This is a genomic window from Agromyces subbeticus DSM 16689 (assembly GCF_000421565.1).
GTDB lineage: Bacteria > Actinomycetota > Actinomycetes > Actinomycetales > Microbacteriaceae > Agromyces > Agromyces subbeticus.
This window is the reverse complement of record NZ_ATXG01000004.1, coordinates 1-56,896: the sequence shown is the minus strand read 5'-3', so window position 1 is coordinate 56,896 and position 56,896 is coordinate 1. Positions and strand designations below refer to the sequence as shown.

Genomic DNA, 56,896 nt, shown 5'->3' with positions numbered 1-56,896 from the left:
AGCGGATGCCGCGCGTCGATCGGCATCGATGAGCAGTGCGTCGCGCAGCACCGTCGTTCCGGGTTCGGGCGTGTACTGCACGACGCGTGGGGTCACCCGCTGGGCGGCGATGGCGCGCGCAGCGAGCCCGAGTCCGAGAATCAGGAAGGCGGGCACGATCGCGAACACGATGGCGGCGGTCAGCACGCGCCCAGTCTAGGGATCCGCGGGGGTCGCTCGGTCGCACGCGCTGCTCTGCATGTCGCCGAGGCGGGTTGCATGACGCGCGGGGTCGGTGCCGTCGATGTCGGAAGCCCGGCGTACCGTGACTGCCATGACGAAGCAGATGCAGCACTCCGCACCGAACCTGGTGGTCGACGAGCCGTGTCCGCGCTGCGATTCACTCGCGGTGCGCGCGATCGTCTACGGCCCGCTCGACTTCGAGGTCGAGGCCTCCGATATCTCCGGCGCGCTCGCCCTCGATGAGGCGCCCATCTTCGACTGCCGTGAGTGCGGCTTCGAGTGGGGCGCGGCCGTTCGCGACCTGCTGAGCTGAGGAGTGTCGCTGCGAGACACCACTGAAGTTGCGCAATGACCTCAATGAAACTGAGCACGGTCGCATTGATGCGTGACCGCCATGAGTGCAACACCGATCGGTGAGCTCCTGCGAGCCTGGAGGGCCAGGCGGCAGTTGAGCCAGCTCCAGTTGTCGTCACGGGCCGATGTGTCGACGCGTCATCTGAGTTACGTGGAGACGGGGCGGTCCATACCTACACGGCAGATGATCGAACGCCTCGCGCACCATATGGAGATTCCACTGCGCGAACGCAATCAACTGATGCTTGCCGCAGGCCTTGCACCGACCCATCCCGAGCGCGAACTCGATGCGCCGGAGCTGCTGGCAGTGACCAGGGCGCTGCAGTCGCTCCTGGAGGCGCACATGCCCTTCCCCGCGCTAGTTCTCGACAGGTGGTGGGACATCGTCGATCGCAACGCGGCAACCGACCTCCTGCTCGCCGGATGCGCCGCTCACCTCCTGGAGCCACCCATGAACGCGGTGCGGCTGACGCTGCATCCAGAGGGTCTGGCTCCGCGCATTGCCAACCTCGGCCAATGGCGCTCACGCCTGCTAGCCCAGGTGCAGGCCAGATCCGACCGTGACGGCGATCTGCGACTACGTGACCTCGCCGAAGAAGCAGCCGCCTACCCAGGTGATGGTGCCGGCCGGCCAGCGCTCACTGATGTTGTGATGCCACTTGAACTCACCATCGACGGCGCCACGCTGCGCTTCTTCAGCATCTCCGCAACAGTGGAGTCCGCACGAGACGTCACCGTCGACGAACTCCGCATCGAGGCGTTCTACCCAAGCGACGAGGACACGAGAAACATCGTCTTCGCTCTTACCTGAAGCGGGCGGGCGCCGAGGAATCAGGGCCATGACCTGCGAGGTCATCGACAGCCACCCGCTGAAGAGGTGATTCTGGAACGCCCGCACGATCTTGACCGCCTCGAACATTAGGAGTCCACATGCATTCGCTCGCGCAGCACTGGATCGAGAACATCGTTCTGCAATCGCCCGTCGCGCAGACTCTCAGCATCACCGCGCGCTCAGCGGACATCGATCACGTCACCCTGGTGATGCCGTACTCCGCAGCGCTGACGACCACTCCCGGCGTGCTTCACGGCGGTGCCGTCGCGACCTTGATCGACACCATCGGCGCCGCCGCATCGGCATCCGGCATCTCACCCGATGACGAGCCCTCCGGCGGCGCGACCATGAGTCTCACCGTGAACTATCTGGCACCGGCGAGCACTGACCTCACCGCAACAGGCACGGTCGTGCATCGAACCCGATCGGCAACACTCACTGAAGTGCATGTCACCAACGCCGCGGGGGATCTCGTCGCCACCGGTCAGGTCAGCAGCCGCATCTTTCACTAGAGCCCCGCGAAGCGCATCGAAGCCCCCGAGATGACTGCGCCCTACGTCTTCCTGAATCAGGTCTGAGATCGCGCGGTGCGAGCGGTTCACCCGCCAACTCTGAGCTGGTCTGGGGCCGGGTCGGCGCGCTGTGTGGCGAGGTAGTGATCGAGGAGACGGGCACCCACGTCGGCTGCCTCATCGGGATCCATGTCCGCGAGTTGAAGTGAGAGGCCGTCGATGACGGCCTGAAGGATTGCCGCGTCCGGGCCGTCAGACTGGTCGTCCTTCTGGTGGATATTGTCATCCGCACCGTGGGAGGCTGCGTGCCGGGCTCGGAGAATCCGGCGGTACATCGCGCCGAGTTGGATGGAGAAGCTGTGCTTGAGCTCCGTCAGTGCGGGGTTCGTGTCGGCGTGGGTGGTGAAGGCGAGCCAGACCTTGAATTCGCGCTGGCGCTCGGAAGTGAGCGGGAGCAGTTCGAGCAGCATCGCCCGCGTCCACTCGTCGGTCGGACCGGTCCGCGGCATCGCAGTGATTCGCTGCGTGAACTGGTCGGCGAGCAGCTCCATGGCATAGTGCACCATCTCAGCCCGCGTCGGGAAGTAATGCTGGACCGTTCCGCCCTTGACGCCGGCCTCGGCGGCCACGGTCCGCACGCTGACCCCGGTCATGCCCTCCCGGGCGACAACGCTCCACAACGCTCCGGCCACCCGACCCTTGCCGTCCCCTATTGCGTGCTCCACGAGATCATCTTACACTCGTATGAGCCAACCCATACGAGTGTAAGAGAGATGTGAGATGGTACAGAACGTCGATACGGCACGTACGAAGCCCGGCCCGCCCAGCCAAGGACACCTCGCAGCGTTGTGGGCGGCGACCATCGTCGCTTTGGCTGTGCACAATGCTGAGGAATGGCTGCTCGGCATGACGGGCTGGGTGGCTGCACGCCCCTGGATGCCGGGGCGGTTCCTTCATGGAGACCAACAGCAGTTCGGTGTTGCACTCGTGATCGTCACCGCGGCGGTACTCACGATCGGCGTCATCGCCGTGTCGACCCGAGCGAAGTGGAGCGCCGAGACGCTGGTGTGTGTCGCCTACGCCCTGATCATCAACGCTGGCAGCCACCTCCTCTTCAGCGTGGTGTCCTGGAGCCTGATGCCCGGAGTGATCAGCGGCCTTTTCGTGCTGCTTCCGCTCGGCCTGATCATCGTTCGAACGCTGCCGCCCGTGCGATGGAGCACATCCGCAGTAGTGACGACCGTGATCGCTGCCGTGGGGATCGTGGCGGGATCACTCCTCATCGCCGCCGCCCTCGCACCGATCATCCCTGCGCTCTGATGAACTCGTCGGGAACGCCCCGGTCTCGGACTGAACAGCACCGCCTGCGGAGAACCCAGGAAGATGGAAAGCCACCCTCCGAGTTAACGGAAACGAGGACTGGCGCATACCCACAGTGCTGATCGCGAACGCCGTCATCGTGATCGCGGCCTGGGACTGTATCGACGGCCTGCGTATGGCGCGACGCGGCGCGACCATCGAAGCCATCGACCCTGCTCATCGAGCGCAGGGCATCAAATCGTAGAGAACTTGGTAGTTTTCGTAGCCGAACCACAGCTGGACCACGCGCGTCGATGCCGAGGGCCATTCAGTCGAAGCGGCGTACGGCATGCAAACGCCCGTCCGGTGCCGGCGGTGAGAGCGTGAATCCTAACGTGCGCAGAAGGCGTTGCGCGGCCTCGTTCGTCGGAGCTGTGTCAGCGCGCACACTGTGGGCACCGGCTGCTCGAGCTTCCTGAAGGACTCGACGTATGGCCTGCCCCGCTATGCCTCTACCGCGGACCGTCCGTGCGAGCCAGATCCCAGTCTCGACTACACCGTCGACATCGGTTCGCTTCAGCCGCACCGCTCCGACGGGCTGTCCGAGGTGCAGGATCGCCCAGGTGGCCTCGCCCTCGGCTCCCGTGAGGCCCGATCTTCGGGAGCGGTGATAGTTCTCGAACCATCCCACGCGCTGCCGTGTCCACTTGTCGCCAGGCGTCAGCGGCGGCGTGACGTCGGATGCGGCCGCATCTGATGTCGCGACGACCGTCAACCGGCGGAGAACCTCCTCGTCGACCGGTACAAGCGTGACCGCTGCTGCGGGGAATGCCTTCGCGCTGTCCACCGGCGTCGTGTCGTTCATGAGTGCTGATCCTCCGGATCGCGGGGCGATGCTCAAGCTCGAGGGCTGCTTCTCCCGGCCGGCTTGCCACAGTCTGACTTGCGACGCGTGAGTGAGTCAATCAGTACGCGCGGCCCGTCCGCTGCAGGATTGGCGGCATCTCATCCGTCAGAGTCGCGCCTGACCGACGCCAGGATGTCTTCTTGCAACGCATGTGTTCAGCGAACACTTTAGGTTCGAGACATGAGGTGGCAAGACCCGGGAGTGCGGCTTCGTCTGGAGCGACGCCTCTCGCGACGTGTTCGGCGAGCTCCGATTGCGGACGGAGAGTCGGCGCCGCGGGCCACCGTCAGGCGGTGGCTGGTGCGGCGGTCGTGTCTCGCGGCGAGACCCTGGCCCAGACCGTCGCGACGACGACCGCGAGCACCGCGACGAGGGCGGCGATGCCGGTGACGGTCGATGCCGGGGCATCCGTCAACCGTGCGACGGCGACCCAGGCGAGGCCCCACCCGAGGGCGAGCGTCGGGGCGATCCGGCCCTGACCCCACACGGCGATCGCGACCCCCACGATGCCGGCGATCGCGATCACCGTCACCGACCACACCTCGGGAGCGATGCCCCAGCCGTCGAAGCCGGCGGCGACGAGCGCGGCGGTCACGTTCGCCGCGGTGGCGACGCAGACCCAGCCGAGATAGAGGCCCAGCGTGCCGTCGGTGAGGACCGCGTCGACCCTCGAGGTCGGCGGCACCGCGCGGCAGACCCGGAACGCCGCGATCAGCACGACGAGCAGCACGGCGATGATCGGAACGCTGAGCCAGAGCTGGTCGAACTGGATGCTGAGGATCCACGCGGCATTCAGCAGCAGCGATGCCGCGACGAGGTACCCGAGCCGACGATGCCGGGCCTCAGTGCGTTGCGATGGCAGGAACTGCCAGATCGCGTACGCCACGAGGCCGGCGTAGATGAGGCTCCAGATCGAGAAGGCCCCGCCGCCGGGCGCGATGAGCGTGGCGTCGGCCGCGAGTGCTCCGCCGGCGGCATCCTGCACCTGCTGGCCGCCGGCCGCGCCCGACCCGATGAACGCGCCGATCACCGCGAGCACCGCGCTGACCGCCACCGAGAGTTGCCGTACCAGGTCGCGGCCCGTCGAGGTCGCCGCTGAGGGTGTCGAACTCATGTCTGCTCCTGCCGTCGTCTGCGGATCTCGGTCGAGCTCCTTCCACGCTATCGGCGAGGCCCGCAGCTCGCCTCGAACTTCCGATGGATATCGAATGTCGCCGCGAGGGCACTGCCGGTCGGTGCCCGCGCTACTCCTCGACGAGTTCCGCGCGGATGCGCCGCAGATCCTCCATGAGCGAGCCGATCAGGATCCAGTGACCCGACTTCGGCGGGGTCACCACGAGCGGGGAGGTGAGCGCCGGTATCGCCGACGTCATCGGCTCGGGGTCGATGTCGGCCAGATGCACCGCGAGCCGCACGTCATGAGCGGCCCGGCGCAGCTGCTCGGCGATGGCCTGCACGGTCGGCTCGTCGGCGAGCGCCGCGTCGTAGTGGTCGAAGAAGGCGCGGGTCATGCCGATCACCTGCGTGACGATCGGGCTCAGCCGGTCGAGCAGGGTGCGCAGTTCGGTGAGCTCGGTGCGATGCGCCGAGCGGCGGGGATTGAGCGTGAGCGATTCCTCGCCGGTCGAGATCGAGGCATCCGCTGCGTCGCGCATCGGCCGCATCAGGCGGGCCTCGACCATGAGCCGCTGCAGGTCGCCCGCCGATTGCGGACTCTCGAGGGCGCTCGCGAGTCGGTCGAGGGATGCCGCGAGCTCGCCGCCGAGCAGCGAGATGTCGCGCCGGGCCGGGGCGAGGGCCACCGGCGGCACGATGAGCGCGTTGACGACGATGCCGATCGCCGCGCCGATGAGCGTCTCGATGATGCGGTCGATGGAGTACTCGGGAGACGAAGCGCCGAGTGCGAGCACGAGCATCGCGCTGATCGCGACCTGGTTCGACGTGCCGGGCGTCATTTTCAACGACCACGCGACGAGCATCGCGATCATGATGGCGACGAGCACGACCCAGCTGTTCTGCCCGAACACGAGCGAGAGGCCCGTGGCGACGAGCACGCCGAGGATCACTCCGATCGAACGCTCGATCGCCTTGCCGAGCGATTGGTTCACGCTCGGCTGCACCACGAGCAGCGCCGCGATCGCAGCGAAGACGGGCAGCGGTCCCGGAATCAGCCAGCCCGCGAGCAACCACGCCGCGATCGTTGCAACCGAGGCCTTGGCGACCTGGAGGATGGGCACGCGACGGGAGGCCCGGAAGGTGTCGGTGATGCCCATGGGCTCCATTCTGTGTGCTCGCCGGTCGAGTAGCGACGAAGGAGCGTATCGAGACCCGCTGCGGTGGTCTCGATACGGCCCTGGCGGGCCTACTCGACCGGCGGGCGGGTGACCGGCGGGCGGGTCACCGCGGAAGCGATCGCGGGTCGTCCTCCCCGTGCTCGGGCACGTCGGGGTCGTCGTGGTCGGCGAGCGGATCGTGGTCGACCACCTCGTCGACATCGGCGAGCGGCACGATGTCGGGCAGCGCGTTCTCCTCGGCGAGCGACGCGGGCGAGGCGCGGCGGGGCGCCGGCGAGGCATCCGTGCCCAGGCGCAGCCGTCGCCGGAGCCCGCGAACCCAGCGCGGCTCGCCGGCGATGAGTCCGCGCTCGAGCGGTGCCTCGACCTCGAGGCCGTAGTGCTCGCCGATGTGATCGATGAACTGGGCGCGTTCGGCCTTCGCGTACGCTCGGCGCTCTCGGGTGAAGGCGATGATCGTCGACCAGCAGATGAGCAGCATCACGATGCTGAAGGGCAGCGCGATGATGATCGCGGCGGTCTGCAGCGCGGTGAGCCCGCCCGTGAGCAACAGTGCGATCGCGAGCAGGGCCGTGATCGCCGTGAAGAAGATCCGGATCCAGCGCTTGGGGTTCAACTGCCCGCCAGTCGCGATCATGCCCATGACGAGCGCGCCCGAGTCGGCCGAGGTGACGAAGAAGATGGTGATGAGCAAGATCACGCCGACCGTCAGCACCGGCGTGCCTGGCAGGTAGGTGAGCAGCTGGAACAGCGCGCTCTCGACGTCGACGGTGCCGTCGGGCTGGGTGAGGGCGCCGGGATCGGCGAGCTCGATCGCGAGGGCCGAGCCGCCGAGCACGGCGAACCAGAGGATGCCGATGAGCGTCGGCACGAGGATGACACCTGCGACGAACTGCCGAACGGTGCGCCCCTTCGAGACGCGGGCGATGAAGATGCCGACGAACGGCGCCCACGAGATCCACCAGCCCCAGTAGAACGAGGTCCACGCCGCTTGCCACTCTTCGCCGGCCGTGCCCTGGAACGCGCTCACGTTGAACGAGAGGCCCACGAAATTCTGGATGTAGTTGCCGATCGACTGCACGAAGTCGCGCAGCAGGAACTCGCTCGGGCCCATCACCAGTAGGTACAGCACGAGGATGCCGGCGAGCACGAGGTTCGCCGTCGAGAGCCACTTCATGCCCTTCGTGACGCCCGAGAGCACCGACCAGAGCACGATCATCGAGATCACGAGGATGATGGCCACTTGCGTGAGGGCACTCGGCTCGAGGATGCCGGCGGCGTCGAGTCCGGCGCTGATCTGCAGCACGCCGAGGCCGAGCGAGGTCGCGACGCCGAACAGCGTGCCGACGAGCGCGACGATGTCGATCGCGTGGCCCCAGCCGCCCTCGACGCGCTTGCCGAGCAGGGGTTCGAGGGTCCAGCGGATCGAGATGGGGCGACGGCGACGGTGGATCGCGTAGGCGAGGCCGAGCCCCACCACGACGTAGATCGACCATGCGTGCACTCCCCAGTGCAGATAGGTCTGGCTGAGCGCCTGTTGCGCGAGCGCCTCGGGAGTGCCGGTAACCCCGGGTCGGGGCGAGACGAAGTGGCTGAGCGGCTCGCTCACCCCGTAGAAGACGAGACCGATGCCCATGCCGGCGGCGAAGAGCAGCGAGAACCACGAGAGCAGCGAGAACTCGGGCTCGTCGTCGTCGCGGCCGAGCTTGATGTCGCCGAATCGGCTGAAGCCGACGAACAGGCTGAACGCCACGAAGAACGCGGCGATGAGCACGTAGTACCAGTTGAAGGTGTTTACGATGCCGGTCTGGATCGCGCCGAACATCGCCTCGGCGGCGTCGGGTGCGATGAGTGCGAAGGCGACGAAGAGCGCGACGACCGCCGCCGCGGGCCAGAACACCCAGCGCTGCACGGGCGGCAATGACCTGAGGGCAGGAGGAGTTCGCTGGGTCTGCTCGGTCGGCTCGTTCGGCGTTCCGCTCATGCGCTCAACGGTAGCGAGGCAGGCGCCCGCGCGCACCAGTCCCGCTCGGTGTCGGCAGCAGCGGCTAGCGTGGCCGTCATGGCCCAGATCGATGCTGACCTCGCCCGCCTCGGCTCCGAGTTCTGGCAGTGGCGCGCCGTGAACTCGTTCCGCACATCCGACGATATTCCGCGCATCGAGCGACCGACGGGGTGGTTGCCGCGCTTCGACCCCGAGGGCGTCGAGGCGCAGCGGCGCGGCCTCGAGCCGTTCGTCGAACGCTGGCGGGCGACGGATGCCGCGGCGTTGCCGATCCCCGATCAGGTCGATCACCGGCTGCTGGGGTCGGCGATCGCGCGCGTGCGATGGGAACTCGACGTGCTGCGCAACTGGGAGCGCGACGCCGTGTTCCTCACGAGTCAGGTGCTCGGCCCGTGGTTCGACCTGCTGCTCGCACCATCCCCGTTCGACGCCGACCGGCAGGCCGACCTCGTGATGGTGCTCACCGCCATGCCCCGCGCGGTCGAGCAGGCCATCGCCAATCTCGAGCGGGCCGGAGTCGCGACCCTTGCACGGGTTGCCGCCGCCGAACTGGTCGACATCGGGCCGCGCCTCGCCGCCTCGGTCGCGGCCATCGCCGAGCAGGTCGATGCCGTGACGGCGACCGCGCTCGCCGAGGCGCAGCCCGCCGCGAGCGCAGCGCTCACTCGATACGCGCAGTGGCTCGAGGCATCCGCCGGCCGTCTCGGCCCCGATGTCATCGTGGGGCGTGACGCCTTCGTCTGGTACCTGCGTCACGTGGCGCTCGTCGCCGCCGAGCCCGAAGAGCTCGTGCGCGCGGCGCTGCACGACTACCGGCGAGCGATCGTGGCAGAGACGGTGAGCCGCAACAGGCACCGCGAGGTGCCGCCCGCGCCGCTTGCCCGCGACGCGGCGGCCGAGGTCGCCGACCAGGCCGAGCGCGAGGTCGAGGTGCGGGCGCTGTACGAGCGAGAGGGGCTCTTGAGCCAGCCCGGGTCGCTTCGGCACTACGGGTTCTCGGCCTACCCCGCGTATCTCGAACCGCTCGCGTTCCTCGGCGTCACCGACGATCTCACGAGCGAGCGGCGGCGCGAGCACGACGCCGTCTCGTACGTGCCCGCGCCGGCGGCCGAGCTGCCGTACTTCGACGCAGCCAACGCCCGCGACCCGCGCCTCGGCATCATCCACGAAGGTGCGCACAGTCAGCAGCTCGCGCTGTCGTGGGGGCACCCCCGCGAGATGCGCCGGCACTACGTCGACTCGGTCGCCAACGAGGGCATCGCCCACTACAACGAAGAGCTCATGCTCGACGCCGGGCTCTTCGACGACGCTCCGCACTCGCAGACGATCGTGCACAACTTCATGCGGCTGCGGGCCCTGCGGGTGGTCGTCGACGTCAACCTCGCGACGGGAGCGTTCGGTCTCGACGAGGCCGTCGACTTCTTCGTGCGGCTCGTGCCGATGGACGTCGAGACGGCGACCGAAGAGACCTCCTTCTACGTGGCGACCCCCGGGCTCGCGATGTCGTACCTCGTCGGCAAGCTCGAAGTGAAGCGGCTGTTCGCCGACGCGGCGGTTGCCCAGGGTGACGCGTTCTCGCTGCGCGAGTTCCACGATTCGCTCTGGCTCAACGGCAACGTGCCGGTCTCGCTGCAGCGCTGGGAGCTGCTCGACGATCGCAGCGACGTCGACGTGCTCGATGCCGCAGGCAACTGGGTCGAGACCTTCCCGGGGTAGGGGTAGGTGCCAGGGCCACGTCGTGCCATGATCGGCCTGTGGCCGACCGATTGATGCTCCTCGACACCGCTTCCCTCTACTTCCGCGCGTTCTACGGCGTGCCCGACTCCATCACGGCGCCCGACGGCACACCCGTCAACGCCGTGCGCGGGCTGCTCGACATGATCGCCCGGCTGACCGTCGACTTCGAGGCGACGCACCTCGTCGCCTGCTGGGACGACGACTGGCGGCCGGCGTGGCGGGTCGAACTCATTCCGAGCTACAAGGCGCACCGCGTCGAGCGCGTCGTGCCGGGCGGCGTCGACGTCGAAGAGACCCCGGCCGGCCTCATCGCGCAGATCCCTCGCATTCGCGAGGTGCTGGGCCTGCTCGAGATCCCGATCGTCGGGGCCGCCGAGCACGAGGCCGACGACGTCATCGGCACCCTCGCCACGGGCGCGCCGATGCCGGTCGACGTCGTCACGGGCGACCGCGACCTGTTCCAGCTCGTCGACGACGAGGCATCCGTACGGGTCGTCTACACCGCGCGCGGCATGAGCAAGCTCGAGGTGCTGACCGACGCCTCGGTCGTCGCGAAGTACTCGGTGCTGCCGCAGCAGTACGTCGACTTCTCGGTGATGCGCGGCGACACCTCCGACGGCCTGCCCGGTGTCGCGGGCGTCGGCGAGAAGACCGCGGCGTCGCTGCTGCGCGAGTTCGTCGACCTCGAGGGCATCAGGGCAGCGGCAGCGGATGCCTCGGCGCCGATGTCGGCGACGATGCGCGCGAAGTTCGCCGCCGCCTCCGACTACCTCGATGTCGCACCGACGGTCGTCGGAGTCGTACGCGACCTCGAGCTCGGCGACTTCGACGCGCGGCTCCGCCCGGTCGAGGGTGCCCGTCGCGAGGCGCTCGAGAAGCTCGGCGCCGAGTGGAACCTCGGCGGCTCGGTGCCGCGCGTGCTCGCCGCCCTCGACGCGATCGGCTGAATTCGAACCTCGCGGGTCGATCATTTCGGGTTCACCGAAACATTCCGAAAAGGATTGCGGTGGCGCGGTCCGCCCCGATACGTTGCCTTCACGTGCGTTGTGCTCACCGGTGAGCACCAACGGGAGAGGGAATGGACGACGTGGTCTGGGCATCGAGAAGACGAGGGCGGGGCGTGCGGGGTACGCTCGCGACCGCCGCCATTGCCGCCGTCGTGGGCAGCACATTGCTGGCCACGCCGGCATTTGCGGCGAACAGTGACATTGGGTACCCGACGTTCTCCGGCAGCGAGCAGCCGATCCCCGACATCGGGGTCGAGTACACGCCCGCCGGCCAGCTGCAGGCGATCTTCGACGCCGACCTCGCGGCCGGAGCCGGCACGAGTACCGAAACCGATTTCTGGATCGATGAGATGCTCGCGCGCACCGGCACAGCCGGCAGCCACGGCGACAACAACCAGTGGATCTTCACCCGCGGCCGCGCCGCGTTCATGAAGGAGCACACGCCGGGCGCCCTCGGGTTCGCCGGTCAACTCGCCTACTGGGAGTCGATCGACGGGCGCGGCGGCTACACGATCACCGCACTCGTCGGCGGCGCGAACGTCGCCCTCACCGAAGACACGGCCCAGCGCAAGCAGACGCCTAGCTACTGGCGCAGCGTGCATCGCAACGCCGGTGCCGGGCTCGAGATCGTGCAGACGAAGTTCATCACCGACGCCAACGTGCTCGTCACGAACCTCGAGCTGCGCTCGACCGGCCCGGCGCTCGACGTCACCCTGCGTGCCGTCTCGCCGTACGCCTCGATCGTCGAGGGCGGCGAGCTCACCGGCACGGTCGACGCGCTCAACGACCTCACGGTGCTGCACCCCAGGTTCTCGGGCGACGGCTTCGCTCCGGCCGACGGCGCGCTCGAGGCATCCGTCACCGTGCCCGCCGGCGGCAGCGCGACCACGAAGGTGCAACTCGGCCTCGTGACCGATGAGATCGCGGCATCCCGCACCGAGTACGACGCCGTGCGCGCTGCTGCGCCCGCCGCCGCCTACTCCTCGCACGTCACCGCGTACAACCAGTGGTGGGCCGACAACGTGCCCTACCTCGACACGCCCGAAGACAACATCGACAAGACGCTGTTCTACCGCTGGTGGCTCATGCGGTTCAATTTCCTCGATGCCGACATACCCGGCAACACGTACCAGTTCCCCACCTCGATGGAGGGCGTGCTCGGCTACAACAACTCGATCGTGCTGACGACCGGCATGTTCATCGACGACCTCAAGTACTTCCGCGACCCGATCTACTCGTACGGACCGTGGGTCGCCGCCGGCGAGACCTCGAAGAGCGCGAAGTTCGTCGACAATCCCGGCGACCCCGCCAACTGGTCGAACAGCTACACGCAGTACATCTCCGAGGCGGCCTGGCGCTCGTACCAGCTGCACGGCGGCCCGACCGCGATCGCCGAGAACCTCGCGACCTACGCCGAGAACGACGTCGAGGGGCTCATCGACGCCTACGACAGCGACGACAGCGGCCTCATCGACTACAACTGGGGCGCGATGACGGGTAACGACGCCGACGCGGTGTCGTTCCACGAGCGGCCGAACGCCTACATGGATCGCGCCGAGAACGCGTACCTCTACTCGAACGCGCAGGCCGCGGCAGAGGCGTACCGCCTCGCAGGCGACACCGCGAAAGCCGACGAGATGGACGCGTTCGCGCAGAACATCAAGACGAAGGTGCTCGACCTGCTCTGGGATGAAGACGAGAACCTGCTGAAGCACCGGTGGACGAGCGACGGCGCCCTCGCGAAGTGGAAGGAGATCAACAACTACTACCCCTTCAGCGTCGGACTGATGCCGAAGCCCGGAGACGCCGACTACGACGACGACTACGTCGACGCGCTGCGGCTCTTCGCGGATGACTCGGAGTACCCGATCTTCCCCTTCTACACGGCGAACCAAGCCGACCAGGCCGACTACGGCGGACCGGGTTCGAACAACTTCTCGGTCATCAACTCGACCGTCACCTTCCGCATGGTCGCCAGCGTGCTGCGCGACTACCCGACCGACGCGATCGACGCCGACTGGTACAAGAAGCTCCTCTACTGGAACGCGTGGGCGCACTACCAGAACGGCGGCGACAACCGCCTGCCCGATCAGAACGAGTTCTGGTCCGACGGTTCGGCCGACCCGCAGTCGATCGGCTACCGCTCGTGGATCCACCACACGATCCTCGGCGCGACGAACTTCACGATGATCGAAGACGCGATGGGATTGCGCCCGCGCAGCGACGCGAAGATCGAGCTCGACCCGATCGGCATCGGCTGGGACCACTTCACCGCCAACAACATCCGCTACCGCGACCGCGACCTCACGGTCACGTGGGACGAGCCGGGCGGCACCGACCACTACGGGCCGTCTGTGCCCGACGGTTACTCGGTCTTCCTCGACGGCGAACTCGCGTTCACGGTCGACGACCTCGCGCACGTGGTCTACGACCCCGCGACGGGCGAGCTCGAGATCGAGGGCGACGCCCAGCAGGTCTCGGCGAACACCTCGCCGGTGCAGGCGCCCGAGCAGGTGCGCTTCGCCGACGGTGCTCGCGTGGTCGACCTCTTCGCCAAGGCCGGGGCGGATGTCGCGACCGCGAGCACCGGCTCGGCGAACCTCGCTGCCGGGGCGCCCGTCACGGCGACCTTCTCGGCCAACGGCCGGGCTGCAGAAGCGGCGGTCAACGGCACCACCGTGAACGAGCCGTTCTGGGGCACCGCCGGTTCGCCGAATGCCAAGGACTCGCTCACGATCGAGCTGGGCGCCGAGCAGACGTTCGACGACGCGCGTGTCTTCTTCTACGACTCCTCGTCGAGCGCGACCGTTGCGGGCTACCGCGAGCCGGCCATGTTCACCCTCGAGGTGCGGCAGGGCGGCGAGTGGTCGCCCGTTCCGCAGCAGGCGCGCACGCCCGCGTACCCCCGGGCGAACCTCAACCAGGTGCAGTTCCCCGAGGTCACCGGTGACGCCGTGCGCGTGACGGTCACGCACGCCGGCGGAGCCAAGACCGGCGTCAAGGAGGTGCAGCTGTTCAGCACGGGCGTCGAGGCCCCGGCGTCGACGAACCAGCCTCCGCTGGTGACCGCGTGGCAAGACGTGCAGGCGTCGACCGCCGGTGAGGCGGCGCTCGTCGGCACGGCGAAGGACGACGGGCTGCCGGGCGGCGATCTCGCCGTCGACTGGTCGATCGTCTCGGCGCCGGATGGCGCGACCGTGCTGTTCGACGACGCGGCTGCCGCATCGACCACCGCCCGGTTCTCTACCGACGGCACGTACGTGCTGCGGCTCACCGCCGACGACGGCGAGGCCGCGAGCTCGACCGACGTGACCGTGCAGGGCGAGGTCGCCTCGCGCGGCATGAACGTCGCCCCCGACGCCACGCCGACGGCCGAGTTCACGGCCGGCTGGAACAACGTCAACGCCGTCAACAACGGCACGGTGCTGCACAGCGGCGGTGCCCAGACCGAGCTCTGGGGCACGTGGTCGGGCTCGCATCCGGCCACCCGCTGGCTGCAGTACGAGTGGGACGAGCCCGTGCGCGTCTCTGGCGCAGAGGTCAGCTTCTGGCGCGACCAGAACGACGTGAACTCGTCGGCCGGCGTCAATGTGCCGAAGTCGTGGAAGGCGCAGTACTGGGACGGCGGCGCGTGGGTCGATGTGCCCACGCCAGGCGCCTACGGCGTGCTCCGCGATGAGCCGAACTCGACGGAGTTCGGCGCCGTGACCACCACGCGGCTGCGCCTCGTGCTGAGCGCGATGGGCTCAGGCTCCACATTCGCGGCCGTCGGCGTCAGCGAATGGAAGGTGTTCGCCGACGCGCCAGTCTCGATCGAACCGATCGACGTGCGCACGACGGTGGGCGTGCTTCCCACGCTGCCGTCGACCGTCGACGGCACGTTCACCGACGGGAGCCACGGCGACCTCGCGGTCGCCTGGGCTGCGGTCACCGCCGAGCAGGTCGCCGGCGAGGGCAGCTTCGCGGTCGCGGGCATCGTTGCGGGCTCGCCCGTTCCCGCCTCGGCGACCGTCTGGGTGCGGGCGACCGCGCCGGGCCAGGTGAACGCGGTCGACCCGGTGGCGGTGCAGACCTCCGCTGGCGTCGCGCCGGATCTGCCGGCCGCGCTCGGGGTGCTCTACAACGACGGCTCGCGAGAGGACCTGCCCGTCGAGTGGCAGGCGATCGACCCGGCCGACTACGCGAGCGACGGCGAGTTCACGGTCGACGGCGAGGTGCAGACCGAGTTGCCGGGCGTCACCGCGGCGCTCGCGACGGTCTCGGTCGGCGGTGGCTCCACCGGCCCAGACACGCAGGCTCCATCGGTCACGCTCACGACGGCGCCCGAGGCGCCGGCATCGGGCTGGCACACGGGCGACGTGACGCTCTCAGCATCGGCGACCGACAACCGCGATCCTGCGCCGTCGGTCGAGGTGCGCGTCGACGGGGGAGCCTGGGCGGCGTACACGGCTCCACTGGTGGTCTCGGCCGAGGGTTCGCACCTCGTCGAGGCGCGGGCGACGGATGCCGCGGGCAACGTGTCGAGCGTGCCCGAATCCGAGTTCCGCATCGACGTGACGGCCCCGGCCCTCTCGATCGCGACCGACCCGGTGGGCCGCACCGTGAAGGCCACGGCGGTCGACGCCGGCTCGGGCGTCGCCTCGCTCGAGTACCGCTTCGCGGGTGAGACCGACGAGCAGTGGCGAGCGGTGACGGGGTCGATCCTCGTCGGACTCGACGAGGTGCGCATCGAACTGCGGGCGACGGATGCCGCGGGCAACGTGAGCGCGGTCGAGGAACGCACCGTGCCGGCGAGCGACGGCAACCACCGCCGCAACGTCGCGCTGCTCGCAACGCCGACGGCCTCGGTCACGGCGGGCTGGAACCGGGTGACCGGGCTCAACGACGACGTGCAACCGACCTCGTCGGGCGACGTCACGCCGAACGACAACACCAACGTCTGGGGCGCATGGCCCGAGATCGGCGAGCAGTGGGTGCAGTACGACTGGACGGAGCCGGTCACGATCGGCGAGCTCGGCGCGTACTTCGTCTCGAACCTCGACGACGCCGGCCTCGGCATCGACGTGCCCAAGACGTGGCACGCCGAGTACTGGAGCCCCGATTCCGGTGATTCCGGGGCTTGGGTGCCCGTCGAGGCATCCGTCGACTACGGCGTCGCGCTCGACGCGTACAACGTCGTCGAGTTCGCTCCCGTGACGACGACGAAGCTGCGACTGCAGCTCGAGGCGAGCGGCACGGAGTCGGGAGCCGGCAGCCTCGGCATCAAGGAGTGGCAAGTCTTCGAGGCGCCGCCGGTCGAGGTGCCCGACACCCAGGCGCCCGTCGTCACCGCGGCCGTCGACCCGGCGGCGCCGGTGAGCGGCTGGCACACGGGAACGGTCACCGTCTCGGCGACCGCGCTCGACGACCGCGACGACGCTCCCTCGATCGAGGTGCAGCCCGGCGACGGCGCGTGGGCGGCGTACGCCGAAGGTGTGCCGATCAGCGACGACGGCGTGCACACGGTGCGGTTCCGGGCGACGGATGCCGCGGGCAACGTGTCGGAGCCGGCGACCGTCGAGGTGCGGCGCGACGCCACGGCACCGGCGGGCTCGCCCGCGTTCGATGTCGACACCCGCACGGTGACGATCGGGTCGAGCGATGCCGCATCCGGCGTCGCGCTCGTCGAACTGCGGCTCGGCGACGGCGCGTGGGCGACCTACACGGCCGCGGTCGTCGTGGGCGACTCGGCCACGACGGCGAGGGCACGAGTGACGGATGTCGCGGGCAACGTCTCGGAGGTGGCGGAGCTCGCCATTCCGGCGAAGTCCACCGACCCCGGCACGGACCCCGGCGGTGACCCCGAGCCGAGCGGATCGCTCACGGGCAATGAGGTGGTGCGCATCGGCGTGACGCAGGTCGCCCCGGGTGGCACGCTGCCCGTCTCGCTCACGGGCGCCGAGCCCGGCGCGGTGTTCGCGGTCGAGTTCCGGTCGGAGCCGACCCGCATCGGCACCCTCGTCGTCGGCGACGACGGCACGGCGTCGGGCACGTTCATCGTGCCGGCGAACGCCGAACCCGGCACGCACACGGTGGCGCTCATGCTGCCGGGCGGCGAGGTCACCGCGACGGTCACGGTCGTGGCTCCAGGCGCGAGCAGCCCCGGGGCGGGCGCGTCGGGACCGAGCGGGTCGATCGCCTCGACCGGTGTGCCCGAGATCACGGCGACCGTCGTGTGGCTCGCCCTCGGCGCGATCGTGGTCGGCCTCGGCGTCGCCCTGGTCGCGGCACGGCGCCGGAACCGCACGGAGTAGGTCGACAGCCGGGTGCGGGCACTCGCCCGCATCCGGCCGTCGTCGACGTCACTCGCACCCTCTTCTGCACTCTCTTCTGCACACACGCGTCATCCCGGTCGAAGGAGACCACATGCTTCGCACGCGCATCACCACCGCCTCGGCGGCGCTCGGCACGATCGGCGCGCTGCTGCTCGCCGCCCTGCCGACCGCGCCAGCAGCGGCCGCGACCGACAACCCCATCGTCGGCGACGGCTCGGTCTACTCGGCCGATCCGGCGACGCTCGTGGTCGACGACACGCTCTACGTCTTCGCTGGACGCGATGAAGCGGGCCCCACCGTCAACGACTTCATCATGAACGAGTGGCAGGCGTTCTCGACGACCGACGTCGAGAGCGGCGCGTGGGAGCACCATCCTTCGCTGATGCGACCCGAGAACGTCTTCGACTGGGCGACGCCGGGTCGTGCGTACGCCGGCCAGGTCGTCGAGGGCGGCGACGGCCGCTTCTACTGGTACGTGCCCGTGCACGAGGCGGCGAGCACCTCGCCCGACAAGTTCGGCATCGGCGTCGCCGTCTCCGATTCACCGCTCGGGCCGTGGACCGACCATGCCGGCGCCCCGATCGTCTCGCAAGCGATCCTCGGCAACGACGCGCACAACATCGACCCGACCGTGCTCGTCGACGACGGGCGCGTGTGGATGTACTGGGGCAGCTTCGGCCGCCTCATGTCGACCGAGCTCGCCGCCGACATGAAGACGCTAGTGGGGTCGCCGGCGAACGTCACGAGCGGCATCACCGGGTTCTTCGAGGCGCCGTGGCTGTTCGAGCGCAACGGCACGTACTACCTCGCCTACGCCGCGAACAACGCCGGCCCGACGAGCTCGTGCACGCCCGCCAACTACCACGCGTGCATCGCCTACTCGACGGCTGCGAGCCCCGTCGGGCCGTGGACCTTCCAGGGCCGCATCCTCGCGCCGGTCTCGTCGACCACGAGTCATCCGGCGATCACCGAGTTCGGCGGCGAGTGGTTGATCGCCTACCACACGGCCGACGCGGAGCGCGGAAACCACTTCCGCCGCTCCGTCGCGATCGACCGCCTCGAGTGGGACGATTCCGTCTCGCCCGCCCGCATCCTGCCCGTCACGACGACGCCGGAGCGCGGCCTCGACCTGACACCGCGCTCGAACGTGGCACCGTGGGCGACCGCCTCGGCGTCGAACCAGCCGATCCCGACGCAGTACTGGATGAAGTCGCTCAACGACGAGCTGATCCGGCCGAACCCGCTGCCGCCGGACATGTGGGGCAGCTGGACCGGCACCCGCCCGGCGCAGCAGTGGATCCAGTACGACTGGGATGCGCCGGTGCGGGTCGATCGCGCCCGCATCAAGTTCTGGCGCGACGTCGCGCCCGGCACCGGCAACGGCGTTTCCGACCCGGCATCGTGGTCACTGCAGTACTGGAACGACGGCGAGTGGCGCGACGTGCCGAACCCGAGCGGGTATCCGACCTCGACGACGGCCGTGCACGAGGTGACCTTCGGCGCCGTGACGACCTCGCGACTTCGAGCCGTGCTCGACGCCTCGCCCAATGCCGCGAGCCCGCCCGAGTACTCCGCGCTCGCCGTCGAGGAATGGGAGGTGCACGCCGCGCAGCCCTCCGCCGTCGCACCCGTGACGGTGAGCACCGTCGTCGGCGTGCAGCCCGAACTGCCCGACACCGTCGCCCTCGACTACGGCGACGAGCTGGTCGGCGCGCCCGTGCACTGGTCGCCGATCGACCCGGCCGACCTGGCCGCGGCCGGCGAGTTCGCGGTCGCCGGCTTCGTCGAGGGCTACGCGGCCGGCACGGTCACGGCGAACGTCACGGTGCTCGGCGAGAACCCCTGGCGTGCGAACCTCGCGCTCACGGGAACGCCCGATGCCGAGCTCACCGCCGGCTGGAACCGCGTCGGTGCCCTCAACGACGGCGCGATCGCCTACACGGGCGGCACGAACGACGCCGTCTGGGCGACGTGGTCGGGCGAGCGGCCGGCGACCCGCTGGGCCGGCTACACCTGGCCCGAGCCGGTGCGGATCGACGGTGTCGGCGCCCACTTCTGGAGCGATCAGGCTGGGCCGGATGCCGGTGACGGCATCGCCGTGCCCGAATCATGGACCGCAGAGGTGCTCGTCGACGGCGAGTGGCGCGAGGTGTCGAACGCCGACGAGTACCCGACCGAGCGGGAGGCACCGAACCGGGTCTCGTTCGACCCCGTCGTGACGACCGGGCTCCGGCTCGTGCTCGCCGCGCAGTCCGACGGCTCGACCAACGCGGCCGTCGGGCTCAGCGAGCTCGAGGTGTTCGGCGAGACCCTCGACGCGGTCGCGCCCGCCGTCGAACTGTCGCTCGACGGCGTCGACGGAGTCGCCGACTGGTGGCTGTCGCCGGTGACCGTCCGAGCGACCGCGACCGACGACCGCGACGTGCGCGCTCGCATCGAGCTCGCGATCGGCGACGGCGCGTGGCAGGCGAGCGAGAACGTGCGCTTCGCCGAGGCGACCGTGACCGGTGACGGCGAGCACTTCGTGCGCGCCAGGGCGACGGATGCCGCGGGCAACGTGTCGGCCGAGGCATCCGTCGCCGTTCGCATCGATGCGAGCCGGCCGACCGTGGCCGGTGCGTTCGACGTCGAGGCGCGATCGGTCTCGGCGACCGCCGCCGATGCGGGCTCCGGCGTCGCGGCGATCGAATCCGCCATCGATGCTCCGACCGGCTGGGCTCCGTACACGGCGGCCGTGACGGTCGACGAGGAACGGCACGTCGTCTACCTGCGTTCGCGCGATGCGGCCGGCAACGTCTCGGACACGGCATCGATCACGGTTCCGCGCTCGAACACCGCGCCGCTCGTCGGCAACATCGCACCGATCGCCACAGCGTCGGCCTCGTACACCTCGCCGTGGAACGCCGTGACGGCCGTGAACGACGGTTCGATTTCGGGTGCCTCGTGGGGCACGTGGCCGATGGTCGGCGAGCAGTGGGTGCAGCTCGAGTGGGACCGCATCGTCACCGTCGACCGGGCCGGCGTGCTCTTCTTCCGCGACTCGAGCGATGCGGCGGGGGCGGGCATGATCCCGCCGTCGGCGTGGAAGCTGCAATTCGTCGACCTCGTCACGGGGGAGTGGAGCGACGTCGCGACCGCCGATGCCTACGAGCGGTCGAGCGAGACGGTCAATGAGGTGTCGTTCGCCGCCGTGACGACCACGAAGCTGCGGGCAGTCATGCAGGCATGGGGTGCCGCAGAGGCCGGCGGCTCGAGCGGAACGCTCGAGTTCGAGGCGTGGGCTGCCGAGGTCGACGAACCGGATGTCGCGGCGCCGACGCTCACGGTCGGCACCGAGACCGAGCCCGGTGCGAGCGGCTGGCACCGCGACCCGGTGCGGGTCGTGGCGAGCGCCGCCGACGACCGTGACCCCTCGCCGCGCGTCGCGTATCGCGCCGGGGCCGGCGAGTGGGCCGACTGGGCCGGGGACCTCGTGATCGACGACTCGGGCGAACACCTGGTCGAGGCCGAGGCATCGGATGCCGCGGGCAACGTCTCGGAGCGACGCAGCGTGCTGGTTCGACTCGACCGCATCGCCCCCGAATCGGCCGTGACCGGTGTTCCCGATGAGCCGGGCGCCGACCCCGTGGCCCTCACGGTCACCGCGAGCGACGCGCACTCCGGCGTCGCATCGACCGAGGTCCGTGTCGGCGATGCCGTCGACTGGACGCCGGTCGGCGCCGATGCGGTCATCGTCTCGGAGATCGGCACGACGACGGTCGAGTACCGCTCGACGGACGTCGCGGGCAACGTCGAGTCGACGAGGGAGGTCGAGGTCGTGATCACGGACGGTGGCCCGGTCGAACCCGATCCGCCGACCATCGACCTCGGCACGGGCCGCGTGTCGGCCGGCGGATCGCTCGCGATCGTAGCCGCGGGCTTCGCGCCCGGCGAGCCGGTGCGCGTGACGCTGTACTCGGAACCGGTCGTGCTCGGCACCCTCGGCGCCGATGAGACGGGAGCCGTCGAGGGCGTCGTGACCGTGCCCGCATCCACGGCGGGTGGAACGCACCACCTCGAGCTGCTCGGCACCGAGAGCGGGCGCTCGGTGCGGGCGGAGCTGCAGGTGGATGCCGCGGCTCCCGCCGGGCAGGGCGGGGTCGCGAGCGCACCGGGCGGCGGCCTCGCGTCGACCGGCTCGGCTGCGGCATCCCTCGTTCCACTGGCCGTGTTGCTCGCCGGCCTCGGAGCACTGCTGCTCGCCCGGCGGTCACGAGTGGAGAGAGGTACCCATCGACGCTGAGCCGATCGCGGCATACGGTCGGAGCATGAAGACTCGAACACGAAGCACACTTGCTGGCGCGGCTGCGGCGGCACTGCTCGCAGCAGGACTCTTCGTCGCTCAGCCCGCCCAGGCATCGGGCATCATCATCGACGTCGGAGCGACGGTCACCTTCACCAACAACTGCACGCACCGGGTCGGTGTCTCGATCTCGAAGGATTGGGAGGCCGGCTCTGCCGTCAACCCGATCGACGAGTACTTCATCCTCGGCGTCGGCGAGAAACGTCATTTCAACAACCTCCAGCCCACTGAGGCGGATGGCACGATGTATGCGATGACGTACCACGTCGCCGCCGACGGCAACGGCTCGGCCATCATCAGGCAGGGCGTGCTGAGGGAGACCTACGCTGCCCAGATGTGGTACATCTGCGGCATCCCGGGCCTCTCGTTCAAGTAGACGACCGCGTCGGCTCGGCGACCGCGTCAACTCGACCGCGTCAACTCGGCGACCGCGTCAGCGTCGCGCGATCGTCGAACCGCGGATCACGAGTCGCACGGGAAGGTACTCGGTGCCCGAGCGCGCCTCGTCGTCGAGGGCGGTGAACACGCGCTTCGCGGCGAGCCGGCCGAGCTCTTGCAGGTTGGCGTCGATGCTCGTGAGCTCAGGGCGGGCGTTCGTGGCGAGCACCTCCCAGTTGTCGTAGCCGATCACGGCGATGTCGTCGGGCACCGTGCGGCCGAGGTCGCGAAGGGTGTCGAGCACGCCGCGCGCGATCTGGTCGGAGCCGCACACGATGCCGTCGATCTCTGGGTGCTGCGCGAGCAGCATGGCGGCGGCGTCGCGCCCCCAGTGCTCCGACCATGCCGAAAACATCGCGTCGCCGACGAGGTCGAGGCCCGCGGCCTGCAGCCCGTCGCGCACGCCGAGGAGGCGGTCGCGGGCCGCGGCGTAGGCGGGGTCGCCCGTGATGTGCGCGATGCGGCTGCGGCCGCACGAGATGAGGTGCTCGACCGCGAGGCGACCGCCGGCCCGGTTGTCGGGCGTCAGCGAGAGGTCGGCCGGGTCGTCTGACGGCGCGTACGCGTAGACGACGGGCACGGGAAGCGAGTGGCCGAGCGAGGGCCTGGGATCGGTCTGCCGGCCGACCACGATGATGCCGTCGACGCGCCGGTTGAGCAGCGCCTTGATGTGGTGCTGCTCGCGGATCGCATCGCCGCGGGCGTCGCAGAGGAAGACGTTCACCTGGCCCGCGCCGAACGCGTCTTCTGCGCCCATCAGGATCGGGATCACGAATCGGCCCTCGAGGTCGCTCGTGAGCAACCCGACCGTGCCGGTGCGCCCGGCGAGCAGGCTGCGTGCGAGCTGGTTCGGGGTGAACGAGATCTGCTCGGCGGCTTCGAGCACGCGCCGGCGGGTCGCCGGCGCCACTTCGTCGCGACCGTTGATCGCCTTCGACGCTGTGGCGATCGACACCCCGGCGATGCGTGCGACGTCGCTGAGCGTCGCTTGCCGACTTGCTGCGGAACCATGTTCGACTCGCGCCATTGCGACCCCTTCCTCGTGACGCAAACGTTACCGGACGAGGTACTTGACGCCGCCCGAATCCCAAGAGTAACGTACCGAAAAGCATTTCGGTATTTTCGACATCCCGACCGAATGCCCTTGCACCCCGGGCTCAGCGAGCCCGCTCAACGACGAGTATGAGGAGATTCACATGACACGCATGACTGGCCGAACGCGGCGGGCGCTCGGAGTGCTCGCCGCCGGAGCGCTGATCGCGGGCCTGGCCGCCTGCGCGAACACCGAGGAGCCCGCGTCGAGCCTCGCCGATGCCGGGGCCGAGGGCATCGACGACGGTTCGACGCTGACGCTCTGGACCCGCGCCCCGCTCGAGAAGCAGGCCAAACTCCTCGTCGAGGCGTACAACGACTCGCACGAGAACCAGGTCGAGCTGACCGTCGTGCCGAACGACGACTACGTCGCGAAGGTCGGCGCAGCAGCCGGCTCGGGCGGGTTGCCCGACCTCTTCGCGGCCGACATCGTGTACGTGCCCAACTGGGTCGAGCAGGGCCTCTTCCAAGACATCTCGGCCCAGATCGACGGCCTCGACTTCAAGGACGAGATCAACGCGGGCCACCTCTCGGCGGGCACCCTCGACGGCAAGGAGCACGTGCTGCCGTTCGTGCTCGACCTCTCGATGATGTTCTGGAACAAGGAGCTCTTCGCCGAGGCCGGTCTCGACCCCGAGAAGGCACCCGCGAACCTGCAGGAGTTCGCGGACGCGGCCAAGGCCGTGCAGGCGCTGAACAAGCCCGACACCTACGGCACGGCGACCGGCCTGAACTGCGGCGGATGCCTCGTCTTCACCTGGTTCCCGAGCATGTGGGCCGACGGCGAAGAGGTGCTGTCCGACGACGGCACCGAGTCGCTGCTCGCGAGCGACCCGGCCAAGGAGATGTACTCGGTCTGGAAGGACCTCTGGGACTCGGGCGCAGTGCTGCCCTCGTCGAAGGATGAAGCGGGCCCCACATGGACGGCGGGCTTCACCGAGGGCAAGGTCGGCCTCATGTTCTACCCGGCCACGCTGCTCTCGTCGACCGAGTTCGACGCCGGCGTCGCCGGCATCCCCGGCCCCGAGGGCGGCGCATCCACGTTCGTGGGCGGCGACGGCCTCGGCATCTCGAAGGACTCGAAGAAGGCCGCGCAGGCGTGGAACTTCCTCAACTGGATGATGTCGGAGGAGGCGCAGGTCGGCGTGCTCGCGAAGAACAACGACGTCGTCGCCCGCTCCGACCTCGCCGACAACGAGTTCTCCGCGAAGGACCCCCGCCTCGTCACGATCAACGAGGTCGCCGGTGACGGCGACACCCCGGTGGCGATCAACTTCCAGCAGGCCTTCAACGCGCCGAACAGCCCGTGGCTCACGCTCGTGCGCAACGCGGTGCTCGGTGACGGGGCAACCGTCGACGCCGACAACGACGAGATCACCGCGGTGCTCTCGGAGTAACGGAACGACCATCGGCCGGCGCTCGGCCATCGGTACTGCCGAGCGCCGGCCGTGTCCCACCTCGAAAGGCTTCATCGCATGACTGCGACACTCCACCCGCCGGCCTCATCGCCGGCACCGCCCGAGGCGCGAGGCGCGCGGCGACCGGCTCGACGCCGGCGCGGCCGACGCACCCACGGCGCACTCGCGGGCTGGCTCTACGCCGCCCCGACCGCACTGTTCGTGCTGCTGCTCTTCGTGCTGCCCCTGCTGCTCGTGCTGCAGATGTCGGGCTCCGATTGGCCGCTGCTGAGCGGCAACCAGGGGCCGAACTTTCCCGAGAACTACCAGGTCGCGGTCTCGAACCGCTTCTTCATGGACTCGGTGATCTTCACCCTCAAGTACACGGTGCTCACGACCGTCATCCTGCTCGCGCTCAGCCTCGGCCTCGCGATGCTCGTGCAGGAGTCGAGCCGATGGAAGGGGCTGCTGCGTACCTCGATCCTCATTCCGAGCGCGCTCGGCCTCGCGTCGGCGTCACTCCTCTTCTACGTGATCTACTCGCCCATCGCGGGCCCGTTCGCCGACCTCATGGCGTCGTGGGGCTTCACCTTCCTCGGCACGCCCGACGGCGCGCTCTGGTCGACGATCTTCCTCATCGTGTGGCGCTACGCGGGCTTCTACATGCTGCTCATGCTCGTGGGCCTGCAGGGCATCCCCGACGACGTCTACGAAGCGGCCCGCATCGATGGCGCGTCGCGCTGGCAGACGTTCCGCGACGTCACGCTGCCACTGCTCCGCCCGACGCTCGCGCTCACGACCGTGCTCTGCGTCACCGGCTCGCTGCTCGCATTCGAGCAGTTCTACATCCTGACCAAGGGCGGCCCCGACAACTCGACGATCACGATCGTGCAGCTCATCTACAGCGTGGCCTTCCAAGGTCCCAACGACCTCGGCGTGGCCGGTGCGCTCTCAGTGATCGTGCTGCTCGCCCTCGTCGTCATCAACATCGCGCAGATCCGCGCGTTCGGCAAGAAGGCGGAAGACTGATGAGCGTCGACACCGCATCCGCGGCGACGACGCGGGCGATCGTGACGGATGCCGCGGGCAGCAGTTCTCGCGCACGACGCGGCGGCCAGCGGCATCCGGCGACCTCGTTCGCGGGCATCGCGCTGCGCACGCCCTACTGGGTGCTGACGGCCGGCCTCGCGCTGATCTTCCTGTACCCGCTGATCTGGACCGCGATCTCGTCGGTGTCGCCGCTGGCGGGCACCAACCAGGTCGACGGCTGGGGCTTCGGCAACTACGCGACCCTCGCGAACTACCAGGCCGGCATCTGAGTCTACCTCGGCAACTCGTTCTTCGTGTCGCTCCTGACCGTGCTGCTCACGCTCACGATCTCGCTGCTCGGCGGCTACGCCTTCGCCCGGTTCTCGTTCCCGGGCAAGAACGTGCTGTTCCTCGCGACGCTCGCTATCCTGATGGTGCCCTACGCCACGCTGCTCATTCCGCTCTACGTGCTGCTGAACCTCGTGGGCCTCTCGAACTCGCTCGTGGGCGTGGCGCTCGTGCTGACGATGTTCCAGCTGCCGTTCTCGATGTTCATGATGCGCATCTCGTTCGAGTCGATTCCGCGCGAGCTCGACGAGGCGGCGATGGTCGACGGCTGCTCGACCTTCTCGGCGCTCTGGCGGGTGCTGATCCCCGCGGTCAAGCCGGGCCTGATCACGGTCGGCCTGTTCGCGTTCCTCGCGGCCTGGAACGACTTCATGGCCCCGCTCATCCTCATCAACGACTCGAACCGCATGACGCTGCCGCTCGCGATCTCGAACCTCCGCGGGCAGGCGCAGGGCGTCGTCGACTACGGCGCGACCGAGGCCGGTGTCGTGGTGCTCGCGCTGCCGTGCATCCTGCTCTTCCTGATTCTTCAACGACACTACGTGCGCGGCTTCATGTCGGGCGCCTTCAAGGGATGACCATGACCCTCACCACACCCACCACCACCACCCACGCCGTTCCGGTCGCACCGTCGACGGGTGTGCTGCGCCCGCTCGGGCTCGACGAGGTGTCGATCACCGGCGGCTTCTGGGGCGAGCGCCAGGCGGTCAACGGGCGCAACACGCTCGCCCATGTCGAGCACTGGCTCGAGCGCGAGGGATGGCTCGCGAACTTCGATCTCGCCGCGGCGGGCACACTGCCCGAGGGGCGACGGGGCAGGGAATTCGCCGACTCCGAGGTGTACAAGTACCTCGAGGCCGTGGCCTGGGAGATCGGTCGCCGCGATGCCGCCGACGGGGCGGCGGGTGCGAGCGACGAGCTCGAGCGCCGGTTCCGCGCGATCGTCGATCGGGTCGCCGCCGCGCAGGAGGCCGACGGGTACCTGAACACCCGCTTCGGCCGGCCCGGACAGGAGCCGCGGTGGAGCGACCTCGAGTGGGGACACGAGCTCTACTGTCTCGGCCACCTGTTCCAGGCCGCGGTCGCGCGCGCCCGCACCCGGCCCGACGTCGATGACGGCCTGCTCGTCATCGCCCGCCGCGCGGCAGACCTCGTGTGCGAGGTGTTCGGCGAGGGCGGTCTCGAGCGCATCTGCGGGCACGCCGAGATCGAGGTGGGGCTCGCCGAGCTCGCCCGTGCGACCGGAGAGGCGCGTTACCTGCGCCAGGCCGAGCTCTTCGTCGAGCGGCATGGGCAGGGCACGCTGCGCGACATCGAGTGGGGTCGCTCCTACTACCAGGACGACGTGCCGGTTCGCACTGCAGACGCCTTGCGGGGCCACGCCGTGCGAGCGAACTACCTCGCCGCCGGCGCAGCGGATGTCGCCGTCGAGAACGCCGACGCCGAGCTGCTGACCTCGCTCGAGCGGCAGTGGCGGCGCACCGTCGAACGGCGCACGTACGTGACGGGCGGGCAGGGCTCGCACCATCAGGACGAAGCGTTCGGCGAGGACTTCGAACTGCCCTCCGACCGCGCGTACTCCGAGACCTGCGCGGGCGTCGCCTCGATCATGTTCAGCTGGCGGATGCTGCTGGCTCACGGCGACGCGCAGTACGCCGACCTGATCGAGCGCACGCTCTTCAACGTCGTGGCGACCTCGCCGTCGGCCGAGGGAACGGCGTTCTACTACGCCAACACCCTGCACCAGCGTCGCCCGGGTGCGCCGGCCGACGCCGACGAGGTGTCGCCGCGAGCCTCGTCGTCACTGCGCGCGCCGTGGTTCGAGGTCTCGTGCTGCCCGCCGAACGTCGCCCGCACCTTCGCGAGTCTCGCCGCCTACCTCGCCACGGTCGATGATTCGGGTGTGCAGCTGCACCAGTACGCGCCGTCGACGATCCGCACGCGGCTGGCCGACGGTCGCGAGATCTCGCTCGAGGTGTCGACCGACTACCCGCGCGACGGCGCGGTGCGCGTGCGCGTGCTGGCCGACGCGGGCGGCGAGTGGACGCTCTCGCTCCGGGTGCCGGCCTGGGCCGCCGGTGCGCGGCTGACGGTGCGCGCCGCCGGTGAAGCGGTCGCGCAGGTGTGGCCGGCAGATCCGCAGGGCAGGGCCGGCATGACCTCGGTGACGCGTGCGTTCGCCGCGGATGACGAGATCGTGCTGGAACTGCCCGTGGTGCCGCACTTCACTGCGCCCGACCCCCGCGTCGATGCGGTGCGTGGTTGCCTCACGGTCGAGCGCGGCCCCGAGGTGTTCGCGCTCGAGTCGGTCGATCTGATCGGCACGCCGCTCGAGGCATCCGACCTCGCCGACCTGCGCGTCGACGCCGCCGTGGAGCCGGCCGACTCCGAGCGCGGGCCGGTCGTCGCGCTGAGGGATCGGCGCACCGGCGCCCACGCAGCGGTGCCGCTCGTGCGATACCACGACTGGGCGAACCGCGGCCCGTCGACGATGCGGGTCTGGGTGCCCACCGCGTAGCCGGAGCCACGAGCGGGGCACGGCGGGCCTCGGTACCGTTGCTCCTTCGCGACCCGGCACAGGTGGCCGTGCGCGGGCTCACTCAGCGCGTCATGCGGAGCGGGTTGTCGCGCGCGAGCTCCACGACGATGGCCTGCTCGGAGCCGGGGTCGGCGGCGTCGTACCAGAGCCGGGTCGTGTCGCCGACCTTCACGTCGCCGGCGCGGCGGATGAGCATGGTGCGCTCGACCCAGCGCTGCGTGCCCGCGGCATCCGTGAAGGTGAAGGTCACCGCGGCCCACAGGCCCCGGCTCGTCGGGTTCGGCCCCGGCGGCACCCGGGTGACGGTCGCGGTGGTCTCGGTGCCGTTCGTCTGCGCTCGCGCCTGCCGCTCGTCGCGGCGTCGACGATTCGCGCGCGCCGTCGCCGTCAGCACCCAGACGAGTACGCCGAGCCCGATGAAGAGCAGCCCCAGCCAGGCGGGGAAGTCGACCAGCGCGCCGCCGGCCTGCACGGGTGCCCAGAGCAGGCCGGCACCGAGCAGCGCCAGCGCGCTGCCGAGCACGATGGGCCCGGCACGCCACGTGCCGAAGGTCGCGATCGAGAAGATCAGGAAGCCGGCCCACGCGACGATCGAGCTCACGAGCGCGGTCACCTGCATCGCGGCCGTCGTGGCGGCGAAGCCCTCGACGGAGAGCACGCCCCACGTGAGCCCGGCGATCGCGAACGAGGCGAGCAGGATGAAGCTCACGATGCCCCGTACGATCGGGCGCCGTTGCTCGGCGCGCGCTCTGCGGGTCACGTCGGGGTCGGTCAGGCTCATGCCTCATCAGAGCATGGACGACGACGCATGGGCAAGCGGCGTGGGTCAGACGCTCACGCCGCGGGGGCCCGGCATCGTCTCGCCGAACCAATGGTCGGGTGCCGGCAGCTGCACGCCGATCGACGCCAGCGCGATCACCGCGAACGCGTAGATCATGATGGCGATCGTGAGCGCGCCGAGCGCCATCGTGACCGGCACCGCGAACGACGCGCGCATGCCCTCACGGCGATAGCGGGGCACCGCCATGAAGGCGATCCACATGGCAGTCACGGCGAAGCCGGTGATCCACACGGTGCGCAGCGCGTCGCCGGCGAGCGGTGCGACCACGGCCAGCACGAGCGAGGCGATCGACATGAGCAGGCCCGTGTAGGCGAACAATCGGGCGAAACCGATGCCGCCGATGTCGTCATCGCCGGTCCACCACGGCCCGTCTGGGTCGCTCGGTTCGCTCGGCTCGCGGGGTGCGCTCATCTTGCGATCGTAGAGCGGATGCCGCGGCTCACGCCTGCCCGCTCGCGCCCGCCCGATCAGGCGAGCGACTGCACGAAGCGCCGCACCCGCTCGGCCAGCTCGCTCGGCACCTCGGCCGCCGTGAAGTGGCCGCCCTCGTCGAGCCGGTCGAACTCGCGCAGCCCGAGGTAGTGGCGTCGCGCGAGCGACTCGGGGTAGTCGGCCTCGTGCCGTTGGATGAAGACCGCGGCGGGCACCGAGGTCGACGGGATCGGGTCGGGTGTGTCGGCGCCTTCGTAGTAGGGCCGGAACGATGATCCGATCGTCTGGGTGACCCAGTAGATCATCGCCTCGGTGAGGATCCGGTCTCTCGAGATGCGCCGCTCGACCCGGCGCGGGTCGCCGGCTGGCGTGTCGCTCCATTCGACGAGCTTCTCGGCGAGCCAGGCGAGCAGGCCGGCGGGGGAGTCGTTGAGGGCGACGGCGAGGGTGTCGGGCCGCGTCGCCTGCACGTGGCCGTAGGCGCCGTCGGTCTCATGCCGGTCGGCGATGCCGGCGAAGAACGCCACCTCGTCGGGCTCGGTCAGTTCTGCGCGCTCGTCGGAAGTCGGGAAGTGCGCGTGTGTCGCCACGATGCCGGCCACGTGCTCGGGGTATCGCGCCGCGATGAGATCGCTGACGTTCGCCGTGACGTCTTCGCCGTAGGTGACGTATCGCTCGTAGCCGAGCACCTCGGTCATGAGCTCGTGCATCGTCGCAGCGAGTCGCTTCTCGGTCATCTCGCCGGCGCCGTAGGGCGAGGAGAACGCGAACCCTGGCAGGCTCGCGACGACGACGTGGAAGTCGGGCAGCTGATCGGCGAAGTCGAGTTGCAGCGCGAAGGTGTGCGGCCACCCGTGCATGACGAGCAGCGCCGGGGCATCCGCTCGTTCTGATCTCAAGTGCGCGAAGTGCACCGACGCGTCGCCGATCTCGGCGATGAACTGCGGATGCCCGTTGAGCCACGCCTCGCGTGCCCGCCAGTCCCACGCCCGCCACGAGCCGATGAGCTCACGGAGGTAGCCGGCGGTCATGCCGGCGGATGGGCGCCGAGGCGAGTCGTCGGGCACCCGGCTGCGGTCGAGTCGTGATCGCAGGTCGTCGAGAACCTGGTCTGGCACCTGGAGCGCGAACGGCCGCACGTTGCTCATGTGCCGACGCTACGCCCCGCCGCCGACATCGGCGCGTGACCATCGGGCTGCGTTCTGCGCGCGATTGTCACGAATTACAGAAATTCCGACCCGATGTCGATCTCGCGCGATCTCGTTCGACGTCCAGAATGAGAGCGGAGATACCGCCCCGAAAGGATCCACCTCATGCGCACCCTCATCGTGACCGAGTTCATCAGCCTCGACGGCGTCATCGACTCGCCCGGCGGCGGTTCGCACCCGCGTGCCGGCTGGACGTTCAAGGACGTGCCGTTCGTCGAGGAGGCGTACGAGATCAAGGGCCGCGAGCAGGTCGAAGCGGGTGCGATGCTCATGGGCCGTGTCAGCTACGACGAGTTCGCCCCGGTCTGGCCGACGATGGTCGACGACTTCGCCGAGTACAACGCCATGCCGAAGTACGTCGTCTCGTCGACCCTGTCGGACCCCGAGTGGAACAACACCCAGGTGCTGCGCTCGCTCGACGACGTCGCCGAGCTGAAGCAGGGCGACGGCGCCCCGATCATCGTGCACGGCAGCGCCACGCTCGCCAAGGGCCTCGCCGATGCCGACCTCGTCGACCGCTACCACCTGCTCGTCTTCCCGCTGCTGCTCGGCGACGGCAAGCGCCTCTTCGGCGGCGGCGACCCCTACACCCGCCTCGATCTCGTCGAGCACGAGGCCTACTCCAACGGCATCGTGAAGCAGGTCTTCGACGTCGTGCGCTGAGCCTCCCGAAGGCCGCCGCCCTCCGTGTACCCGAACTGGGGTGGCGAAGGCGGCGGTGAGTGGTTGATCGTGACGAAACCGAGACTCGCGAACGCGCTCCGGGAGATATCTTCAGATCCGTGTGTTCGTCGATGTCACCGGCGGCATCCCCCCACCCGAGAGGAATCACAGATTGAAGCAGCGAAGCATTGCCGGAGCGATCCTGGCAGTCGGCATCAGCGGAGTGCTCGCATTCGGAGCCGGCGTGCTCCCTGCGAGCGCCGATGACGGCGTGCCGGCCGATGAAGTCGTCCAGGCCGAGGGGTATCGATGGGCGCTGTCGCCGGCTGATGCGGTCATCCAGCCCGGAGAGTCTGTGACGTACACCGCGACGCTGGTCGACCTCGATGGTGTTCCGGCAGACCCGCAGCCTGCAGTGGCGCCCTATATCGGCACCGACGCCGGCGGCGATATCGAAGACGGCTTCACGATCACCGCCTTCTCGCCCGGGCCGCGCGCGGTCATGGCTGTCGCTGTCATCGACGGTGAAGAGTACTTCGGCGGGACGTCGTTGACGGTCGTCGGTGAGCCCGTCAGCCTTGAGATCACTCCGAGTGCGGCGAGCGTCGACCAGGGGGGCACCCTCACGTTCGCCATCAGCGGCGTCGACGCCTGGGGCACACCGATCGATACGTCATCGGCCTCGCTGACGAGCTCAGTCGCCAGCGACGTTGTCGACGGACTGTCGGTCAGGTTCCCGACGGCGAGCCCGCACACGATCACTGCCCGACTCGGCGAGCTCGCCGCCTCAGTAACGGTTCAGGTCGACCCTGCGACCGTGGCCGGCTCATCGAGCGGTGCGACGCTCGCGGAGACCGGTGTCGACGGGAATCTCGTCGGCATCGTCGGAGCCGCGTTGCTCCTCGTCGGCGCTGGGCTCGTCCTCGCCCGTCGTCGAACGACGGTCTGAGCACTCGCCGGCATCTCAGCCTGCAACGCCCCGACCTGATTCCGGTCGGGGCGTTTGCTGTATCTCGGATGTACTCCAGCGGTCAGGCGCGCTGCGCGCCCGGCAGGCCCGCGGCGAGTTCGGCGAAGAGCTCGGAGGCGTCTTCGAGCACGGCGAGTGGAGCCGCTTGTCCGAGCCACAGCGACTGCAGGTCGGCGCGCCCGCGACGGCCCGCTTCGGGCCGGAATGCGCCGGTCAGCCAGTTCTGCAGGGGGAACGGGGCAATGGCGCCGGATGCCTCGATCTCGCGAATCGCCCGGTTGGCGGCGCCGCGCGCCAGCCGTCCGCTCATCGCTCGGGTCAGCACGCCCTCGTGGGCGGCGGTGGCGGAGATGGCGTGCCGGTGCGCGTCGTTCGCCGCGGATTGGCGCGTTCGAAGGAAGGCCGTGCCGACCTGCACGGCGGTCGCACCCAGCACGAACGCTGCGGCGACGCCTCGACGGTCGGCGATGCCGCCCGCCGCGATGACCGGCACGTCGACGGCGTCGGCGACCTGCGGGATGAGCGCGAACGTTCCGACGAGTGATGCCTCTGGCGGCTCGAGGAACGCGACGCGATGGCCGGCGGCCTCGAATCCCGTCGCCACGATGGCATCGACACCGCCGTCGGCGAGCGCGACGGCCTCGTCGACGGTGGTGGCCGTGCCGACGATGCGGATGCCGCGTTCGCGAGCGCTCTCGATGACCGCGGCCGATGGCACGCCGTAGACGAAACTCGCGACGGCCGGGCGCACCTCGAGCACGGCTGCCCATTGCTCCTCGAAGCTCGGCAGGAGCGAGTCCGGCGATGACGGTGGCGCCGGCTGCGACAGCTCGAGCTCGTCGAAGTACCCGCGCACCGCGTCGAGCGCCTGATCGAACGATGCCGGCTCGCCCGCGGCATCCGGAGCCCGGTGTTCATGCTCGAGGGGCAGCCAGAGGTTGAGCGCGAACGGGCGGCTCGTGGCGTCTCGGAGCGCCGCGCCGGTCTCGGCGATGCGGGCGGCGTCGTACCCGTAGAGGCCGAACGAGCCCAGGCCGCCGAGGTTCGATACCGCTGCGGTCAGTTCGATCGATGAGAGTCCGCCGAACGGGCCGAGCACGATCGGATGCTGCACTTCGAACGAGGTCGAGAACGAGGCGGTCATGCTCTCATCCTCCTCTGCCTCGAGGTCTGTCGCGCCAGCGCGACGCGTCCGACGTCTTCGCTCCCGGCGGCTTCTGCGGTGGGGAACTGGTACCGAAGTACCGAAGTACCGGTGCACCGAAATAGAGAAGTACCGAGAACCGCCGGCCGCCCGGCCGCTGCTAACGGCGCGTGCTGAGCTCGAGGCCGGCGCGGGCCAGCGGCCAGCCGCCACGGTGACCGCAAGCTACGGCAGCCCAACGCGCCCCGCGCTCGAGTGCCGCCGGAAGTGCGACACCTTCGACGCGCGCCGAGATGAAGCCCGCGATGAACGCGTCGCCCGCGCCGGTGGTGTCGACGACCTGGGCGGCGATCGCCGGCTGCTCGAACCACTGCGCGCCGTCGTCGGTCGCGATCGCTCCGGCGGCACCGCGTGTCACGATGGCGGTTCGTGCGCCGGCCGAGAGCGCGGCTCGGGCCCACCCGCGGGCATCGCCGCGCTCGCCGACCGAGCCGAACGCGACGTCCAGCGCGGTGAATCCAGCGGCGACTGCGCAGTCCTGACTGACGACGGGTGCCCAACCGGTACCGTCGGACCGTCGGCCGAGCACCGCAAGCCGCGCACGCAGCTCGTCGGCTCGCGGCAGCATCCCGATGTGGACCCACGCGGCGCCCGCGAGGAGCTCGATCTGCGCGTCATTCGGGAAGTAGTCGGCGGTCACACCGAACTCCTCGCTCTCGAACACGCGATCGCCGCCGTCCACGCGGATCGTGGTGACGGCCGTGGGCCCCGCCATCGTGACGAGGCCCGCGGGGTCGACGCCGGCGCGGTGCAGTCCGCGGGCGATCGTGCGGCCGTCGGCGTCGCGCCCGACGGCGCCGAAGTACGCGACCGGGCGACCATGCCCGGCGAGCTGGGCGGCGACGTTGTAGGCGTTGCCGCCGGTGTAACGCGCCGATTCTTCGCCGACGTAGCGGTCGATGGTGTTGTCGCCCACCGTCGCGATCACACGCGAGACCGCACCCGCGGTCACGGGTGCGATCACGGGTGCAGCAGTCTCGCCTGCGCGCACAGCACGGTCGTTCAACGACGACTCAGTACTGCAGCTGCCGGTAGTACCGGCGCGTGGTGAGCGGGTGATCGCGAAGCACCTCGAGGTGCGCGCTGACCCGCTCGAGCGCGGTGGCGAGCAGCGCAGGAGCGAGCAGCGCACGCACCTCGGGCGAGAAGCCGAGCAACTCGAAGTCGGCCGTGTCGATCACCGTGAGCGTGTCGGTGATGCGCGGCACGAACGCCTCGACGCGCTCGACGAGCGCCCGGCCCGCGTCCTCACCCTTGAGAGCGACGACACTCACGCCCGGCTCGAGCAGTTCGAGCGTGCCGTGGAAGAAGTCCGACGCGTGAACGGGCCGCGTACGGATCCACTGCATCTCCTCGAGGATGCACATGCCGTAGTAGTACGCCTCGGGCCAGCTGCCGCCGGCACCGGTGATGACGTGGTAGTCGGATGCCGCGATCACCCGAGCGAGCTCGGCGGCCCGCTCCTCGAAGCCGCGCTTCACGCCGAGCAGCGCGTCGGGCAGCGTCTCGAGCTGCGCGAGCACCTCGTCGTAGCCCTCGAGCTCGCCGCGGGCGTGCATGATCGAGAGGGCGATGAGCAACGACTGCACCGTGAACGTCTCGCTCGACGTGTCGTCGGCGGCGAAGGTCGTGAGGTTCACGTCTGCCGCCGTCGCGAGCGGCGTCTCGGCGTGACCGGTCAAGGTCAGCACGGTCGCGCCGCGCGCCTGGGCGTACTCGAGCGCCCGAATGCTCTCGAGCGTCGTGCCCGAGAGCGACGGGATCACGACGATCGAGCCGGCTCCGAGCTGGAGTGAACCGGTCTCGACGAGCTCGGCGGGCATCTCGTGGAAGGTCGGAAAGGTCGAGCGCGTCTGGAGCAGGCGCACGGCCGGCTCCATGAGGATGCCGGCGCCGCCCGAGCCGACGAAGAAGACGTTCGTGGCTCCGGCGGCGAGCCGCTCGGTCACGAACGCGTCGATCGGCTCGGCCAGCGCGACTGCGCCGGCCTGGATGTCGAGAAAGCGCTGCTCGTCGAAGTTCAGCATTGGTGGTCCTTTCGGTGGGTGGAGAGTCAGAGGGTTGAGAGGGAAACGGCGCGAGCGAGCTCGCGTTCGACGGCGGCGAACGACTGCTCGAGCGCCGGGCGCGGGTCGAAGGCGTAGGTGCCGTCGCCGAAGAGCTCGAAGGTGAGGCAACCCTCGTAGCCGTGTCGCCCGAGGCCGTCGAGCACCTCGCCGAGCGGCAGTTCGCCGTCGCCCCATGCCAGATGGCCATTCGGCTTGCCGTCGATGAGGTGCACATGACGGATGCGTCCGCCGAGGGCGGCGAAGTAGCCGTCGACGGTGTCACCGGCGGTGGCCATCGCGACGGTGTCGAGCGCAGCGCCGAGGTTCGGGGCGGCGATCTCGTCGAGCATGCGGGCGAGCGTCGCCGCGTCGTTCACGAGGTTCGATTCGACCCGTTGCAGCGGCTCGAGCACGCAGTCGACCCCGAGCGTCGCTGCGTGGGCCGCGATCTCGCCGATCGCGTCGACCGAGCGCCGCCACGCGGCATCCGTCGGCTCGTTCTCGAACCCGCGCCCCGGGGTCAGGAAGAGCAGCGGCGCTTCGAGCTCGACGCAGAGTTCGGCCGCGCGGCGGAACATCGCGATGCTCGAATCGCGCAGCCACGCCGATGGCGACGCGACGTTCACGGGGTAGATGACCTGCTCGGGCGTGAGGCAGTGCACCGAGAGTCCGCGTTCGGCGATCGTGCGCCGGAGGCCGCGGGCCTCATCGTCACTGACCTGCGGGATGTGCAGTTGCGGGGCGATGCCCCAGAGCTCGAGGCGCTCGCGCCCGAGGTCGACCATGTCATCGAGGAAGCGCTCGAACGGCAGGTGCTGGTACGAGAAGTTCGAGCCGGTGATCTGGTCGAGGGTGATGCTCATGATGCGTCTCCGATCTGCGGCAGGCGGGTGCCGCTCACTTGCCGATCCCGTCGGCGAGTCCCTTGATGAAGTAGCGCTGGCAGGCGAAGAAGAGGATCACGACCGGCAGCGCGGCGATGACCATCCCGGCGAAGACGACGGGGTAGTCGGTGCCGTGCTTGCTCATGAGGCTCGTGAGGCCGACCGGCAGCGTCTGCACGTCGGTGCCGCTCGTGAACACCATCGCGAAGAGGTACTCGTTCCAGGCGAAGAGGATGTGCAGGATGATCACCGAGATGATGATCGGCCGGCACATGGGCAGGATGATGCGCCAGAACGCGGTCCAGCGGCTCGCGCCGTCGACCTCGGCGGCTTCGTCGACCTCGCGCGGCAGGTCGATCATGTACGCGCGGATGAGGAACGTCGTGAACGGGATGCGGAACGCGGTGTAGAGGATGAGGAGTGCCCAGAACGTGTTGTAGAGGCCCATGCCCTGGAACATCTTCACGAGCGGCACGAGTGCCACGGTCGGCGCCAGCATGAGGCCGCCGAGCACGATCGTCGACCAGGTGCGGCTGAGCGGGATGTCGACTCGGGTGAGGCCGTAGGCCGCCCAGGCGCTGATGAAGACCGTCGCGATCGTCGAGGTGACGGTCACGAGGATGCTCGTCGTGAGATAGTTGCTGACCCCGCGGTTCCATGCGGCCGTGTAGTTGTCCCAGTTCCACTGCATGGGCAGTGCGAAGGGATTTCCGAAGATCTCGGTGTTCGTCTTGAAGCCGTTCAGCACCATCCACGTGAGCGGGTAGACGACGACCACGACGAGACAGAGCAGGAAGGTCCAGATGAACACGCGGGCGATGACGCCGGCGAAGGAGAGTCGAGTCACCATTCCACCCTTCTGCGACGGTTGAGCCAGAGCTGCACAAGTGCGATGCCCAGCGTGATGATGAAGATGACGGTCGCGATCGCGGCGGCGTAGCCGAAGTCGTTGCGCACGAACCCGTTGCGGTAGAGCCAGGTGCCGAGCACCTGCGTCGAGTTGTTCGGACCGCCCGAGGTCATGACCATGACCTCGTTGAACACCTGGAACGCGCCGGTGATCGTGACGATGACCATGAGGCCCGTCATCTCGCGCACGAGGGGCAGCGTGAGGGTGAAGAACCGACGGATCGGACCGATGCCGTCGATCGATGCGGCCTCGTAGAGCTCCGACGGGATGCGCTGGATGGCCACGGCGAAGAGCAGCGTCGAGTAGCCGAAGCCCTGCCACTGGCTCATGACGATGATCGCGATCATGGCGGTCGACTCCTGGCCGAGCCAGGGCTGCGCCCACGCGCTGAGACCGATCGCATCGAGGGCCGAGTTCAGCATCCCGAGGTTCGGTTCGTAGATGAAGTAGAAGAGGAGGCCGGCGACGGTGAGCGAGATCGCCGAGGGGACGAAGTAGATCGCCCTGAGGCTTCGCCGCCACCGATCGCTGCGGATGCCCTCGATGATCGCGGCGAGCACGATCGCGCCGAACACCTGGAAGACGAGGGAGACGACCGCGTAGAGCACGTTGTTGCCGAGCGACGACCAGAAGATCGGGTCGCCGACGAGCTTCGCGTAGTTGTCGAGGCCGATGAACTCCTGGCTGCCGCTGTAGATGTCCCACTCGAGGGTCGAGAACCCGAGGTTCTGCACGAGCGGGAGGTAGACGAACACCGCGAGCACGACGACCGCGGGGAGGATCCAGGCGAGGCCGAGCAGGCGGCGAGTGCCACGTCGCCTCGGTGTGCGTGGGGGTGGGGCGACGGCGGTGATCGCCGCCGTCGCCCCTTCCACGGGCCTACTTTGCTGCGTCAGAAGCATTTCGTACGCTCTCCAGCACTTCCTCGGCCGTGCTTCCGCCGCTGATCAGGGCCTCGCCGCCGGCGAGCCACGCGTCGGCCACCTCTGGCACCGTCACGGTGTCGAGCCAGATCACGAGTTCGGATGCCTCGTTCGCCTTCGTGATGCCGTCGTACACAGCGACGCTCGAGGTCTCGGGAGTCACGGCGCCGACGACGGTGCTGGGCTGGCCGTATGGCGGCGACGAGAGGATCGTCGCGTTCTCCTTCGACGTCGCGAACTTCATGAAGTCGACCGCGAGGGCCGCCTGCGGCGACTTGGCGTTGATGAGGTAGCCCTCGGGCGAGCCCTCGATGGCGCCTGGCTCGCCGTTCGCACCGTCGGGCACCGGCAGCGCGAAGATGCCGAAGTTGTCGGGCGTGAGGGTGTTGCCCTCGGCGGTGACGGTGTCGAACTCGAGGATCTCCTGGTAGTACATCGCCGCCCGACCGCCCGAGAGCGCCTCCTGCGCCGTCGTGTAGAGCACGCCGTTCGTGCCATTGCCGGTGTCGGTGCACTCGTCGACGAGCGTCTTGAACTGTTCGAGCGCGGCGAGGTAGCCAGGGTCGTCGAGCGTTGCCGTCGCGGGCGAGAAGTCGTCATGCAGCACGTCGCTCGGCACGTTGTAGGCGAAGAGCTGCTGCAGGTAGTGCAGAGCCGGCCAGCCGTCCTTGTTGCCGAACGCGATCGGTTCGTAGCCGGCGTCTCGGATCGGCCCGCAGCTGTCGATGAGCCCTTCGAACGTGGTCGGCACGGCGATGCCGACCTCCTCGAAGATGGCGGTGTTGTAGCCCATGAACTTGCCGTTGTTGTAGAGGGGGATGCCGAAGTACTTGCCGTCGACCTCGAACGCGCTGAGCGAGGCCTCGCCGAAGGTGTCGCCCCACTCCGTGCCGGGCTCGATCACCTCGGAGAGGTCGGCTGCGAGGCCGCCGTCGATGAAGTTCTGCGCCCAGTTGCCGGCCCAGGTGAAGTAGATGTCGGGCAGTGCACCCGAGGCGGTGAGCGTCTTCGTCTTGTCCTTCACGCTCTGGTCGGTTTCCTGGATGAGCTCGACGGTCACGTCGGGGTGCAGCTCCTCGTATTCGGCGGCGAGCGTCTCGAAGTACGGACCGAGCGGCTCGCCGCCGAACTTGGTGAGGATGCTGAGCTCGCCCGAGTACTCGGGTTCGGCCGTGACATCTGCGGCTGGGGCGGCGTTGCCCGCTGCGCATCCGGCCAAGACGAGCGCGGACGCCGCGGCGAGCGCGGCGAGGGCGGGGATTCTCTGTGCGTGCATGGTCTTCCTTTGACTCGGACGAGGCCGACCAGCCGGAGGGGGTCTGCTCCGGCGATCCGCCATCGGATCTCTGTGACACGTACTGCTTGGTGGGCACTGACTCTACACAGAATCTGATACCGGTACCAGTCCCAATCGAAAGTTGCCGTATTGACCTATTTCTTAGGCTGTGTCAGCATGAACTCGACCTGATACCGGTACCACATGAATGAAAGTGGGCCGATTCCCGCTTCGAAAGGACCACCATGCTCGCGACCAACCTGCTCGGCTTCGAGGAGACGACCTTCCGCAGTCAGACGGCGAGCGCCGTCGCCTTGCGCCCGCAGATCGAGGCGGTCGTCGATCGCCTCCACGCCGAGGGGTTCGCGAACCTCTTCCTCATCGGGGCCGGCGGCACGTATGCCGCCATGTGGCCGTACGAGCACCTCGGCCGCCGCAGTTCGACGCTGCCCGTGCGCAGCGTCATCGCCGCAGAGCTCATCGAATCCGGCGACGCCAGCCTCGGCGGCAATTCGGTCGCGATCTTCACCTCGGTGTCGGGCACGACCGACGACAGCCTTCGCGCGATCGAGTACTGCAAGGCGCGCGGCGTGACGACCATCGCCTTCACGGGCTACGCCGACTCACCCATCGCGAAGGCCGTCGACATCGCACTCGTCTCCGAGCCGAAGACCTGGCCGTTCGACATGCAGATGCTGCTCTTCATGACGCGGTTGCTGTCGCTGCGGGGTGAATTCGAGGGTTACGAGAAGTTCGCCGACGAGCTCGCCGTGCTGCCCGACGTGCTCGTCGCCGTCGCCGAGCAGGCCGAGTCCGCGGCATCCGACTTCGCCGAGTCGCACGCCGAGGCCGATTACCACTTCCTGGTCGGCGGTGGGAACCTCTGGGGCTTCACCTATCTCTACTCGATGTGCATCCTCGAGGAGATGCAGTGGCTGCGCACCACGCGCGTGCACAGCGCGGAGTTCTTCCACGGCTCGCTCGAACTGCTCGAGGAGGACACGAGCGTCATCGTCTTCCAGGGAGAGGACGAGACGCGCGCGCTCACCGACCGCGTCGAGCGCTTCGTGAAGAAGGTGTCGACGGATGTCACCGTCTTCGACACCAAGGACTACCCGCTCGAGGGCTTCAGCCCCGAGTTCCGCGGGCTGCTCGCCCCGATCGTGCTCGACACGGTCATGGGCCGGGTCTCGAAGCACCTCGAGCGCGTGCGCAATCACTCGCTCGACCTGCGCCGCTACTACCGCGTCGTCGAGTACTGAACCGACCCGGTACCGACCCGTTCGTGCGGATGCCCCGCCCCGGCCATGCGCCGGAGCGGGGCATCCGCGACCAGCTCCAGGAGACACAGGCCATGCGCGTACTCGGCTTCGGCGACAACATCGTCGACCGCTTCCTCGACCGGGGGCTCGACTACCCCGGCGGCAACTGCGTGAACGTCGCGGTCTTCGCGCGACGGCTCGGCGCGGATGCCGGGTACCTCGGGGTCTTCGGTGACGACGATGCCGGCGCCTACTTGCGCGCCTCGATCACCGGCGAGGGGGTCGACGTCACGCGGAGCCGCGTGCGCGAGGGGGAGAGCGGCATCTCGACCCTGCGCGTGGAGGACGGCGAGCGTACCTTCCTCGGCTGGAACGGAGGCGGCGTCACGGTGCGCTCACCGCTCGCTCTCGACGACGACCTGCTCGAGTACGTCGCCGGATTCGATGTCGTGCACTCGAGTGTGTACTCACGCACCGAGACCGAACTGCCGAAGCTCGCGAACGGCCGCGCACTCGTGTCGTTCGACCTCTCGAGCGAAGACGAGTTCCGGTCGTCTGCCTATCTCGACCTCGTCTGCCCCTCGGCCGATCTGGTGCTGCTGTCGTGCTCGCACCTCGATGTCGAGCAGACTCGTGCGCTCCTCGCCGACGCCGTCGGGCGCGGGGCATCCGTCGCCCTGGGTACTCGCGGCACCGACGGCGCGATCGTGACCGACGGCATCGTGACGGTCGAGGCTGAGGCGCATCTCGTCGATGACCCTTCGACCATCGTCGACACGATGGGCTGCGGCGACGCCTTTCTCGCGGGCTTCATCGTGTCACTGCTCGGTTCCGGCTGGAGCCGTACCCGTCGACCTGACCATGCTGAGCTCGCCGCGGCACTCGGGGCGGGCGCGGATGCCGCGCACGCGCAGTGCTTCGTCGAGGGCGCGTTCGGCCGTGGCCGCTCGTCGGGCGAGGCCGTCGCCGCTAGCATGTGGTGAGTCGGGGGCACGGGGTGAAAGGTCGACAGGGCGGTATGGCGGCTGAACGCGAACGAGTCTCGAGCAGCCCGCCGACCATCTCAGAGGTCGCGACCGCTGCTGGTGTCGGTCGGGCCACCGCCGCACGTACCCTCGGCGGTTACGGCTACGTGAGCCCTGAGCTGCGTGAACGCGTGCTCGCGGCGGCTGAAGAGATCGGCTACCGCACGAACGCGCTCGCACGCAGCATGTCGACCGGGGTGACCCATACGCTCGGCGTGATCGTCGCCGACATCGGCAACCCCTTCTTCGCCGGAGTCGTGCGCGGCATCTCCGACGCGTCACGCGAGCGCGGCTTCGACACCATCGTGCTCAGCACCCACGAAGACCTGGGTGAAGAGATCGCGGCGATGAACGTGCTGATCGACAAGCGGGTCGACGGCGTGATCGTCGCATCGGCGGCAGTCGAGCGAGCGGATGTCGCGCACGTCACCGCTGCCATCGACCACAGCATCCCGGTGGTGCTCGTCGACCGCGAGGTCGTGCACCTCGACCTCGACGCCGTGGTGATCGACAATCGAGAAGCTGCGCGCAGTGCAGTGGACCTGCTGATCGATGCCGGCCACACCCGCATCGGCTTCGTGTGGGGCCCGTCGAGCGACTCGCGGCCGACGACCCGTCGCGAGCTGCTCGCGGCCGCCTCGAAGAACCTCTGGACCGACGCCGAGCGTCTGCGCGGCTACCTCGACGCACTCGATGATGCCGGCATCCGGTTCGATCCGGACCTCGTCATGGTGGGTGACAAGACCGAGCTGCGCGCGACCGATGAGGTCGCCCGCATGCTCGCGCTGCCCGATCGCGCCACCGCCCTCTTCTGCACTGAGACCGATGCCATGACCGGCTCGCTCCGTGCGGTGCGCGCGGCAGGGCTTTCGTACCCCGCCGACGTCTCACTGATCGGCTTCGACGACAGCTCATGGGCGGCCGTCATGGACCCGCCGCTCACGATGATCGAGCAGCCCATGCACGCGCTCGGCGCCCAGGCTGCTGCGACCTTGCTCGCCCTCATCGACGGCGAGGCGACGCCACGCTCTCGGCACACGCTCGACACGCGGCTCGTGTCGCGGGCGTCGGTCGCCCCGCCGCCGGGAGCTGAGAGCAGCCGATCGCGGCCGCGGTGAATGCCGCGGAAGTGTGAACCGATGGCTCGCGGCGGGACTCTCGTCGAGGGAGCCCGTCACGCGCCGGGCATGGTCGCGCGCTGCTTCTCGCGCACGTAGACCTCGCGGCGCACCCGGGCGACCACGTCGCCGTCGCGGTCGGTGATCTCGGTCTCGAACCACTCGAGCACCTTCGCGCCGCCGCGGGCGCGCTCCCGCAGCTCCGCCGTCTTCTCGGGTGACACCGCGAACTGCGCCGTCAGCACCCCGCGGCCGGGTTTGACGAATTCGATCTCGCCGCGGGTGTCCCACACGATGTAGTCGCGGCCGATCTGGTGCATCACGAGCATGAAGAAGTATGGGTCGGTCATGGCCGACATCGAGCCGCCGAACGCGGTCTTCACGTAGTTGCGGGTGAACACGTTGACGCGCAGCTCGACGGTTGCGCTCGTCCAGTCGGTGGCGAATCGCTTCACGCGGATGCCGCTGAAGAGGTTCGGAATCCACAGGCTCATGCCGATGGCCAGGCGTCGGGGTGTTACGGGCATGCTGTCGAGTCTCGCGTTCCGGGTGCGATCTCGCGAGCGGCTTGTCGGTGGTCGACAATCGCAGGCGCAGCATCGTCGTCTCCGGATTCGGTATGTCAGTTCCGCCTCATGACTGAGGCGGAACTGTCATGCCGGCTGAGTCAACGGTGGGCCGATGTGCGTGCGCCGGTCCGGTCGGTGAGACGCCGACCGAGGCTGCCGCGGGTTCCTCAGTTGTGGTACGCCGCTCGGCTCGTCGCGTGGCGACCGCCGAGCTGACCCGATCGATGATGATGCCGATCACCAGGGCGATGGCGATGCCGAGGAGCGCCGCGAGCAGCGGGTTTCCCGAGAGCCACCGGCCCGCGAACAGTCCGATCGCGACCGAGTACACGGCCCAGCTGAGTGCGGCGAGGGCGGAGAGCGGCAGGAACCGCCGGCGTGACAGGCCGGCGGCTCCCGCGGTGACGTTGACGGCGACCCTTCCGACGGGGATGTAGCGTGCGGTCAGGATGAGCACCGTCGCGCGCCGGTCGAGGCCCTCGCGTGCCCATGCGATCGCACGCCGCGCGGAGTCGCGACGCATCCAGCTCCAGCGATCGACCCCCACGGTGCGTCCGATCGTGTACGCGATGTTGTCGCCGAGGAACGCGCCCGCCGAAGCGGCGATCACGGCACCGACGAGCATCGCCCAGTCACCCGTCGCCGCGCCGGCGGCCGCAGCTGCGATGACGACGGTCTCGCTCGGCACCGGCGGGAAGAACCCGTCGATGACGCACACGACGAAGATCACCACGAAGACCCACGGCGACTGCACGAGTGAGAGCACGATGTCGGTCAGGAACTCCATGGCTCCGACGCTACGGACGCCGTTGCCGCCGGCGCGTCCCCCCGTCGTCGCATCCGGGTAGTACCCCGGTAGGGGAATTCGCGCCGGCGAGCGCAGCGAGCCGCCTAGGCTGCCACGGACTCCTCGGTGGCGGCACGAAGACCGTCGACGAGCGAGGTGGTCGGCCGGCCGATGAGTCGCGAGAGCGTGCCATCGGCCTCGGCGAGCACGCCGTTGCGGATGCCCGTGTCGATGCCGGCGACGAAGCCCGCGGTGCCGGCGTCGAGGCCGAACGACTCGAGGGCGGCGACGTGCTCGTCGGTCGTGAGCGGCGTGTACGCCACGTCGCGCCCGACGACCTCGGCGGCGGCGGTTGCGAGCTCGTCGTAGTTCCAGGCGACGTCGCCGCCGAACTCGTAGACCTGGCCGAGGTGGCCGTCGTCGAGCAGCACGACGGCGTCGCCGTCGGCGAAATCGGCGCGACTGGCGCTCGCGACGCGGCCGTCGGCCACGGACGCCGCGATGACTCCGGTCGTCGCCGCGCGCGCGACATCCGCCGCGTAGTTCTCGACGTACCAGTTGTGGCGCACGATCACCGCGGGAACGCCCGAGGCGGCGATCGCCTCTTCGGTGGCCTTGTGCTCGGGCGCGAGCACGAAGTCGGCGGTGCCGGCCTTCGTCGCGCTCGTGTAGACGAGCTTCGAGACGCCGGCGGCCTTCGCGGCGTCGATCACGTTCCGGTGCAGCGCGACGCGGTTGCCGGGCTCCGACGCCGAGACGAGCAGCACCGTGTCGACCCCGTCGAGTGCCGGCGCGATGGTCTCGGGGCGCGCGTAGTCGAGCTCGACGGTGCGGATGCCGCGGGCGGCGAGGTGCTCGAGCTTCGACGTGTCGCGGGCGCTCGCGACGATCGTCTCGGGTGCGGCGCCGCGGGCGAGCAGGGAATCGACGACGAGGCGGCCGAGCTGGCCAGAGGCGGCGGTGACGAGAATGGTCATGGTGTGGGTGTCCTTCCGGTTGCGGTCACTGTCAGCAACCGGATGCCGCGCGCCAACCTTCCCTCGCGACGGTACCCACTTTCAGGTAAGGTACCTACATGGTGGTTAGTCTTGCGCAGATCCGCGAAACCTCAGGTGAAGTTTTCACCGAAGGGTGCCCGACTCGTGTCGTGCTCGATCACATCATGAGCAAGTGGGGCGTGCTCGTGCTGCTCGCGCTGACCGACGGCACGCTGCGCTGGGGCGAGCTGCGCCGCGAGGTCGACGGCATCAGCGAGAAGATGCTCGCCTCGACGCTGCGCACGCTCGAGGCCGACGGCATCATCGCACGCACCTCGTATCCCGAAGTGCCACCCCGGGTGGAGTATGCACTGACCGAGCTCGGACGTGAGCTGATGGAGCGCATGCTGCCGCTCGTCGAATGGGTGGCCCAGCGCGCCGACGGCATCGTGGCTGAGCGCTGAGCGCTGAGCGCTGAACGCCAAGCGGGGCCCGCGGCGCAGAACGCGCGCCCCGGGCCCCGGCGACGGGCGCCTGCTTGCGCCGTCCCGGGCAGGATCTGAATGATGTCTGGCCGTCCGGGGCCTGGCGCGAGCAGCGCGGCGCGCACAGGATGAGGCCCGCTGGGCACAGGCCAGGTCATGCGGACCGTGGCGCTCGTGGCAGGGATGGGGAAGGCAGTGGCGGTCTACTGGGTGAACACGTTCACGCGCATCCGCGACGAGGAGCGTCTCGGGTTGTATGTCGAGCGTGCCGGTCCTGCGATGCTCGCGGGGGGAGGGCGCTTCCTCGCGCGGGGCGAACCTCTCGTCGTGCTCGAAGGGCAGTCGGCCTTGCGCACGACCATCATCGAGTTCCCAGATCTCGATGCGGCGGTCGCCGCCTATCACTCCGAGGCGTATCAGGAAGCGCTGCGCATTCTCGGCGACGCTGCGACCCGAGAGATCCGTGTGATCGCCGCGGCACCACCCCCGTCGACCTGAATCGGGCACGCCGCCAGCCCGGCATCGTTGCGACTTTGAGGTCCGCCCCTCGCTCTGTTGTCACGAGGGCGAGGTCGGCCGTCGAAGCCCCTCGATGAGGCTCGTCCAGTTGTCCTTCCCATGTCCGTGCGAGATCGCGCGGCGATAGTGCTCCTGAATCGCACGAGGCAACGTGAGATCGACGCCGGCGTCTTGGCTGGCGCGGACGACGTGATCGGCCGATGCCCCCATCATCGTCGTCGTGCTGAGATCGCCGGGATACTGCCCGGAATCGATCTGCACCCACGGCTCATGACCTTCGACGACGACCTCTCCTATCCCCACCAATGTTTCCAACAGGCCGGGCATCACGGCCGACGCGGTGAGTCCGGCGCTGCCGAGCAGGGCAGTGGCATGCAAGAGCGCTGAAAGCCCGGTGAGGAACACTTCCAGATGCGCCAGGTACATCAACTGCGCGAGGCCGGGATCGGTGCCGAGATAGTGCGGTTCGCCGATCGTGGCAAGCAACCGGCGAGACGACTCGAACGCGTCCTGGTCGCCGCTGTAGTACACCGACGCGGCCGGAGTGCCGATCATCGGTGCGGCCGCCATAACTCCACCGACAACGAGGCGAGCTCCGTGCTCGGCGGCCCAGGCGGCCGCCTCGCGAGTGTTGGCGGGGCTCTCGGAGCTGAGGTTCACGATCGTGCGTCCTTCGAGCTCATCCGCGATGTCGCCGAGGATGGCGTACATCGCTCGATAGTCGGTGAGGCTCAAGATCAGTAGTGAGCTTGCGCGTAGCGCCGTCGAGGGGTCGGGTGCCAGCGTGGCGCCATCCGCCACGACGCCTTCGGCGCGCGAGGCGGTCCGGTTCCATACGGTCACGTGATGACCTGCAGCGACCAACGCCCGTGTCATGGCTTCCCCCATTGGTCCCAGCCCGATGAGGGTGACTGTGGACGGAGATTCCCTGCTTGCGGCGGTGTTCAAGCCGGCGCTCATTTGTCCGCTCCGAACTCGGCACCCTTGAGCACCTCGGTCAGCACTGAGATGCTGTCGCCGCCGTGGCCCGCGTCGGCTGCGCGTCGCAAGAGATCGTTGAGCGGTGCGTGCCATGCGATGTCGATATCGGCCTCGGCCCCGAGAGAGGCATCATGGGCGGCTCCGGCGATGAAGGTGTCCACGGTCGAAAGCGGCTGGGAGTAGTCGCCGGTGTCGATCTCCTTCGCGAAGATGGGCAACAGAGAGCTGATCATGTCTAACCACTTGGCGGAGAACCGGACCATGCTGCTGACCTGTAGCCCTCGGGATTGCAGAGTTGCGGCGCCTTGATAGAAGCCGACGAGCGTCGGCAGCAGCGTGCCGCCTACGGCCATCTCGTATAGAGCGGCGAGATCGGGGTCTTCGCCGAGGAAGACGGTATCGCCGCCCAGAACGGTCAGGGTCTTCTCGTAGTCGTCGAAGACGGATTGATCCCCGCTGTAGTAGAGGAGAGTGTCCGGTAACCCGACGGCGGCAGGGACGTTCTTGACTGCACCGGCAAGGAACCGAGCGCCATGGTCATCGGCCCATGCGGCCATCTCACGTGCGTCGGCGGGGTTCCCGCTGTTCAAGGTCACGAGCGCGCGCGCGTCCCAGTCAGCGACACTGACCGGCGCCAGGGCGCTACGGGTGTCTTCGAAGGTCGTCAGACAGGTGACGATCAGCGGGCTCGCCGCGACCGCGTCCTCGATCGTCGCCGCCGCGTTCGCACCCTTCGCTGCGAGGGGGCTCGCCTTGGAAGCGGTTCGGTTCCATACAGTCGTCGGATGACCAGCAATGATGAAGGCCTCGGCCAGCGCGGTACCCATCAGGCCGAGTCCGACGACGGTCACCGGCGTACTCATAGCCGCGTCCCCTCGCTGCCTTCACGTTCGGGATTCGCATCGGTGCCGTCGTACGCGACGCTCAATGCCAGCTTCCCCACGTAGTGATCACGAAGCGCACGGTGAGCTTCCTTCACCTGCGCCATGGGGAAGCTTCGAGCGACGTGCGGCGTGAACGAGCCTGCCTCTATGGCGGCGTTGAGGCGCTCAAGCGCGGCCCGGCTCCGATCTCCATCGAAATACGAGATCGGCGCAGCGGGCGGGGTCGCGGGCAGCGGATGGACACCATGCGGCCATCCCACCCGTCCCGAACGGTTGACCGCGCGAAGGGAGCGCTCGGTCACCTGACCGCCCACTGTGATGAGGGCGGCATCGATCCCGTCCGGTGCGAACTCGTCTGCCGCGCCCAAGATGTCCTGAGTGCGACCGTCGACGACCGCGTCGGCACCATTGACCTGGGACAGGGCGACACCGTCAGCGCCAGAGGAGACCGCCAACACGCGGATACCACGCTGGCGTGCCAGCTGCACGGCCATGTGCCCCATGCCTCCGCTGGCGCCGAAGACCATGAGCGTCTGGCCTGGCCCGAGATCGAGCAGATCGAGTCCGCTCAGCGCGGTCAGAGCGTCCCACGCCATCACGCCGGCCTGCTCGGTCGAGAGCCGCTCGGGTACGCGCGCCACATGCTCGGCAGCGACGACACCGTATTCGGCGTAGAACCCGCCGCGCGACACCGGCGTCGACGCCGCATACACACGATCACCGATCTCGAAGCGGGTGACCTCGCTGCCGACGGCCGCCACGGTGCCCGCCGCATCCCAGCCGAGCACGTACGGGAACGTCGAGGCGACTCCGAACGCACCGTCGTAGTCGCCTTGGCGCTCGACCGCGTCCCAGGAGGCGACGCCGGCGGTCTGGACTCGAATCAGGACGTCCTGCTCGCCGACAGCGGGGACAGCGATCTCCCGTGACGAAAGCTCGTCCACGCCCCCGAATCGGTCGAGGACGACTGCGTTCATCTGCGATCGAACGGTCACTTCGCGAGGAAGAGACTCGGGACGGGTGTGCATGCGTGCTCCTTTTGCTTGATTCGCTCAACTAAAGCATAATTGCATGAGCGGATCAAGCAAATGCGCTCGCAGGTCGCGCCTTGAGCTGGATTCGTTTATCGGCTCAAGCGTTTAGGATCAGTGCATGGCAGTCACACACCGCGTCGCGACCGAGACCTCGGAAGCCGAAGGCGTCCTCCTCGACCTCGTGAACGCATACGAACAGGCTTTCGACCTCGCCGCTGCATCCGTGGCTCTGAGCGCAGCGCAGGCGTGCGTTCTGGGTCGGCTCTCCGAGCATCGCCCTATGGGCGGGCTCGCAGAAGAACTGGGGTGCGACGCCTCGAACATCTCGCAGATCGTCGGTCGCCTCGACGGCATGGGGCTCACGTACCGAGAATCCGCTCCGGACGATCGGCGCGTCCGAGTCGTGGCCCGCACTGCGAAGGGGGAGGAGGTCAGCCAGCGGTTCGAGCGCTCGTTCAGTTTTGCGCGAGATGCCCTCGCCCGCCTCTCCGATGACGAGCAGGAACTATTCACCTCATTGCTGCGCAAAGCACTCGCGTCCCCTACGGCTGGACAGGGCTTGCCTGACGGCGGCTCTGCCGACTGACCGGCGCCGTGCGCGGCACGAGCACCGTGCCCCGCGGTCGCATCCGCGCCGTTACGCCATGTTGGCGGCGTACTTGGCGGGGTTCGAGTCGAATGCGGGCCCGCATCCGGCGCAGCAGAAGTAGTAGCGCTCGCCCTCGTGGTCGCGGTAGAGGCCGGCGGCGACCGCCGCTTGCTTGCTGACCCGGCTGCCGACCATGACGGGGCAGGTGGTCAGGTCGTCGCTCGCACCGCCGAGCAGGTTCTCGCGGCCCGCGGCCGCGGCGGCGGGGTTGGGCGCGGCGGTGCTGCAACAGCTTGCGGTCGCCTGGAGGTCGTTCGTCATTGTGGTGATTCCCTTCATGTCAATGCTGTGTGAGGTGGTCGGGCCGAGTGTCACCGGTCGGCGACACTCCTGAACCCGCGCAGGCGCAGGCTGTTGCCCACGACGAAGACGCTCGAGAGCGCCATCGCGGCCCCTGCGAGCATGGGGTTGAGCATGCCGAGCGCCGCGACGGGGATCGCTGCGACGTTGTAGGCGAAGGCCCAGAACAGGTTGGTCTTGATCGTGCCGAGGGTCGTGCGCGAGAGGCGGATCGCGTCGACCGCGCTGCGCAGGTCGCCCCGCACGAGCGTGATGTCGGAGGCTTCGATCGCGACATCCGCGCCGGTGCCCATGGCTAGACCGAGGTCGGCCTGGGCGAGGGCCGGGGCGTCGTTGACGCCGTCGCCGATCATCGCGACGACCTTGCCTTCGCGCTGCAGCCGGGCGACGACGTCGACCTTGTCGCTCGGCAGCACCTCGGCGATGACCTTTTCGATGCCGACCTCGGTGGCGATCTGCCGGGCGACGGCCTCGTTGTCACCGGTCAGCAGCACCGGAGTGAGGCCGATCGCCTTGAACTGGGCGATCGCTTCGGCGCTCGTCGGCTTGACGGTGTCGGCCACGACGAGGATGCCTCGGGCCTGCCCGTCCCAGCCGACCGCGACCACGGTCTTGCCCTCGCCTTCGGCGCGCGCCTTGGTGGATGCCAGTTCACGGCTCAGGTGGAGCGACCACTCGGCGAGCAGCGACTCGCGGCCCACGAGCACGGCGTGGCCGTCGACGATGCCCTGCACGCCCTTGCCCTCGATGTTCGCGAAGTTCTCGGGCGTCGCCAGTGCGCCGACCTCTTGCGTCGCCCCCTTGGCGATGGCCTGCGCGATCGGGTGCTCCGAGGCATCCTCCAGCGCACCGGCGAGCCTGAGCAGTTCGGCATGATCGGTGCCGGGCTCGACGACCACGTCGACGAGCGTCATCTTTCCGGTGGTCACCGTGCCGGTCTTGTCGAGCACGACGGTCTCGATCCTGCGGGTGGACTCGAGCACTTCCGGCCCCTTGATGAGCACGCCCATCTGCGCGCCGCGACCGGTGCCGACGAGCAGCGCGGTCGGCGTCGCCAGTCCCAGCGCGCAGGGGCACGCGATCACGAGCACGGCGACCGCCGCGGTGAACGCCGCCGTCACGGGGAACCCCGCGCCGAGCCAGCCCCCGAGTGCGGCGACCGCGATCACGATCACGATCGGCACGAACACGCCCGAGATGCGGTCGGCCAGGCGTTGCACCTCGGCCTTGCCGGTCTGCGCGTCTTCGACGAGCCTGGCCATTTGCGCGAGCTGCGTGTCGGCGCCGATGCGGGTCGCACGCACCACGAGCCGGCCGCCGGCGTTCGTCGTGGCGCCGGTGACGGCGTCGCCCTCGGCGACTTCGACCGGCACCGATTCGCCCGTGAGCATCGAGGCATCGACAGCGGATGTCCCGGAGGCCACGACCCCGTCGGTGGCGATCTTCTCGCCGGGGCGCACGATGAACTCGTCGCCGATCTGCAGGTCTTCGACGGGGATCTTCGTCTCGACGCCGCCGCGCAGCACCGAGACCTCCTTCGCACCGAGTTCGAGCAGCGTCCGCAGGGCTGCACCGGCCAGGCGCTTCGAACGCTTCTCGAAGTAGCGCCCGGCGAGGATGAACATCGTCACCCCGGCGCCCACCTCGAGGTAGATGTTCGCGGCGCCATCGGAAGGCGCCAGGGCGAACTCGAACGGATGCGTCATGCCCGGTGTGCCGGCCGTGCCGAAGAACAGCGCGTAGAGCGACCACAGGAACGCGGCCGACGTGCCCATGGAGATGAGCGTGTCCATGGTCGCGGCACCATGCTTCAGGTTCGTCCACGCCGCCTTGTGGAACGGCCAGGCCGCCCACACGATGACCGGTGCGGAGAGTGCAAGCGACGCCCACTGCCAGTAGGTGAACTGCAGCGCCGGAATCATCGCCATCGCGATGACCGGCAGGGTCAGCACGACCGAGCCGATGAGCCGGTGGCGCAGCGCGGTCAGCTCGGGGTCTTCGGCATCGCCGTCGCCGGCGGATGCCTCGCTCTTCGAGCGGCCCCTGGGCGCGGGGATGACGGCCGAGTACCCGGTCTTCTCGACCTCGGCGATGAGCAGCGCGGGGTCGTACCCCTCGGGCACGGTGACCTTCGCCTTCTCGGTCGCGTAGTTCACGGTCGCGGTCACGCCGTCGAGCTTGTTCAGCTTCTTCTCGATGCGCATCGCGCACGACGCGCAGGTCATGCCGCCGATGTCGAGCTCGACGCCTGCGGGCGCACTCGGGGGTGCTGCTGTGCTCATGTTGCTTCCTCTGTCAGGTGCGGGGAGGGGCGTGATCTGCCGGTCAGTGCCCGTCCGAGTGGGATCCGGTGTCGGTGTCGGCGTCCGTGTTGGCGTCGGCGTGCGCGGCGCCCTCGCCGTGCCCTGCGTCGAGCACGAACTCGGCCGTGTGCACCTGCCCGTCGACCTGGAAGTCGAGGTACATGAGGTAGCGGCCGGCGGTCGGCGCCTCCGCGGCGAACACGATCTCGGGCCCGGCAGTCTCGCCCGCCTCGGGCTCGTCACCCTCGGCGTGCACGTGCAGGAAGGCGAGGTCGCCCTCGCGCAGTGCCACGAGGTGACCGAACGCGCCGAGGTACGGCTCGAGGGTGGTGAGCGGCTCGCCATCGCGAGCGACGGTGATGGTGAGCTCGCTCGGCGAGCCCGCAACGAGGTCGCCCTCGATCGAGACGTCGAAGCCGTCGACCTGATCGACCTGCGAGGGCTGCGGAACCACCGGCGCGAACTCGCCCGCGACCTGAACGGTGCGAGTGAGCGTCAGTGGCTGGGCCGCTGAACCGGCCGTCGTGAAGTCGGCGAACACGCGGTAGGTGCCCGCCGCCGCCCACTCCCACGGCAGCGACCATGTGCCCGTCGCCTCGTCGAGCGACGGGTGCACGTGACGGAACAGGCTGCCGTCGGATCGGGCCACGATCAGGTGCAGCTTGCGATCGTGCGCGGTCGTGTACTCGGTGACCGGTGTGCCAGCGGCATCCTGAATCTGGAAGCTCAGCTCGCCGGGAGCCCCGACCGTCGCAGGTGCCTGCACCGGAGACAGCACGAAGCCATCGATCTCGAGCGCGAGGCCCTTCAGCGCTGTTGCAGTCGTGGCCGCGCCATCGGAAGCGGTGCTCCCGGAATCGTGACCTTCGTCGTGCCCGTTCATCTCAGTCCCTTCAGTCCACCCGGCGACGACGCTGCCGGGAACGACGGCGCCGGCGATGACGAACGCACCGCCGAATGCCGCAACCAACCCGAGCCCGTAGAGGGCGAGCCGCGCGCCGGTCTTCATGACGTTCGCACCGCCGAGTAGCCGGCCTCCTCTACGGCGGCCAGGATCTGCGCGTCATCGATCGTGTCGGCGCCCGTCACCGCGAGCTTGCCCGTTTGCGCACTCACCGCGATGTCGGCCACCCCGGCGATCTGGCCGACCTCTTCACGAACCGACATCTCGCAGTGCCCGCAGGTCATGCCCGTCACCTGGAATTCGCTCGTGGCCATGATTGCTCCTCTTCGTTCCCGTCGATACCCCGGCTGGGTACCTCGGTGTTCACCATATACCCCACTGGGGTATGTCGCAACCAGGCCACAATCGTCCCGATCCGGCACGCAACGGTGTTTGACACCTATACCCCCTATGGGTATAACCTCGCTAACACCGCCGGGGGTTCCCGGCATCCGGCTCAGGAGGAATTCACATGTCTACCGACCCGTCCATCTCGCCAGGCAAGCGGTGGCTCGGCCTCGTGCTGATCGCCACGGCGCAGTTCATCGTCATCATGGACACCTCGATCATCGGTGTCGCCCTGCCCGACATCCAGCGAGAGCTGGGCTTCACGCCCGAGTCGCTGTCGTGGGTGTTCAACGCCTACGTGGTCGCCTTCGGCGGCCTGCTCCTGCTCGGCGGCCGCCTCGCCGACGTCTTCGGCGCCCGCAAGATCTTCGTGCTCGGCTGGGTCATCCTGATCGCGGGCTCGCTGCTCGCGGGAATCGCCAGCAACGTCGGACTCGAGATCGCGGGCCGTGCCATCCAGGGCGCGGGCTCCGCACTGATCGCGCCCGCCGCGCTCACGCTGCTCATGATGCTCTTCGGCGGCACGCCCGAGTTGCCCAAGGCGTTCGCCGTCTACGGCGCCGCTGCGCCGATCGGCGGCACCGCCGGCGTGTTCCTCGGGGGAGTGCTGACCGAGTACGCGAGCTGGCCCTGGGTGTTCTACGTCACCATTCCGATCGCGCTCTTCGTGCTCGCGTTCACGGCGACGTCGCTTCCCCGAACGGTGCGCAAGGCCGCCGGGTCGATCGACCTCACCGGCGCCCTCACCGTGACGGTCGGGCTCGCCGCCGTCGTCTACGCCGTCGTGAACGCTCCCGAGGCCGGCTGGCTGACGGTGCCGACGTTGGGTGTGCTGGCCGCAGGCGTCGTGCTGCTGGTGATCTTCTTCATCATCCAGGCGCGCAGCCGCAACCCGCTGCTGCGCCTCGGCCTGCTGCGCGAGCCGCTGCTCGGTGCCGCCAACGGGGCGCAACTGCTGCTGGGTGCCGCCTGGGTCTCGATGTGGTTCTTCCTGAACCTGTACCTGCAGCAGGTGCTCGGCGCCAGCGCCTTCGCCGCGGGCGCAGCGCTCCTGCCGATGACGGGACTCGTGGTGCTCGTCATGGTCGCGTGGGCGCCGCGCCTGCTGGCGCGCTTCGGTGCGAAGCCGTTGATCGTCAGCGGCCTGCTGCTGCTCGCGGGCGGACTCGTGTGGCTCTCGTTCGTGCGACCCGACGGCAACTACGCCGTCGACGTGCTGCCCGCATCGCTCCTTGCGGCGCTCGGGATGTCGCTGGCGTTCGTGCCCTCGCTCGGCACCGCGATCAACGCAGCACCGCCGGCCGAGACCGGTGTCGCTTCAGGGCTCGTGAGCACGAGTTACCAGATCGGGTCGGCGCTGGGGCTCGCGATCCTCACGGCGATCGTCTCCGGCATCTCGGGTGCCGACGCGTCGAAGGTCGAGCTCACCCAGGGCTACTCGGCCGCGTTCATCGGCGCCGCCATCCTCGCGGTCGTCGGGGCGCTGGTGACCGCCGCGGCGATGACGAAGCCGCGCGCTGCCTCACCGGATGTCGCCGAGAGCGAGTCGATCTCAGTCTGACGACGTGCCGGGCGGCGGATCCATCGCAGTACTCCCGCGATGGATCCGACGCCCGGCCACCTGCGTTACTGCCCTGAAACGCCCTCTGCGAGGAAGGCATCGAGCTTCGCCGCGATCTGCTTCGACTCGGTGTGGTGGAGGTCAGCCTTCGCGAGTGTCCAGGTGCAGAACAGCGGGAACCGGTTTAGCATCGGAGGCGGCGAGCAGCTTCGACCCCCACGCAGTGCCGCCGGCCCGACCCCCAGGGAGCCCGAGTGACGCACGCCGACGACCAGCCGCTGCTCGGATTCAGTGCGTCTGCGGCTGACGGCGTGCCGCGAGCCGGCCGGCGCAGCGCCGATGCCGGCGGAACGCTGCGGCCGCGCCGAATGCCGACACCCGACTGGGGGCGGCATCCCTCGCCGCGCGACGTGCAGCGCTACTACCTCTGCAGCGAGGAGCCCAGCGGCGAGTTCGTCGAAGTGATCATTCCCGTGACGGATGCCGGTCGGCGCCGTTATTTCACCACGAGCGACGGCGACCGCCTGACCGAGGTCGATGAGGACTACTTCGTCGGCAGGGGCGAGGGCAACGCCCGCTCGCTGCTCGAGCTCGATGCCCGCGAGATGGCGGAGCTGCAGGCCGAACTGAACTTCGTGCGCCCCGTGCTCGGCCGCGATCCGCTGGCCGAGGCGGCCGCGGAGGCGCAGCGGGCCGCCGAGACGCAGCAGCCCGCCGAGGTGGTTGCCGCAGTGACGGATGTCGCAGAGCCGGCCAGGCTCCCGGTGCCGGTGCCGGAGTTCGAATTCGAGTTCCAGTTCGACCGCGAGTTTTACGACGAAGACGACGAAGACGACGAAGACGACGAAGACGACGAAGACGACGAAGACGACGAAGACGACGAAGACGACGAAGACGACGAAGACGACGAAGACGATGACGACGATGACGACGATGACGACGATGACGATGACGATGACGAAAACGAAGATGACGACGAGAACGACGAAGCACCGAGCACTGAGGAGCACGACGTGGTGATGGGAACGAACAGGTTCGAGCAGGCCGAGCCACTGGCATCCGTGGTGCCGATCGGTGCCGTTCCGGTGCCGGTCGCCGCGGTCGTGAGTCACTGGTCGCACGCG

At 69.0% G+C, this 56,896-nt stretch carries 52 protein-coding genes (1 of these 52 cut by a window edge); 25 read left to right on the top strand and 27 right to left on the bottom strand.

What is annotated here, in order from left to right:
* A protein-coding gene (locus H521_RS0108260; RefSeq protein ID WP_022892554.1) for a DUF2207 domain-containing protein crosses the window boundary here: on the bottom strand, positions 1 to 186 show its 5' end (the start). Its footprint begins 945 nt before the window's first position; only the first 186 of its 1,131 coding nucleotides appear in the window; its start codon is at positions 184 to 186; its stop codon lies beyond the left edge, outside the window.
* Between the two features lie 127 nt (positions 187 to 313).
* Between H521_RS0108260 and H521_RS0108255 the strand changes: the two genes are divergently transcribed.
* From H521_RS0108255 to H521_RS0108245, 3 genes are all read left to right on the top strand, one after another.
* Positions 314 to 535 carry a hypothetical protein gene (locus H521_RS0108255; RefSeq protein WP_022892553.1) on the top strand — a complete coding sequence of 74 codons (222 nt, stop codon included), beginning with the start codon at positions 314 to 316 and terminating at the stop codon, positions 533 to 535.
* A gap of 81 nt (positions 536 to 616) precedes the next feature.
* A complete protein-coding gene (locus H521_RS0108250; RefSeq protein WP_040424249.1) occupies positions 617 to 1,387 on the top strand; it encodes a helix-turn-helix domain-containing protein in 771 nt (256 codons plus the stop codon).
* Between the two features lie 119 nt (positions 1,388 to 1,506).
* Entirely contained in the window at positions 1,507 to 1,920 is a 414-nt protein-coding gene (locus H521_RS0108245; protein ID WP_022892551.1) for a PaaI family thioesterase, read from the top strand.
* 86 nt (positions 1,921 to 2,006) lie between these two features.
* Here H521_RS0108245 and H521_RS0108240 read toward each other — a convergent pair whose 3' ends face one another.
* Complete coding sequence (locus tag H521_RS0108240) at positions 2,007 to 2,645, bottom strand: TetR/AcrR family transcriptional regulator (RefSeq protein ID WP_022892550.1); 639 nt, start codon at positions 2,643 to 2,645, stop codon at positions 2,007 to 2,009.
* Positions 2,646 to 2,790: 145 nt separating this feature from the next.
* Between H521_RS0108240 and H521_RS22295 the strand changes: the two genes are divergently transcribed.
* A complete protein-coding gene (locus H521_RS22295) occupies positions 2,791 to 3,240 on the top strand; it encodes an HXXEE domain-containing protein (protein WP_169513974.1) in 450 nt (149 codons plus the stop codon).
* A gap of 115 nt (positions 3,241 to 3,355) precedes the next feature.
* Complete coding sequence (locus tag H521_RS26575) at positions 3,356 to 3,484, top strand: hypothetical protein (RefSeq protein WP_022892548.1); 129 nt, start codon at positions 3,356 to 3,358, stop codon at positions 3,482 to 3,484.
* Between the two features lie 63 nt (positions 3,485 to 3,547).
* Here the strand turns inward: H521_RS26575 and H521_RS25450 are convergent, their stop codons facing one another.
* From H521_RS25450 to H521_RS22285, 4 genes are all read right to left on the bottom strand, one after another.
* A complete protein-coding gene (locus H521_RS25450) occupies positions 3,548 to 4,084 on the bottom strand; it encodes a GNAT family N-acetyltransferase (protein WP_084512130.1) in 537 nt (178 codons plus the stop codon).
* Between the two features lie 328 nt (positions 4,085 to 4,412).
* The gene (locus H521_RS22290) at positions 4,413 to 5,240 is read right to left on the bottom strand and encodes a tryptophan-rich sensory protein (RefSeq protein WP_022892547.1); all 828 of its coding nucleotides are present in this window, start codon (positions 5,238 to 5,240) and stop codon (positions 4,413 to 4,415) included.
* A gap of 130 nt (positions 5,241 to 5,370) precedes the next feature.
* Complete coding sequence (locus H521_RS0108220) at positions 5,371 to 6,399, bottom strand: FUSC family protein (protein WP_022892546.1); 1,029 nt, start codon at positions 6,397 to 6,399, stop codon at positions 5,371 to 5,373.
* Between the two features lie 124 nt (positions 6,400 to 6,523).
* Complete coding sequence (locus tag H521_RS22285; protein WP_084512127.1) at positions 6,524 to 8,404, bottom strand: BCCT family transporter; 1,881 nt, start codon at positions 8,402 to 8,404, stop codon at positions 6,524 to 6,526.
* Between the two features lie 78 nt (positions 8,405 to 8,482).
* On the opposite strand from H521_RS22285, the gene H521_RS0108210 reads away from it, so the two are divergent.
* The 5 genes from H521_RS0108210 to H521_RS0108190 all read left to right on the top strand — a co-directional run bounded on the left by H521_RS0108210 (position 8,483) and on the right by H521_RS0108190 (position 22,201).
* On the top strand, positions 8,483 to 10,141 hold the full coding sequence (locus tag H521_RS0108210) for a DUF885 family protein (RefSeq protein ID WP_022892544.1): 1,659 nt from the start codon (positions 8,483 to 8,485) through the stop codon (positions 10,139 to 10,141).
* 38 nt (positions 10,142 to 10,179) lie between these two features.
* Entirely contained in the window at positions 10,180 to 11,109 is a 930-nt protein-coding gene (locus H521_RS0108205; protein WP_026482068.1) for a 5'-3' exonuclease, read from the top strand.
* A 131-nt stretch (positions 11,110 to 11,240) separates the two neighbouring features.
* Entirely contained in the window at positions 11,241 to 17,462 is a 6,222-nt protein-coding gene (locus tag H521_RS0108200) for an OmpL47-type beta-barrel domain-containing protein (protein ID WP_026482067.1), read from the top strand.
* 112 nt (positions 17,463 to 17,574) lie between these two features.
* Positions 17,575 to 21,765, top strand: coding sequence for an OmpL47-type beta-barrel domain-containing protein (locus tag H521_RS26235; protein ID WP_022892541.1), 4,191 nt, complete (start codon positions 17,575 to 17,577; stop codon positions 21,763 to 21,765).
* 25 nt (positions 21,766 to 21,790) lie between these two features.
* On the top strand, positions 21,791 to 22,201 hold the full coding sequence (locus H521_RS0108190) for a hypothetical protein (RefSeq protein ID WP_022892540.1): 411 nt from the start codon (positions 21,791 to 21,793) through the stop codon (positions 22,199 to 22,201).
* A 57-nt stretch (positions 22,202 to 22,258) separates the two neighbouring features.
* Here H521_RS0108190 and H521_RS0108185 read toward each other — a convergent pair whose 3' ends face one another.
* Positions 22,259 to 23,290 (bottom strand): LacI family DNA-binding transcriptional regulator, encoded by a 1,032-nt coding sequence (locus H521_RS0108185; RefSeq protein WP_022892539.1) that lies wholly within the window; start codon positions 23,288 to 23,290, stop codon positions 22,259 to 22,261.
* Between the two features lie 169 nt (positions 23,291 to 23,459).
* On the opposite strand from H521_RS0108185, the gene H521_RS0108180 reads away from it, so the two are divergent.
* From H521_RS0108180 to H521_RS0108165, 5 genes are all read left to right on the top strand, one after another.
* Positions 23,460 to 24,752 carry an ABC transporter substrate-binding protein gene (locus tag H521_RS0108180; protein WP_026482066.1) on the top strand — a complete coding sequence of 431 codons (1,293 nt, stop codon included), beginning with the start codon at positions 23,460 to 23,462 and terminating at the stop codon, positions 24,750 to 24,752.
* Positions 24,753 to 24,830: 78 nt separating this feature from the next.
* Positions 24,831 to 25,781 (top strand): carbohydrate ABC transporter permease, encoded by a 951-nt coding sequence (locus tag H521_RS22275; RefSeq protein WP_022892537.1) that lies wholly within the window; start codon positions 24,831 to 24,833, stop codon positions 25,779 to 25,781.
* Positions 25,781 to 26,071: a hypothetical protein gene (locus H521_RS26395; RefSeq protein WP_245560959.1), complete on the top strand. Its 291-nt coding sequence runs from the start codon at positions 25,781 to 25,783 to the stop codon at positions 26,069 to 26,071. The genes H521_RS22275 and H521_RS26395 overlap by 1 nt, the downstream gene beginning before the upstream one ends.
* Positions 26,072 to 26,095: 24 nt before the next feature.
* Positions 26,096 to 26,707 carry a carbohydrate ABC transporter permease gene (locus H521_RS22270; RefSeq protein ID WP_245560958.1) on the top strand — a complete coding sequence of 204 codons (612 nt, stop codon included), beginning with the start codon at positions 26,096 to 26,098 and terminating at the stop codon, positions 26,705 to 26,707.
* Between the two features lie 2 nt (positions 26,708 to 26,709).
* The gene (locus H521_RS0108165) at positions 26,710 to 28,647 is read left to right on the top strand and encodes a glycoside hydrolase family 127 protein (RefSeq protein ID WP_026482065.1); all 1,938 of its coding nucleotides are present in this window, start codon (positions 26,710 to 26,712) and stop codon (positions 28,645 to 28,647) included.
* 82 nt (positions 28,648 to 28,729) lie between these two features.
* Here the strand turns inward: H521_RS0108165 and H521_RS24975 are convergent, their stop codons facing one another.
* Genes H521_RS24975 through H521_RS0108150 form a run of 3 tightly spaced genes read right to left on the bottom strand, consistent with a single transcriptional unit; the run spans position 28,730 to position 31,089 of the window.
* On the bottom strand, positions 28,730 to 29,449 hold the full coding sequence (locus H521_RS24975) for a hypothetical protein (RefSeq protein WP_022892535.1): 720 nt from the start codon (positions 29,447 to 29,449) through the stop codon (positions 28,730 to 28,732).
* A gap of 45 nt (positions 29,450 to 29,494) precedes the next feature.
* Complete coding sequence (locus H521_RS0108155) at positions 29,495 to 29,920, bottom strand: hypothetical protein (RefSeq protein ID WP_022892534.1); 426 nt, start codon at positions 29,918 to 29,920, stop codon at positions 29,495 to 29,497.
* A gap of 56 nt (positions 29,921 to 29,976) precedes the next feature.
* Entirely contained in the window at positions 29,977 to 31,089 is a 1,113-nt protein-coding gene (locus H521_RS0108150) for an epoxide hydrolase family protein (protein ID WP_022892533.1), read from the bottom strand.
* Positions 31,090 to 31,254: 165 nt separating this feature from the next.
* Here H521_RS0108150 and H521_RS0108145 point away from each other — a divergent pair, with 165 nt between their 5' ends.
* Complete coding sequence (locus H521_RS0108145; RefSeq protein ID WP_022892532.1) at positions 31,255 to 31,812, top strand: dihydrofolate reductase family protein; 558 nt, start codon at positions 31,255 to 31,257, stop codon at positions 31,810 to 31,812.
* A gap of 172 nt (positions 31,813 to 31,984) precedes the next feature.
* Positions 31,985 to 32,761, top strand: a complete 777-nt coding sequence (locus H521_RS0108140; RefSeq protein ID WP_022892531.1) for an LPXTG cell wall anchor domain-containing protein — start codon at positions 31,985 to 31,987, stop codon at positions 32,759 to 32,761.
* 82 nt (positions 32,762 to 32,843) lie between these two features.
* Here the strand turns inward: H521_RS0108140 and H521_RS0108135 are convergent, their stop codons facing one another.
* From H521_RS0108135 to H521_RS0108105, 7 genes are all read right to left on the bottom strand, one after another.
* Positions 32,844 to 33,926: an NAD(P)H-dependent flavin oxidoreductase gene (locus H521_RS0108135; RefSeq protein ID WP_022892530.1), complete on the bottom strand. Its 1,083-nt coding sequence runs from the start codon at positions 33,924 to 33,926 to the stop codon at positions 32,844 to 32,846.
* Between the two features lie 160 nt (positions 33,927 to 34,086).
* The gene (locus H521_RS0108130) at positions 34,087 to 34,950 is read right to left on the bottom strand and encodes a PfkB family carbohydrate kinase (RefSeq protein ID WP_211215491.1); all 864 of its coding nucleotides are present in this window, start codon (positions 34,948 to 34,950) and stop codon (positions 34,087 to 34,089) included.
* Between the two features lie 49 nt (positions 34,951 to 34,999).
* Positions 35,000 to 36,013 (bottom strand): SIS domain-containing protein, encoded by a 1,014-nt coding sequence (locus H521_RS0108125; protein ID WP_022892528.1) that lies wholly within the window; start codon positions 36,011 to 36,013, stop codon positions 35,000 to 35,002.
* Between the two features lie 26 nt (positions 36,014 to 36,039).
* The gene (locus H521_RS0108120; protein WP_022892527.1) at positions 36,040 to 36,897 is read right to left on the bottom strand and encodes a sugar phosphate isomerase/epimerase family protein; all 858 of its coding nucleotides are present in this window, start codon (positions 36,895 to 36,897) and stop codon (positions 36,040 to 36,042) included.
* 34 nt (positions 36,898 to 36,931) lie between these two features.
* Complete coding sequence (locus tag H521_RS0108115; protein ID WP_026482063.1) at positions 36,932 to 37,768, bottom strand: carbohydrate ABC transporter permease; 837 nt, start codon at positions 37,766 to 37,768, stop codon at positions 36,932 to 36,934.
* Entirely contained in the window at positions 37,762 to 38,703 is a 942-nt protein-coding gene (locus tag H521_RS0108110) for a carbohydrate ABC transporter permease (RefSeq protein WP_022892525.1), read from the bottom strand. The genes H521_RS0108115 and H521_RS0108110 overlap by 7 nt, the downstream gene beginning before the upstream one ends.
* Positions 38,704 to 38,707: 4 nt before the next feature.
* The gene (locus H521_RS0108105; RefSeq protein WP_022892524.1) at positions 38,708 to 40,027 is read right to left on the bottom strand and encodes an ABC transporter substrate-binding protein; all 1,320 of its coding nucleotides are present in this window, start codon (positions 40,025 to 40,027) and stop codon (positions 38,708 to 38,710) included.
* Between the two features lie 245 nt (positions 40,028 to 40,272).
* On the opposite strand from H521_RS0108105, the gene H521_RS0108100 reads away from it, so the two are divergent.
* From H521_RS0108100 to H521_RS0108090, 3 genes are all read left to right on the top strand, one after another.
* Positions 40,273 to 41,289: an SIS domain-containing protein gene (locus H521_RS0108100; RefSeq protein ID WP_022892523.1), complete on the top strand. Its 1,017-nt coding sequence runs from the start codon at positions 40,273 to 40,275 to the stop codon at positions 41,287 to 41,289.
* 92 nt (positions 41,290 to 41,381) lie between these two features.
* The gene (locus H521_RS0108095; protein WP_026482060.1) at positions 41,382 to 42,272 is read left to right on the top strand and encodes a PfkB family carbohydrate kinase; all 891 of its coding nucleotides are present in this window, start codon (positions 41,382 to 41,384) and stop codon (positions 42,270 to 42,272) included.
* Positions 42,273 to 42,307: 35 nt separating this feature from the next.
* Positions 42,308 to 43,432 (top strand): LacI family DNA-binding transcriptional regulator, encoded by a 1,125-nt coding sequence (locus H521_RS0108090; protein ID WP_022892521.1) that lies wholly within the window; start codon positions 42,308 to 42,310, stop codon positions 43,430 to 43,432.
* A 56-nt stretch (positions 43,433 to 43,488) separates the two neighbouring features.
* On the opposite strand, the gene H521_RS0108085 is transcribed toward H521_RS0108090, so the two are convergent.
* The 3 genes from H521_RS0108085 to H521_RS0108075 form a co-directional block, all read right to left on the bottom strand.
* Positions 43,489 to 43,959, bottom strand: a complete 471-nt coding sequence (locus H521_RS0108085; protein WP_022892520.1) for a DUF4442 domain-containing protein — start codon at positions 43,957 to 43,959, stop codon at positions 43,489 to 43,491.
* A gap of 106 nt (positions 43,960 to 44,065) precedes the next feature.
* Positions 44,066 to 44,788, bottom strand: a complete 723-nt coding sequence (locus tag H521_RS22260) for a DedA family protein (RefSeq protein ID WP_022892519.1) — start codon at positions 44,786 to 44,788, stop codon at positions 44,066 to 44,068.
* A 104-nt stretch (positions 44,789 to 44,892) separates the two neighbouring features.
* Positions 44,893 to 45,765: an SDR family oxidoreductase gene (locus tag H521_RS0108075; protein ID WP_022892518.1), complete on the bottom strand. Its 873-nt coding sequence runs from the start codon at positions 45,763 to 45,765 to the stop codon at positions 44,893 to 44,895.
* A gap of 98 nt (positions 45,766 to 45,863) precedes the next feature.
* On the opposite strand from H521_RS0108075, the gene H521_RS0108070 reads away from it, so the two are divergent.
* Both H521_RS0108070 and H521_RS0108065 read left to right on the top strand, forming a co-directional pair.
* Complete coding sequence (locus H521_RS0108070; protein WP_022892517.1) at positions 45,864 to 46,229, top strand: winged helix-turn-helix transcriptional regulator; 366 nt, start codon at positions 45,864 to 45,866, stop codon at positions 46,227 to 46,229.
* 204 nt (positions 46,230 to 46,433) lie between these two features.
* Positions 46,434 to 46,748, top strand: a complete 315-nt coding sequence (locus H521_RS0108065) for a DUF1330 domain-containing protein (protein WP_026482058.1) — start codon at positions 46,434 to 46,436, stop codon at positions 46,746 to 46,748.
* A gap of 60 nt (positions 46,749 to 46,808) precedes the next feature.
* Here H521_RS0108065 and H521_RS0108060 read toward each other — a convergent pair whose 3' ends face one another.
* The 3 genes from H521_RS0108060 to H521_RS22255 are packed head-to-tail and all read right to left on the bottom strand — an operon-like array spanning position 46,809 to position 49,662.
* Positions 46,809 to 47,729, bottom strand: coding sequence for an NAD(P)-dependent oxidoreductase (locus H521_RS0108060; protein ID WP_022892515.1), 921 nt, complete (start codon positions 47,727 to 47,729; stop codon positions 46,809 to 46,811).
* Positions 47,726 to 48,601, bottom strand: a complete 876-nt coding sequence (locus H521_RS0108055) for an NAD(P)-dependent oxidoreductase (protein WP_211215490.1) — start codon at positions 48,599 to 48,601, stop codon at positions 47,726 to 47,728. Before H521_RS0108055 ends, H521_RS0108060 begins: the two co-directional genes overlap by 4 nt.
* A gap of 8 nt (positions 48,602 to 48,609) precedes the next feature.
* Positions 48,610 to 49,662: a quinone oxidoreductase family protein gene (locus H521_RS22255; protein WP_051159230.1), complete on the bottom strand. Its 1,053-nt coding sequence runs from the start codon at positions 49,660 to 49,662 to the stop codon at positions 48,610 to 48,612.
* Between the two features lie 124 nt (positions 49,663 to 49,786).
* Between H521_RS22255 and H521_RS22250 the strand changes: the two genes are divergently transcribed.
* Positions 49,787 to 50,254: a MarR family winged helix-turn-helix transcriptional regulator gene (locus H521_RS22250; RefSeq protein ID WP_022892512.1), complete on the top strand. Its 468-nt coding sequence runs from the start codon at positions 49,787 to 49,789 to the stop codon at positions 50,252 to 50,254.
* A gap of 51 nt (positions 50,255 to 50,305) precedes the next feature.
* Here H521_RS22250 and H521_RS0108040 read toward each other — a convergent pair whose 3' ends face one another.
* Genes H521_RS0108040 through H521_RS0108025 form a run of 4 tightly spaced genes read right to left on the bottom strand, consistent with a single transcriptional unit; the run spans position 50,306 to position 54,138 of the window.
* Complete coding sequence (locus H521_RS0108040; protein ID WP_022892511.1) at positions 50,306 to 50,578, bottom strand: YHS domain-containing protein; 273 nt, start codon at positions 50,576 to 50,578, stop codon at positions 50,306 to 50,308.
* Between the two features lie 50 nt (positions 50,579 to 50,628).
* Positions 50,629 to 52,899 (bottom strand): heavy metal translocating P-type ATPase, encoded by a 2,271-nt coding sequence (locus tag H521_RS0108035; protein WP_022892510.1) that lies wholly within the window; start codon positions 52,897 to 52,899, stop codon positions 50,629 to 50,631.
* Positions 52,900 to 52,942: 43 nt separating this feature from the next.
* Positions 52,943 to 53,929 (bottom strand): hypothetical protein, encoded by a 987-nt coding sequence (locus H521_RS0108030; protein WP_022892509.1) that lies wholly within the window; start codon positions 53,927 to 53,929, stop codon positions 52,943 to 52,945.
* Positions 53,926 to 54,138, bottom strand: coding sequence for a heavy-metal-associated domain-containing protein (locus tag H521_RS0108025; protein WP_022892508.1), 213 nt, complete (start codon positions 54,136 to 54,138; stop codon positions 53,926 to 53,928). Before H521_RS0108025 ends, H521_RS0108030 begins: the two co-directional genes overlap by 4 nt.
* Positions 54,139 to 54,335: 197 nt before the next feature.
* On the opposite strand from H521_RS0108025, the gene H521_RS0108020 reads away from it, so the two are divergent.
* Complete coding sequence (locus H521_RS0108020) at positions 54,336 to 55,772, top strand: MFS transporter (RefSeq protein WP_022892507.1); 1,437 nt, start codon at positions 54,336 to 54,338, stop codon at positions 55,770 to 55,772.
* 254 nt (positions 55,773 to 56,026) lie between these two features.
* On the top strand, positions 56,027 to 56,896 hold an 870-nt coding region (locus H521_RS25770; RefSeq protein ID WP_211215489.1), incomplete at its 3' end, for a hypothetical protein.

Bases quoted from the DNA above. Each gene is read 5' to 3' on its own strand.
- H521_RS0108145 (WP_022892532.1), top strand. From the start codon at position 31,255: ATGCGCACCCTCATCGTGACCGAGTTCATCAGCCTCGACGGCGTCATC.
- H521_RS0108115 (WP_026482063.1), bottom strand. From the start codon at position 37,768: ATGGTGACTCGACTCTCCTTCGCCGGCGTCATCGCCCGCGTGTTCATC.
- H521_RS0108150 (WP_022892533.1), bottom strand. From the start codon at position 31,089: ATGAGCAACGTGCGGCCGTTCGCGCTCCAGGTGCCAGACCAGGTTCTC.
- H521_RS22260 (WP_022892519.1), bottom strand. From the start codon at position 44,788: ATGGAGTTCCTGACCGACATCGTGCTCTCACTCGTGCAGTCGCCGTGG.
- H521_RS0108040 (WP_022892511.1), bottom strand. From the start codon at position 50,578: ATGACGAACGACCTCCAGGCGACCGCAAGCTGTTGCAGCACCGCCGCG.
- H521_RS0108070 (WP_022892517.1), top strand. From the start codon at position 45,864: ATGGTGGTTAGTCTTGCGCAGATCCGCGAAACCTCAGGTGAAGTTTTC.
- H521_RS0108090 (WP_022892521.1), top strand. From the start codon at position 42,308: ATGGCGGCTGAACGCGAACGAGTCTCGAGCAGCCCGCCGACCATCTCA.
- H521_RS0108095 (WP_026482060.1), top strand. From the start codon at position 41,382: ATGCGCGTACTCGGCTTCGGCGACAACATCGTCGACCGCTTCCTCGAC.
- H521_RS22255 (WP_051159230.1), bottom strand. From the start codon at position 49,662: ATGCACACCCGTCCCGAGTCTCTTCCTCGCGAAGTGACCGTTCGATCG.
- H521_RS0108100 (WP_022892523.1), top strand. From the start codon at position 40,273: ATGCTCGCGACCAACCTGCTCGGCTTCGAGGAGACGACCTTCCGCAGT.
- H521_RS0108255 (WP_022892553.1), top strand. From the start codon at position 314: ATGACGAAGCAGATGCAGCACTCCGCACCGAACCTGGTGGTCGACGAG.
- H521_RS0108180 (WP_026482066.1), top strand. From the start codon at position 23,460: ATGACACGCATGACTGGCCGAACGCGGCGGGCGCTCGGAGTGCTCGCC.
- H521_RS0108125 (WP_022892528.1), bottom strand. From the start codon at position 36,013: ATGCTGAACTTCGACGAGCAGCGCTTTCTCGACATCCAGGCCGGCGCA.
- H521_RS0108035 (WP_022892510.1), bottom strand. From the start codon at position 52,899: ATGAGCACAGCAGCACCCCCGAGTGCGCCCGCAGGCGTCGAGCTCGAC.
- H521_RS0108190 (WP_022892540.1), top strand. From the start codon at position 21,791: ATGAAGACTCGAACACGAAGCACACTTGCTGGCGCGGCTGCGGCGGCA.
- H521_RS0108165 (WP_026482065.1), top strand. From the start codon at position 26,710: ATGACCCTCACCACACCCACCACCACCACCCACGCCGTTCCGGTCGCA.
- H521_RS0108065 (WP_026482058.1), top strand. From the start codon at position 46,434: ATGGGGAAGGCAGTGGCGGTCTACTGGGTGAACACGTTCACGCGCATC.
- H521_RS22250 (WP_022892512.1), top strand. From the start codon at position 49,787: ATGGCAGTCACACACCGCGTCGCGACCGAGACCTCGGAAGCCGAAGGC.
- H521_RS26235 (WP_022892541.1), top strand. From the start codon at position 17,575: ATGCTTCGCACGCGCATCACCACCGCCTCGGCGGCGCTCGGCACGATC.
- H521_RS0108200 (WP_026482067.1), top strand. From the start codon at position 11,241: ATGGACGACGTGGTCTGGGCATCGAGAAGACGAGGGCGGGGCGTGCGG.
- H521_RS0108085 (WP_022892520.1), bottom strand. From the start codon at position 43,959: ATGCCCGTAACACCCCGACGCCTGGCCATCGGCATGAGCCTGTGGATT.
- H521_RS22285 (WP_084512127.1), bottom strand. From the start codon at position 8,404: ATGAGCGGAACGCCGAACGAGCCGACCGAGCAGACCCAGCGAACTCCT.
- H521_RS0108185 (WP_022892539.1), bottom strand. From the start codon at position 23,290: ATGGCGCGAGTCGAACATGGTTCCGCAGCAAGTCGGCAAGCGACGCTC.
- H521_RS0108025 (WP_022892508.1), bottom strand. From the start codon at position 54,138: ATGGCCACGAGCGAATTCCAGGTGACGGGCATGACCTGCGGGCACTGC.
- H521_RS0108120 (WP_022892527.1), bottom strand. From the start codon at position 36,897: ATGAGCATCACCCTCGACCAGATCACCGGCTCGAACTTCTCGTACCAG.
- H521_RS0108030 (WP_022892509.1), bottom strand. From the start codon at position 53,929: ATGAAGACCGGCGCGCGGCTCGCCCTCTACGGGCTCGGGTTGGTTGCG.
- H521_RS0108155 (WP_022892534.1), bottom strand. From the start codon at position 29,920: ATGAGCGCACCCCGCGAGCCGAGCGAACCGAGCGACCCAGACGGGCCG.
- H521_RS26395 (WP_245560959.1), top strand. From the start codon at position 25,781: ATGAGCGTCGACACCGCATCCGCGGCGACGACGCGGGCGATCGTGACG.
- H521_RS0108020 (WP_022892507.1), top strand. From the start codon at position 54,336: ATGTCTACCGACCCGTCCATCTCGCCAGGCAAGCGGTGGCTCGGCCTC.
- H521_RS22275 (WP_022892537.1), top strand. From the start codon at position 24,831: ATGACTGCGACACTCCACCCGCCGGCCTCATCGCCGGCACCGCCCGAG.
- H521_RS0108105 (WP_022892524.1), bottom strand. From the start codon at position 40,027: ATGCACGCACAGAGAATCCCCGCCCTCGCCGCGCTCGCCGCGGCGTCC.
- H521_RS0108210 (WP_022892544.1), top strand. From the start codon at position 8,483: ATGGCCCAGATCGATGCTGACCTCGCCCGCCTCGGCTCCGAGTTCTGG.
- H521_RS0108075 (WP_022892518.1), bottom strand. From the start codon at position 45,765: ATGACCATTCTCGTCACCGCCGCCTCTGGCCAGCTCGGCCGCCTCGTC.
- H521_RS0108135 (WP_022892530.1), bottom strand. From the start codon at position 33,926: ATGACCGCCTCGTTCTCGACCTCGTTCGAAGTGCAGCATCCGATCGTG.
- H521_RS0108220 (WP_022892546.1), bottom strand. From the start codon at position 6,399: ATGGGCATCACCGACACCTTCCGGGCCTCCCGTCGCGTGCCCATCCTC.
- H521_RS0108245 (WP_022892551.1), top strand. From the start codon at position 1,507: ATGCATTCGCTCGCGCAGCACTGGATCGAGAACATCGTTCTGCAATCG.
- H521_RS24975 (WP_022892535.1), bottom strand. From the start codon at position 29,449: ATGAGCCTGACCGACCCCGACGTGACCCGCAGAGCGCGCGCCGAGCAA.
- H521_RS0108060 (WP_022892515.1), bottom strand. From the start codon at position 47,729: ATGAGCGCCGGCTTGAACACCGCCGCAAGCAGGGAATCTCCGTCCACA.
- H521_RS0108250 (WP_040424249.1), top strand. From the start codon at position 617: ATGAGTGCAACACCGATCGGTGAGCTCCTGCGAGCCTGGAGGGCCAGG.
- H521_RS22290 (WP_022892547.1), bottom strand. From the start codon at position 5,240: ATGAGTTCGACACCCTCAGCGGCGACCTCGACGGGCCGCGACCTGGTA.
- H521_RS25450 (WP_084512130.1), bottom strand. From the start codon at position 4,084: ATGAACGACACGACGCCGGTGGACAGCGCGAAGGCATTCCCCGCAGCA.